We start from the raw sequence: 55,947 nt of genomic DNA, 5'->3' as shown, positions 1-55,947 counted from the left end.
CGGCAGGCCGGCCGAGAGGTTCTCGTTGCCGTCGGCGGTGACCAGGATGTCGTCCTCGATCCGGACGCCGATGCCGCGGTACTCCTCCGGCACCGTGAGGTCGTCCTGCTGGAAGTACAGGCCGGGCTCGACGGTCAGGACCATGCCGGGCACCAGCAGCGCGTCGACGTGCTCCTCGCGGCGCGAGTGGGCGCAGTCGTGGACGTCCAGGCCGAGCATGTGGCCGGTGCCGTGCAGGGTCCAGCGGCGCTGCAGGCCGAGCTCCAGCACCTTGTCGACGTCGTACTGCGAGGCGTCCAGCAGGCCCCAGGCGAGCAGCCGCTCGGCGAGCACCCGCTGCGAGGCGTCGTGGAAGTCGCGGAACCGGGCGCCGGGCTTCACCGCGGCGATGCCGGCCTCCTGGGCGTCGTACACGGCCTGGTAGATCGCGCGCTGCAGGTCGTCGAAGCGGCCGCTGATCGGCAGGGTGCGGGTGACGTCGGCGGTGTACAGGGTGTGGGTCTCGACGCCGGCGTCGAGCAGCAGCAGCTCGCCGGGGCGGACGTCGCCGTCGTTGCGGACCCAGTGCAGGGTGGTGGCGTGCGGGCCGGCCGCGGCGATGGTGCCGTAGCCGACGTCGTTGCCCTCGACCCGGGCGCGGCGCCAGAAGGTGCCCTCGATCCAGCGCTCCGAGGTGGCGACGGCCTGGCCGAGCTCGCGGACCACGTCGGTGAAGCCCTTGACGGTGGCGTCGCAGGCGGCGCGCAGCTCGCCGATCTCCCACGCGTCCTTGACCAGCCGCAGGCCGCTCAGGAACTCCTTGAACCCGGCGTCCCGGTCGGCGTCCAGCGCCCCGGCCAGGGCGTCCTCCAGGCCGGCGTCGTAGCCGCGGACGATCCGGGTGGGCACGGCGGAGTCGCCGGCCAGCGCGGCGAGCTCCTCGGCGGCCTTGCGGACGTCGCGCACCGGCAGGCCGAGCAGCTGCTCCTGCTCGCTCAGGCTGTGCCGGCGGCCGACCCACAGCTCGCCGTAGCCGTCCAGCCAGAACTCGCCGTTCTCGCGGTCCGAGCGGGGCAGCAGGTAGAGGGAGAAGGCGTGGCCGGCGTCGCCGGTCGGTTCGGCGACGAGGACGGCGTCCTCGGTCTGGTCGCCGGTGAGGTGCACGTACTCGCTGGCGGCTCGGAAGCTGTAGTCGGTGTCGTTGGACCGCACCCGCAGGTTGCCGGCCGGCACCACCAGGCGCTCGCCGGGGAACGCGGCGGACAGCCGGGCACGGCGCTCGGCGGCGTACGGGGCCTGGGCGACCGGGACGAGGCCGTGCAGCTCGGTGTCGGCCCAGCCGGACTTCATCGAGGCGGCCAGCTCGTCGGAGACCTCGGCGTACAGGCCGTTCTTGCGGCCCTTGAACTGCTGCGGCTCCTCGCCGCCGGTGGCCTCGGGGTTCTCGGCCACCGCGGGGGTGAGGTCCTCGGTCACGTGTAACGCCTCCTTGGGGGTGGTACCGCCGCCCCTCGGGGGAGTGTCGGGTCGCGACACGCGCGGGCGGCCGTGCGTCCATGGTACGGACGCACGGTCGCCCGCCCGTTCGGGGCCGGACCGTCCGTTCGGGGGCGGGTCACTCGAAGCGGGCCGCGAGCAGCAGGAGGTCGTCGGTGGCCGGCCCGGTGTCCTGGTCGGGGCAGTGGGCCAGCAGGTGGGCGCAGAGCCGGTCGGGGTCGATCCGCACGTCCCGCGGGGCGTCGGCGGCGGCCCGGCGCAGGTTGGCCTGCCCGGCGTGCAGGGTGGGGCCGCAGCGGCGGGCCAGGCCCTCGGTGTACAGCAGCAGGGTGTCGCCGCGCTCGGCGGTGAACTCGACGCCGGGCGCCTCCCAGCAGGCCAGCATGCCGAGCGGGGCGGACAGCGAGGTCTCCACGAACTCGGCGCCGTGCCGGCCGACCAGCACGGGCGGGCAGTGCCCGGCGCCGGCCAGGGTGATCCGGCGTTCGTCGGGTTCCACCCAGGCGTAGACGGCGGTGGCGGTGCGGGTCGGCTCGGTGGTCTTGAGCAGCAGCTCCAGGTCCCCCAGGACGGAGACCGGGTCCTCGCCCTCCAGCACCGCGTAGGCGCGCAGGGCGGCCCGGATCCGGCCCATCGCGGCGGCCGCGCCGGGGGCGGAGCCGGGGCCCGCTCCGGGGCCGTCACCGGAGACGGAGCCGACGGTGAGGCCGACCGTGCCGTCCGGCAGGGGGATGGCGTCGTACCAGTCGCTGCCGCAGGAGCGGTCCAGTCCGGCCGGGACGAGCCGGGCGGCCAGCCGCAGGCCGGTGGCCCGGGGCAGCCGGTCGGGCAGCAGGCCGCGGCGCAGGGCCTCGGTGGTGCGCCGGACCCGGTCGGCCTCCAGCTGCTTGGCGAGCAGCGGTGCGGCGATCCCGGCGTAGCGGTGGGCGAGTTCGCGTTGGCGCTCGGTGGCCTCGGTGGGCTCGTCGTAGAACCAGACGGCGGCGGCGAGCGGGCCGTCCTCCTCGGTGGCGAGCGGCAGGCCGTAGCAGCCGCGGAGGCCGAGCTGGGCGGCGAGTTCGCGCAGCCGGTCGCCGGCGGCCGGGTCCTCGGCGAGGTCGGGGGAGTGCAGCCGCTCGGGCCGGTCGGTCTCCCGCAGCAGCCGGGTGAGCAGGCTCTGGTCGGTCGGCACGGTCTCCAGCGCGCCGAGGCTGGCCCGGTCGAGGCCCAGGCCGACGGGCTGGCCGAGGCCGCCGCCCGGGGTCCGGCCGACCAGGACGCCGCGCCGGGCTCCGAGCAGGGCGGCTCCGGAGGCGAGGACGGTCTCCAGGGTCTCGCCGAGGCCGCGGGCGCGGGCGAGCTGCTCGGTGTGCCGGTGCAGGCGGGTGAAATCGGACAGCCGTCCGGCCAAACGGTCCTGCACCCCGGTGGGCGGTGCCGTGCGGGTGTCCGCCGCGCCGGCCGGGGCGTCGACGGGGAGGGTGTCCGCCGCGCCGGCCGGGGCGTCGACGGGGCCGGGGAAGCCCGGCAGCGGGTCGAGGACGGTGAGCCCGCGGGCGCTGCCGGGCTCACCCGGCTCGGAGGGTGTCGACGACGGGTGGGACTCGGTCATGCCGCCACTCCTGACGCGGTGCTTCGTGCCATGCGGGACCCCCAGGTACGGCTGAGGTGGAGCGAGTACGGCCAAAGGGCGCGTTTCGCCTCGATTCGCTACTACTCGTCATTGATCGACAGCAATGCCACCACTTCTACACAGGCCATTTGGGGCATGTCCAGATCCGGGACGACGCGGTGGCCGGTTCCGTCGGACGCGCGACCCGGTCGGGGGCGCGTGCGGTCGGTGTGCGCGCCGGTTCGGCCGGCAGGCATGGAGCGGGCCGTGGGCGGGCAGAACGGAGGGGACGGACCCGGCGGCCGTCCGGATCGTATGTCCGCGCCGCCCGGGAGCCGGGCTGGCCGGAAGTCTCTCACTCGTACGGTGGAACCAAGCGCGCCCGGGCGGCGTCCATCCGGTCGCATACGGGATTCTCGTTCCAGGGGCTGTTCCAGTGCGCGGCCCTTCTCATGTCGTGCTCCACACCGTGCTCCACGTCGTCGCCGCGCCGCCCGCCCGCCCGCCCCGCTTCGCGCCGCCCGGGGGCCGTGCCTTCCGCGGGCCCGCAGGGCGGGGCCCGACGGTGCCGGCGGAGCGGAACGAACCGAGCGGTCAGGGAAAGGAACGAGCGCCATGCGTGAGAACCCGAAGGATTCGTGTTCCGCCCGGCTGGCCGCGGCCCTGACGGCTGCCGTCGACCACCGCTGGCCCGTGGTGCCGGGCGCCGTGCTGCGCGGCGACCGCTGCTCCTGCGGTGACCAGGACTGCTCCGTCCCCGGCGCGCACCCGCACGACCCCTCGCTGCTGGCCGCCACCACGGACGCCCGGATGGTGCGCTGGTGGTGGGAGCGGCAGAGCCCGGACGCGCCGGTGCTGGCCGCCACCGGCTCGACGCTCTCCGCGGTCAGCCTGCCGGCGGCGGCCGGTGCCCGGGCGCTGGCCTACCTGGGCGCGCTGCGGCTGCCGCTCGGGCCGGTGCTGTCCCTGCCGGGCCGCTACGCGCTGCTGGTGGCGCCGTACTCGCTGGACGCGCTCGGCGAGATGCTTGCCCAACTCCCTTGGGTGCCCGGGTCGTTGCGCTACCACGGGCCGGGCGGCTTCCTGCCGCTGCCGCCCGGTGGCGGATTCGGGCGGGTGCGCTGGGTGCGGGCTCCCCGGCCGGCCGCCGACGGCGGGGTGTGGTTGCCCCAGGTCGGGCCGCTGCTGGGCGAGTTGGTGGAGGCGACGGTCCGGCTGGACAGCGGCCGCTCGGCGTACTGACCGGGTGTCCGCTCTCTCGGTCCGGCGGGATCCGCGGCGGCCGGGCCGGCTCGCGGTGTCAGGTGGCCGCGCTCGGGGCCGTGACCGGCGCCGCTGCGGGGGCCGACCGGAAAAACAAAAGATCCGGCCGCTGGCGACGGGGGATGCACCAGCGGCCGGACTCTTTAGACAGTAACAAGGATCCGCGCCCGCGCCAATTTCCAAGACGCCCTCCACGCCCGGAAATTGCGGCTTCGCGGCGACAATGTGACGCGTATCACCCGGATCCTGCGTCCTTTAGTTCAAAGTGACCTGACGGTTCACCAGGTTCGCGCGGGCGCGCCGCTCCTCGGCGGTCAGCGGGGTCTCGTCGGCGAGCACGGCGGCCAGCCGCTCGGCGAACTCGGCGGCGGGCTTCTCGCAGTCCTCCGCGGTCATCGCCAGCGGGAGGTCCCAGACCGGGACGGTCAGGCCGTGCGCGCGGAACGAGCCGACCAGGCGGGTGTCAGCGCCGAGCGAGGAGCGGTCGGCGGCGCTCAGCCGGGCCAGGGCGTCCAGCAGCCGCTCCTCGGGCACGGTCATCACCCAGCGCAGGTGGTTCTTGTCCGGGGTGCCGCACCAGTAGGCGGCGTCGACGCCGTCCAGCTTCACGGTCGGGATGGCCGAGGCGTTGGCGCGCTCCAGGGAGGCGGCGACCTCACCGGTGGCGGTCTCGGCGTCCTCCAGCCAGAACTCGAAGCCGGTGTGCACGGCCGGCGTGAACTCGGCCGTGGTGTCCAGCAGATCCTGCAGGCGGCGCCCGCCCGGCTCGGTCCGGCGGGCCGGCACCGGGTTGCCCGGCTCGGTGGCCAGGGCCAGCTCCAGGGCGTCGGCGAGGTCGCGGCTCAGGTCGCCGGAGGCGGACTGGGTCTGCAGGCCGAGCAGGATCGAGCCGTCCTGGCGGCGCAGGGCCGGCCAGGCCAGCGGCAGCACGGTGGCCAGGGTCACCGACGGGACCTCGCCGGTGGCGCCCTCGGCCACCCCGGCGGCCAGCGTCAGCGGCACGGTGGCGGCGGGCACCAGCTCGCGCAGCGCCACCCAGTCGGCCTCGCCGGCCAGCCCCTCGAACGGGCGGTGCACCAGCTCCTGCACCGCGTGCGAGGCCTCCCGGCCGTGGCACGCCTTGTACCGGCGGCCCGAACCGCAGGGGCAGTTCTCGCGGGCCCCGACCACGGGGATCTCGCCCGTGACGGCGGTGGTGGACTGACGCTGCGGCGCCTTCTTGGCGGCCTTCTTGCCCATGGTGCGGCTCTCCCGGGGACGGTGTCCTTTGCTCCGGGCAGCCTACTGACCTTCCTCCCGACGTGCGGTCACGCACCGGGCCGCCCGGCGGGGCCCGGCGGGTGCCGGGCCCGGGGCCGGTCGGGCGGGGTGCGCGGTGTCAGGCGCTGCGGGCGTCACCGCCGGTGCGCCGGGCGTGCCGGGCACGGGCGGGCAGCGCCGCCCAGACCGTCACCTCGCCGGGCGCGTCGCGCACGCCCCAGTCGCTGGCCAACTGGTCGACGATGCCCAGGCCGCGGCCGCCGCGCGAGGTCAGCGAGGGGCTGGCGGGCAGCGGCCGGGTGGTCGCGCCGCCGTCGGTGACCTCCAGGGTGAGCACGCCGTCGGCGTGCATCTGCCAGCGGACCAGGACGCCGCCGTCGGCACCGCCGCCGGTGTCCTCGCCGCCCCGGCCGCCGGGTGCCGGGTGCGCCCCGCCGGGGACGCCGACCAGCACCTGGTCCACCACCTCGGCCCGGGCGCTGCGGCCCAGTGCCCGCAGCGGGCCGAGCGGACGGGCGTACCGGCACGCGTTGCTCAACAGTTCGGAAAGGATCAGAACAGCATCATCGATGACCGGCTCGGGTATCTCCCGGTCACCGAGATCTCGACGCAGTCGGCGCCGTGCGACCCCGACACTCGCTGGGCCGTGCGGCACTGCCATGGTCGATGAAGTCGGCACTTCACGCGCCACCATCAACGCCACCCCCGGACCTCCTTCAGCGTATGCCGAGGGAGAGATGCCCCTTGGTAATGCGTCGGAAACGACCGCCGGAGGATCCCGCGAGGACATTTCGAGCGTCGCGACCGAGGGTCGACCGGAGGTCATTCACCGCTCACCCTCCGTCGTGCGACGGCATGAATTCCGGCAATACCGTGCCCGGAAGGTTTGAGTGCCGACCAGACCGATCAGGTTCGATCAGTCCGTTCGGCCCCGTCCCGCCCTCGTCCGGCCCCGTCCCGCCCTCGTCCGGCCCTGTCCCGTCCCGTCGTCCGGCCCCGTCCCGTCGTCCGGTGCCGCTCCGTCGTCCCGTCCCGCTCAGTGCCGCCCGGTGCCGCTCCGGAGGAGGATCACCGCCCGAGCTGCGCCAGCACCTCGGCGGGCCGGTTGGTGATGATCGCGGACACCCCGAGCTCCAGGCAGAGCTCCACGTCGGCCGGCTCGTCGACCGTCCAGACGTGGACCTGGTGCCCCAGCTCGCGCAGCCGCGTCACCAGCTGCGGGCGGGCCCGGACCAGGTCGATGCCCGGGCCGGCGATCCGCGCCCCGCCCGGCAGCGGGGAGCCCGGGCGCAGCCGGCCGAGCAGCGGCAGGGTCCGCTCGAAGAGGAAGACCCGGCGGTAGTCCGGTGCCCCGGCGGCCACCCGGTCGAGGGCCACCGAGGAGAAGCTCATGATCCGGGCGACCGGGCGGTCCCCCTCGCGCTCCGCGCCGATCTTGAAGCGCTCCAGCATCCGCAGCAGTTCGGCCTCCACCCGGCCGCGGTAGCGCACCGGGTGCTTGGTCTCGATCGCCAGGTCCACCGGGCGGCCGCAGTCCACCGCCAGCTCCAGCAGCCGCTCCAGCCGCAGCACGCCGCGCAGTTCGGGGTCGGTGCTGGGGCGGCCGGTCTTCCAGGCGCCGAAGTCGTACGCCTCCAGCTCGGCCAGGGTCATCGCCGAGACGGTGCCCCGGCCGTCGGAGACCCGGCCGATCCGGCGGTCGTGCACGCAGACCAGCTCGCCGTCGGCGGTCAGCCGGACGTCGCACTCGAGGGCGTCGGCGCCCTCGTCGAGCGCGCGCCGGTACGCCGCGAGGGTGTGTTCGGGCAGGGCGTGGGAGGAACCGCGGTGGGCGATCACCTGGACGGGCGGCGCGGTGTGCGCCGCCGTCGAGGACAGGTCTGGGCTGGTCACAGGGCCAACGATAGGCGGCCGAAGTGACGCGGAGACGAAGACGGCCCCAACCCGTGGGGCCGTCTTCGGTGGGCGGGGCCGTCGGCGGGGGCGGTTCCGGGCCCCGGCGGCCCGGCCCGTCAGGCTCCGGACGCCCCCGGCAGCGCGGCCTGCCCGGCCCGCCGCGCTCAGGCTCAGCCCGCCGTGTTCCGGCGGGTCAGCGGGGTGAGCGCCCAGGTGAGCAGGGCGGGCACCAGGAAGGCGAACAGCGAGGCGGAGGTCCACTCCTGCGGGGTGAAGTGCAGCGACTCCTGGGCGGAGGTCCAGAAGTCCGTCCACCAGCCGGCCACCGGGGTCGGCGCGATGAACTGGTAGACCGCGAAGCCCAGCACCCACGGCAGCAGCATCAGCCAGCGGGAGGGGGCGTCGGCGGAGAGGTTCCAGCCGTGCCGGCCGGCGCCGAGGAAGTAGTCCACCGCGAGCACCGCCAGCAGCGGCACGAAGACGGATCCGATCAGGCCGAGGAAGTTGGTGTAGGTGTCGGTGAACCGGTCGATCTGCAGCGCCAGGACGGTGATCAGCAGGCCGATCCCGCCGGTCAGCACCCGGCGGTCCACCTTCGGCAGCAGGTTCTGCACGGACATCGCCGTCGAGTACACGTTGGCGAAGGACTGGTCCGTCTCGCGCAGCACCAGCACCAGCAGGAACAGCCAGCCGGCCCAGACGCCGAGGAAGGAGTCGAAGATCCGGTTCGGGTCGCCGTCGGACTGCAGCAGCGCCATCAGGCCGAGCACGTAGCACCAGACCTGGGCGACGGTGTAGCCGGAGAAGCTGCCCCAGAACGCCGAGCGCGGGGTGCGCGAGTGCCGGGTGTAGTCGGCGGCCAGCGGCACGAAGGAGATCGACACCGCGATCATCATGTCGGTGGCGCCCAGGAAGCCGTGCCAGTTGCCGGCGCCCGGGTCGGGCACCCCCTGACGGCCCAGCTGGACGGTGAAGTACACCATCGCGACGGCGACGGCACCCGCGACGAAGCGGCGCAGCACCGCGATCGAGCCGAGCGGCCAGATGGTCAGCGCGGTGGTCAGCGCGCCGGCCAGCAGCACGAACAGCCAGCGGTAGCCGTCGGTGTGGGCGACGGTCTGGGCGCCCGCCGCGATCGTCAGCAGCTCGAAGACGCCCCAGCCGACGCACTGGACGATGTTCAGCACCGTCGGGACGTACGACAGCCGGGTGCCGAACAGCCCGCGCAGGTTCGCCATCGCCGGGGCGCCGGTCCGGGCCCCGATCAGGGCGGCCACGCCGAGCATCGCGGTGCCGACCACGGTGCCGGCCACGATCGCCGTCACCGCCGCGGCCAGCGAGAGCTCGCCGCCCTTGGCGCCGAGCACGGTGGCGGCGGTGGAGAAGCCGATCAGGCTGACGCCCAGGTTCATCCAGAGCGCGAAGTGGTCGCGGAAGCGCAGCGTGCGCGGCGGCTCGGTGTCCAGCACCAGTGGCGCCTCGACGCGCTCCGGGCGGTCCAGGACGGCGGTCGCCGTGCCGGAACCGGCCGGGCCGCCGGCGGCGTCGCCGTGAACGGTCGTGGACGATCCGGGGAGGTCCCCGGTCGCCCCGGGGAAACCCTTGGACTCGGGCGCGCCCGAAGAAGAGGATGGCGAAGCAGGCGGCATGGCCGATACTCCCTACGCCGGCATTACCCGGACAGGTTCCGGCGGTCTGCGCCCCCTCGACGGTCCGTCCACGATGCCGTGGCGGTACGGTCGACCAGCGCACTCTCAGCCTGGAAGGTCCAAGCTCCCGCGTGTCAGTTTGGAGCGACAGGCTAACCGGCACCGGGGTGGACGCCAAGGCCAGGGGCCCTGCCGTCCGCATCGCGGGACGCCCGGCGGAGGTGGGGGAGCCTCCGTCGCCGGGTCGGCCGTCTGCGCCGGCTAAGGATTCTTATGAGTTCTTCAGAGGGGTCCTTACGGCAATCGAATCGACTGTGCGAAAAACTATGGTCCTTGGTTCTGTCAGCTATGGAGGTCGTCCGTGAGCACCGAGCGAGAGGTTGGGCCCACCGGGCCGCAGGGGGAGCAGCCCTCGGGCGCCCAGGGGGCGGGCGGTCCCGCTTCCGACCCCGCCGCCTCGGGCGGGCACAAGCCGACCATGGCGTTCAGCCGGGTCCCCGAGCCCGACGCCGCCCCCGCCTCCGAGCCGGCCCCGGCCGACTCCCCGGCCGCCCCGGCCGAGGGCGGGCACCGGGCGACCATGGCGTTCGGCCGGGTCCCCGAGCCCGAGGCCGCCCCCGCCCCCGAGCCGGCCGCGGCCGACGCCGCCGCGGCCGCGGAGGGCGTCCCGGCCGAGGGCGGGCACCGTCCCACCGTCGCCTTCACCAAGGTCCCCGCGCCGGAGGCGGCCCCGGCCGCCCCCGTGGCCCCCGTCGAGGCGCCGTCCGCCGGCGTCGACCCCGCCACCGGCTACCTCGACGCCCCGCCGCCGGTGCTGCCGCCCGCGCCGCAGGCCCCGGCAGCCCCCGCGGCGCCGCTCGCGCCGGTGGCCGAGGGCCAGGCCCCGCCGCTGGGCAACCCGTACGCCACGCCGACCCACGGCGTCCCGGCCGCCGGCGCGCACGACCCGTACGGCCCGCCGCCCGCCCCCGGCGTGCCCGCCGCGCACCCCGCGCCCGGCCACCACCCGTTCGGCGCCGGCCAGCCGCTCGGCGGCTGGGGCGCCTCCCACGACGCCACCGGCGGTGCCGGCTACCCGGGCGGCCCGGGCGGTCCGCTCGGCTACCCGGCCGACTACCCCGGCGGCCCCGGCGGCCCGCACCGCCCGCGCAGGAAGCGCGGCGGACTGGTCGCCCTGATCGCCGCCGTCGCACTGGTCGCCGGCGTGGCGGGCGGTGCGCTGGGCGTGGCGGTCACCGACCACAACAACGGCAGCAGCTCCGCGGACGACCACCGCAGCACCACCGTCCAGGCCAGCAACACCCAGAAGAACGAGCCCTCCCCCGGCTCGATCGCCGGCATCGCGCAGAAGGCGCTGCCCAGCGTCGTCACCATCAAGGCGCAGGGCAACGGCGAGTCCGGCACCGGCACCGGCTTCGTCTTCGACACCGAGGGCCACATCCTCACCAACAACCACGTGGTCGCGCCGACCCTCAACGGCGGCAAGCTCACCGTCAAGTTCGCCGACGGCACGTCCTACAACGCCTCGGTGCTGGGCCACGCCGAGGGCTACGACGTCGCCGTGGTCAAGATCGACAACCCGCCGAAGAGCAAGCTGGCGCCGCTCCCGCTGGCCGACTCCGACAAGGTCAACGTCGGCGACTCCACCATCGCGATCGGTGCGCCGTACGGCCTGGAGTCCACCGTCACCAGCGGCATCATCAGCGCCAAGGACCGCCCGGTCGCCTCCGGCGACGAGACCGGCGGCCAGTCCTCCTACATGAACGCCCTGCAGACCGACGCCTCGATCAACCCCGGCAACTCCGGCGGCCCGCTGCTCGACTCCGGCGGCGCGGTGGTCGGCATCAACTCGGCGATCCAGTCCAACGCCTCCGCCAACGGCCGGGCCGGCAGCATCGGCCTCGGCTTCGCCATCCCGATCAACCAGGCCAAGTGGGTCGCCGACACCCTGATCAAGACCGGCAAGCCCGTCTACGCCAAGCTCGACGTGCTGCGCAACGACGACTACAAGGGCGACGGCGCGCAGATCCAGACCCGCGACGTCCAGGGCCAGCCCGCCGTGACCCCCGGCGGCGCCGCGGACAAGGCGGGCCTCAAGCCGGGCGACGTCATCACCAAGCTCGGCGGTGTCCCGATCGAGAACGGCCCCGCCCTGGTCAGCCGGATCTGGACGCACAAGCCCGGCGAGACCGTCGACGTCGAGTACACCCGCAACGGCCAGCAGTTCACCACCAAGGTCACCCTCGGGCAGCGCGACGGCGACAGCTGACCCCCGCCGACCCGCACCGAACCGTGTGCACCGAACCCCGCCGGACCCGTTAGGCTGACCTCCGCCTGGAGAGCTGCCCGAGCGGCCTAAGGGAACAGTCTTGAAAACTGTCGTGGCGTGACCCGTCACCGTGGGTTCGAATCCCACGCTCTCCGCTGGTAGGAGAACACCTGCTCAGGGCGGGTATCGGCGAGCTGCCGATACCCGCCCTTTTCGATCCTGTCCCGGGTTGTCCCACCTGTGTGCCGGGTCCGGTCAGCGTGTGTGGGCCAGTTGTGGGCCAGATTCGAGGCCTACTCGCCGCCGTATTCCTGGTCGAGGAACCGCTCGATCAGGGTGTTGGAGCGGTCCTTCCGGCCGTCGAGCACCTTGGCGTAGAACTTGAAGAGCACCGTGATGCTGTGCCCGGCCCGGTGAGCGACCTCCGCCGGGTCGACGCCGGCCGCCAGCCAGCCGGAAACGCAGGTGGCCCGGAGGCTGTACGGCACATCGGCGAACGGCGTGCCCTCCTGGACGGGGGTGAGTGCCAGTTGCCGGGCTTTCTTCCAGACCTCCGAGGTCTCCTTCGTGCTGATCAGCCCACCCTCGGCGGCCTGGAACAGCCGCCCGTCGAGGCCCAGCCCGAACTCGTCCACGTGCTCGCGCAGCATCTGGACGAACACTGGAGGGATCGGGATATCCCGCGTGGCCTTGCGAGGACGGTGCTTCAAGCCGCGTTCCTCATGGGACTGCCCGTCGTCGGTCCACCGCGAGCCAACCCGGGGTGAGCTACCGGGCGCCACGATGAGGCCCCAGCCTGTCTCGGGGAGCGTGCAGTCGGCCAAGCGGAGGTGAGCGACCTCGGCCGGGCGCATGGCGGCCCAGTTGGTGCAGCCGTAGTACGTGGCGAGGTGGCGCCCGCGTGGGCCGAACGTTCGGACTGCTTCGATCAGCTCGCGTGCCTGGCGCGGCGCTGGAACGTACCGGAAGTCGATCTCGTCGTCCGTCTCCGGCGGCTCCCACTTCACGGACTTCAACGGGTTTGCCGTGAGGAGCTTCCGTTCGATCGCGTACCCGATCGCGCCGCTGAGAGTGGAGTACTTGCGCTTGATCGTATTGTCCGCCGCGCGCTTGCCGTCCAGTTTCAGGGTGATGGCCGTAAGGGCTTCCCGGAGGGTGTCGGAGTCCTCCAACTGCGAGACGGGCACCGACTTCCGGGCGATCCAGTCGAGCGCGCCCGCGAACTCCTCGGGGATCTCGCCTTGGTGGTCAGAGAAGTTGAACGCCCAGCACGAGAGGGCCCTCCGCAGCACGGGAGCCGGCGGAGCACCACGGTGGTCCGCGACGAGAGCCGGAGTGATCGTGGCCAGCCCATCGGCCCGCGCAGCGCGCTCCTTTGCGGACGATCCAGGCCACGTGACCTTTGCGTACTTCTTCGCGTGGTCGAACCAGGAGACCTGATTCTGTCGTCGCATCAGCTCGCGCAGCTCGGACGCGGGCAAGCCGGTCTCGACGTCGAACTCCTCGCCGTTCTTCATCGCGGTGCGGAGTTCGGCGAGCCTGCCAGTGGCGAGGGTCTTGGTGACGTAGCTCTTCGAGTGGGGCTTCGGCCCGACCTTCCAGCGCAACTCAAAGGGCTTTTTCCGGTTGGCGCGTTGGCGGATGGTGTACAGCTTCACGTCGTACGTCAGCACGTGCTCTCCAGTGGAAGGGGCCTCGGCGCAGCCGAGGCCCCTGAATGTGGGTTGGGTGGTCAGGCGGCGGTCGACTGCTCCAGATCGGCCCACCAGGCATCAAGGTCGGAGCGGCGGACGCGGATCTGGCCGTTGGGCAGCTTCAGGAGCTTCGGCCCCTTGCCTCGGGCGACCATGCGGTAGAACGCACTGCGGGACATGCCGAGCTCGGCGAGGACGGCGGGGAGCTTCAGGTGTTCCGGCTTGGGCATCGACGTCTCCGATTGATCCGAATCGAGCGGAGTGGTGGTTTGGTTCCTTGTGCTCGCAGAGTCCGCTACCGCCGCTACTCCGCTACCGCGCAGGTCAGGTGGGGTGCGGCGGTAGCGGATGGGGTAGCGGTAGCGGATTGATGCAGTCAGCCGGTGGTGGTGAGTTCGGCGTTGGGAGCCGGTTCGGTATCCGCTACCGCTACCGGTTCCGCTACCGGGAAAAGAGCCCTGACCTGGGCGGTAGCGGGAGTAGCGCTGGTAGCGGACGTTTCGGGAATGGGAGCGCAGTAGCGCATCCAGGCGTCGGTGAGGTCGGCGGCGTAGTAGCCCTTGGCGACGGCGGTGCCGATCTTGATGTTGCGGGGGCGGATGGGCTTGTTGGCGGCGGTGACGTAGTCGCCGAGCAGGCGGGAGAGGGAGCGGGTGTTGAGGGGGCGGCCGTCGAGGTCGGCCCACGGGGCGTCATCCATACCGGTGAGGCGCTCGATGATGACGGCGCTGGTGAGCCGCTCGGCTCCGGCGAAGACATCGCGCAGGTCAGCAAGCAGACGGATGCCGATGGACCCCTTGTCGTTGTCCTTGGCGGCGTTGACGAGTTCGAGGCAGGCAGTGCGGGCGCGCTTGGGCCAGTGGCCGCCGGCGGCATCAGCGACGGCGAGCAGGGGCTCCCACACGTCGGCGGGGCGATCGGTGACACCTTCGGGCATCTCGGGCCACGCTCCGCTGAGCTGCTCGCGGACGGTGTCAGCCCAGTCGGCGAGGCGGTCGCGCAGCGCGTGGCCCTCGGCCTCGTTGATGCGCTGCCGGTAGTTCTCGACGAACTCGTTAGGCGCCCGGCGGCGCATCCGGATGACGATGGAGCGGCTCATGATGGTGTCGGGCAGGTCGCCGAGGCCGGCGAGGACGAGCGCGGCGTAGACGGGGAACTTCTGGACGACGTGGTTCTCGCCGTCGCGGACGCTGCGGATGACGCCGCCGGTGCGGCGGTATCCGGCGTTGATGAGGCCGCGCAGGTCTTCGTTGCCGCTCGCGGCGGCGCCGAAGACGGTGTCGACCTCGTCGAAGAGGACGGTGGGTCGGGCCTGCTCGTCGCAGACGGAGCGGAACAGCGCGGACGGGCTGATGTCGACGGTGGTGAGCGGCCTGGGGACCAGGGTCTCCACGATCTCCAGCGCGCGGGTCTTGCCGCTTCCGGGCTCGGGGCTCAGGAAGGCGAGGCGGGGGGTGGCCTCGAAGGCGTCCATGAGGTGGGCGTGGGCGTCCCAGAGGGTCACGGCGACATAGGCGGACTCCGAGGGGAAGACGTTGAAGCGGCGGTGGTGGGCCTCGACGGCGTCGAGCAGGGTGGCGCCGTCCTCGGTCGTGGTGGTGACGGCCGGGGTGGGATCGGTCATGCTGGGGGTCTCCGGTCTGTCGGACTGGGAGAAGCGGCCGCCGGCTTTGGCGAGAGGGCGGCCGCTTCCGTTTGGGGTTAGGGCAGGTGGGCGCCAGCGGCGGTGAAGCCGTTGGTGATGGCGCGGGTGGCGTAGTCGTGGGGGACGCCGACGGCGACGGCGGCGTCGAGGATGTGCCGGGCGATGCTGCCGAGGCCGCAGGGGCCGGGGCAGCAGGTGTGCTGGGCGGCGAGGAAGCGGGCGACACCGAACGCCTGGCTTCCGGCGCCGCTTTCCCGGTGCGCTGCGATCTTGGCGAGGCCGCGTCGCAGCCCGGCGTCGAGGTAGCGGTCGGTGTGGCGGCAGCCGCTGTTCACGCTCCGGTCCCAGGCGGTGGTGGAAGAGGCCACCCCCGCGCCGGTCCGCGCGGGGGTGGCCTCTTCCCTGCGGGCCAGGGCCCTGACGGAGTCGGGGAGCGGGGCGGTGACGCCGGTGCCGGTGCCGAGCCAGCGGACGTACCCCGCGTGGGACTTGATGTCGACGCCGGGGCGCACGGCGTTGGCCGAGGCCATGGCACCCCAGTAAATCCAGTGCTCGCCGCGGGTGGTGGGCACGGTGAGGGTGGCGGGCATGGCGTCCCGGGCCCAGGCGACGGCCTGGGCGTTGTCGAGGTCGAGGACGGTCAGGCCGGCGCCGCCCGGGTGGTAGGCGACCCCCTGGGCCTCGCGCCAGGCCGAGGCCCAGGCGGGCCCGGTCAGGACGGCGGGGTCGGTGGTGGCGGCGGCCCAGGCGTGGCACGGCGCCGCGCACCGGCACGGCCCGTGGGCCTTCATAGTCGGCCGGCCGCCACAGGCTCCGTCCCGACAGGCCAGGCAGTTCCCGACCGGGACCTTCCCGGCCCGCAGCGGCAGGACGGGCAGCCCCATCCTGGCCAGGGACAGGGCGAGTTCGAGAACCTGCGGACGGATCGCAGCTCCCTCCAGGCCGAAGAGCATCACTCGGTCCGGCCGAGGTCGAGGGGGATCTGTCCGTCGCAGACGGCCGCCGGGTCGGGCGGCAGCATCGCGTTGAGGGCGGCCCGGTGCTCGGCGTCGTCGAAGTCGAGGCAGATCACCTGGTGGTCGGCGGTGACCAACCACTCTCGGTCCCTGCGGACGTGGTCGACGGCGGACTTCGGGATGGCGAAGTGGAGGCCGCCGCGGTCGTCGAAGTCGGCGCCGTACTCGAAGCCGCAGATGTCGCATGCGGCGACCCAGCAGGTAACAGGCTTGATGGGCATGGGATCTCCCGACGGGTCAGAGGTCGAAGAGGGCGTCGGGTCCGGTGGCCGGGGTGTCTGCCTGGCGGGCCTTGGCGGCGGCGCGGCGGGTGGCGTCGTGGCACTCCGGGCACCACGCGATGAGCGCGGTTTTCGGCAGGGCCGCGGCCTTGTGCGCGGGCAGGAGCAGGTCGGCCGGTTCGGCGGGGGCGGCGAGCAGGCGGACGGGGCCGGTGCCGTGGCGGGGGCCGTAGCCGCCGTTGACGGTCTTGCATCGGCCGCCGTCCTTGTTGTGGTTCTTGCCGCAGGTGCCGCGGCACTGGCAGCGGCCCGCGGCGGCGGCGAGGACGACCAGCCACAGGCCCCGGTTGTCGCCGAGCGGTGGCGTGCGGCCGGTCATGCCGCGACCGCCCCGGCCGCGGCGCCGATCCAGGCGGCGGCCTGGCGCCCGATCAGGTGGGTGTAGGCCGGGGGGATGGCCTCGGCGATCTCGCGGCGGTCGGCGGTCCAGTGAATGCCCATGGCCTGCTGCCACTGGGCCACGGTGCCCTTGCCGCCGCCGTTGCCGTAGACCTGGAAGTACCGGCCTTCGTCGGGGCTGACGTAGCGGCCGTGTCGGTAACCGATGGTCAGGCCGCGGTGCGGGACGTGCGGGGGCTGGTCGAGCCGGAGTCCGCTGCTGGCCTCGAAGTTCCTGTGCCCGAGTACCCTGAGGCCGAACATCTCCCCGCACAGGGTGAGGTCGATGCGCATGCGGCGGGCGGCGCGGCCGGGGGGCTGCTCGATGACGTACGGGCGGCCGGTGGACTCCGCCGCGTCGCGGGTGGGGTCGAGCAGGTCTGCGTACCGGTGGCGGTGGGCCTGGTTGGTTCCGGCGGTGAGCGTGCAGTCGAACTGGCAGGGCGGTCCGGCGGAGATCAGGTCGAACCGGTGGCCGTGGGCGGTGATGGTTTCGACCGCGTCGCCGCGCAGGAACGGGAAGGGGTAGCGGGGCTGGTCGAGGATGTCGATGCCGACGACGTCGAACCCGGCCAGCCAGAACCCCATGCCGGCGCCGCCGATGTTGCAGAACGCGTCGAGCACGGTCAGACCGTTCCAGGGCCGGGCGGGCAGCCATTCGGCGGCCGGGCGGGCCCCGAGCGTGAGGGTGAGGGCGGTCACCGGGTGCCCCCGTTCAGGTCGGTGATCAGGTGGGCGTGGGAGTTGGCCCAGATGGCGAGCATGCGGACGGTGTCCTTGGCCTCGCGGGTGAGCACGTCGCCGGGGTGGGTGGTGGTGGGCCAGATCAGTTCGTGGGCGGGGACGGGGATGATCAGGCTGGTGGTGGTCACGAGGGCGGCCCGGTTGGTGTCGGGCCAGTACAGGCGCCGGTAGGGGCCGTGGTCGGTGCTCCGCAGGTCCGGCGTCCAGTCGGCGAGGCGCCGGTCGGGGCGGTGGGTGAGGGCCGCGTGTCGAAGCGGCACGTCGATGCGAAGGAACATGCCGTCGTCGTCGCCGAGGTGGGCGGTGACGGCGAGGAGGTCGGGGCGCACGGCGGCGTAGGCGGGGCTCATGACGGGGCCGGTCGCGGTCGTCCAGGCCTCGACGGCGAACTCGGCGGCGGTGAGCGGCACGCCGTCGGAGTGGAAGCGGTGGGCACGGTGGGCGAGGTAGGCGCCGTAGCGGGAGCGGCCGTCGCTCGCGTTCTCCTGGTCGGCGATGTCGTCGACGATGACGAGCGTGCCGTCGGTGAACTGGGGCATGCTGGTGTCCTCTGGTCTCTGTGAGGGGATCGGATGGGCCCCGCAGCAGCCGTCTCTCTGCCAAGATTCGGCGGCGGCTGCGGGGCGTTTGTGCTGCTCGGGGTTCGTTTCGGCTAGAACGGCGGCTTGTCGGGGCCGCTGGCCGGGGTGCCGCCCCACTCGCCGCCGGGCGCGGTCGGGGCGGCGGTGGACCACTGGTCGGCCGCCTGCGCTGCCGGGGCGCCGGTGCGCTGGGCCTTGGTGACCTTGGCGGTGGCGAAGCGCAGGCTGGGGCCGACCTCGTCGACGTCGAGGCCGAGCATCGAGCGGTTCTCGCCCTGCTCCGTCTGCCAGTTGTGCTGTACCAGGCGGCCGGTGACGACCACGCGCATGCCCTTGGTCAAGGACTCGGCGGTGTGCTCGGCCACCTCGCGCCAGGCGGTGGCGCGCAGGAACAGCGCGGTGCCGTCCTTCCACTGCCCGGTGGCCTTGTCGTAGGTGCGCGGGGTGGAAGCGACGGTGAAGCGGGCCATGGCCACGCCCTGCGGGGTGAAGCGCAGTTCGGGGTCGTCGGTCAGGTTGCCGACGATAGTGATCGGGGTCTCTCCCGCGGACACGGTGCCTCCCAAGGCATCGGTGGTGTCGGGAGCGGGTCTGCCCGTCCCCCGCACCACCCGGGCCCGCGCCGCCGGTTGTGGCGGTGGTCCGGGTGGCACGGCGGTCGGCGCAGGCCGGTCAGTCGCCGTCGGGGTTCTGGGCGAATTCGCAGGTGGCGTCGCAGTCGTAGTAGCCGCAGCCCCCGCACTCGGGGCAGTGCTCGTAGTCGATGGGGACGTAGTCCTGGGCCTCGTGGTCCCAGGCCTCGTCCTCGTAGCCGCCGCCGGTGCCGTGGCAGCCCTCGCACGGCTCGGTGTGGCCCGGGAGCGGGTTGGCCTGCTCCTCCTCGGTGCGGCGCTGTTCGTCGGCGACGTCGAGGGCGATCTCGGCGGCCTTTTCCTCCTCGCGGGTCGGGTAGTCGGTGCAGTCGTACGGGTCGGAGTCGTCGTCCATGTGGGGCCTTCCGGGCTTTCGGGGCAGGGGTGGGCTGTGGCGGCGCGCCGGCGCCGCCACAGCTGTTCGTCGTCGGCTACGCGGCGTCGGCGAGGGGGAGCCCGTACTCGCCGGAGGCGTCGGGGTTGCGCACGACGCTGCCGTCCTTGGCCATACGGCTGAGGGTGTTCTCGACGGTCTTGCGAGTGACACCGGTCATGCTCGCGATCTGGTCGAGGTGCAGGTACATGACCTCGACGCCCATGGGGTCGCGGCACTCGTCCAGGGCGGTGAGGATCTTGTCCTGCGCGGTGGGTTCCTTGGTGAGGGGGATCGCGTTCGGGGAGATGGTCCACTTCTCTGCGAACCCGCCGCCCTTGCCCGCGTCCCCGGCCTCTTCGGCGGCGGGGCCGATGGGGGTGGCGGCGATGGTGTCGCGCTCGGCCCAGTCGAGGAAGTCGGCCGGAGTGGCGACGTTGGCGGGGTTCCAGTGGCCGGCGGCGGATTCGAGGATCCAGGCGCGCATCATCTCGGCGCGCTCGTCGGGGCCGACGACGAAACCGAGACCGAACGTCCTGCGCGGGTCGTCCTCGGGGACGCTCGGGTCGTAGATGAGGTGCTCGTCGTCGCCCTTCCAGTAGGCGGGGATCTGGGACGGGTCGATCCCGTCGAACGCCCGGGGCAAGTCGACGCGGCCGGCCTGCGCGCTGTCGGAGCGCAGGAGGATCAGGGCGCCGCCGTAGAAGACGTTGTCCCTGATGGCGGCGCTGGCGCCCATCTGGTCGAGGTTCATGATCTGGCCGCACAGGACCAGCGGCATGCCCATGGAGCGGCCCAGCGAGGCGAGGGCCAGGACGATGAACGCGGCCTCGGCCTTGTGCGGGCTCTTGTCGCCGAGGAGCTGGGACATCTCGTCCAGGATCGTGACGACGTAGGGCCGCTCCGGGGTGGGCTGGAAGTTCTTCGCCCGCAGGTCCCGGGACTCCTCGATCCGGTGGAGGAGCAGGGCGTAGGCCACCCGCAGGGCGCCGATCGCCCCGTCCAGGCCGCAGCCGGCGTAGGCGGCCATGTCCTCGACGTCCGGGTTCGAGCTGCCCTTGGGGTCGGCGTAGATGATCGCGGCCCCGTTGATGTGGTAGCTCAGGGCGAGGAGCTGGAGCACGCCGCCCTTGCCGGAGCCGGTGACGCCGGCGACCAGGACGTGACGGGCGCCGCCTTCGGGGTCGTAGAGCTGGACGCGGGAGGGCTTGCCGCTCACCCCGGTGCCGAGCTGCACGAACCCGTTCCTGTTGGAGAGCAGGGTCTCAGCGCCGGGCAGCGGGCGGCCGTCCTCCAGCGGGGAGCGGTCCATCATGCGGAGAATCGCCTTGCGGGGGTTGCCGGTGCGCTCGACGGAGACCAGCAGCGGGGTCGTGCGCAGGGCTCCGGCGATCGTGTAAAGGTCCGGGATGGTGAGCGCGTCGGTGTCCTCGTCCGCCATGATCCACGCCGCCACGCCGCCGGTGGCGGGGTCGGGGACGATTCCTTCGAGGTGGGTGCCGGGCATGCACCCGCCGCGGCGGGCCACACGCTGGAGCCACAGGGCTTCCAGCGCGGAGTACTGGGGACCGTCCTGCTCGGCGGGGGCGACCAGCCGCACGTGGATGCGGCGGGCACTGTCGTGCGGACCGTCCGTGATGGTCACCCAGGCGGCGGGGACGCGGTAGACGCCGGAGACGGTCCCGGGCGTGACGGTGACCGGCCGGCCGGGGTCGGCCTCGATGATGCCCTCCCACTCCTCGGGCCCGTGGCCGGTCAGGATGAGCTGCTGGCCGGGGCAGGCGCCGTACTCGCCGGAGATGTGCGCAAGCCAGAGGTGGAGCACCTTGGCGACCTCGGGCGGCAGCGCGGGTTCGGCCGGGGCCGCCGCGGCCGAGGGAGTCTGGGTCTTGGGCTTGCTGGAGCCCAGTACGCGGCGCAGGGAGAACGCGACCAGGCCGGTGGTGGCCCACCAGGCGGTGGAGACCACACCGGCCAGGGAGGGCATGGTCATCCATCCGGCGAGCAGGGCGTCGATTCCGGGAAGGCCCTGCACGGTGGCGGTCGCCGCGGCCGTGGCGGTGGCGACGGCGGAGAGGAAGAACGGGCGGCGGTGGGCGCGCAGGACGTCCCCGCCGGGGACGTCGTCCAACAGCCGGTCGGACAGGAGACCGGCGGCGTTCGCCCCGGCCACCAGGACCGGGGCGGCGAGGAAGGTGGCGACGGTGCCGGCGGCCTGGCCGTCGAGGAACGGCGTCACCCCGGCGGCCAGCAGCGGGGCGGCGACCTGCGCGACGGCGAACCGCTTCTCGGTGGCGGGGTTGGGGATCTCGGCGGTGTGGGTGGTGTGAGGGGTGGTCATCTCGGCTACTCCTGGGTGTACCACGTGCGGTCGGCCATGGGGACGCGGGAGGAGTCGACGGCCTGCTGGATGCCGTCGTGGTCGGTGTGGGCCTGCTGCTCGGCGGCGGCGGCCGTGCGGCCGGCCTCCTCGGCCGAGGTGGCGTAGGCGATCGCGGCGTTAGACAGGCCCTGCATGATCCGGGCGACCTCGTGGGTCTCGGCGACGGTGGCGGCGTCGACCTTGAGGGCGGCGATCTGTTCGGCGATTCGGCCGGTCTCCTTGGCGGCGTTGTCCTGGGCCGCGGCCAGGGCCTGGAAGGCGGCGGTGTCGCGGCGCAGGTCGCGGGACAGCTCCCGGACCTGGCGGACCAGGCCGCGGTAGGTCAGATCGGTGGCCATGTCAGCTCCCCTGCTGGTCTCGGTAGAACTGCCGCTCGGCCGGGGTCGTGAGCGGGCTGTCGACCACGGCCCGGAAGATCGGGCCGTGGCGGGTCTCGGCGTTGGCGGCCAGCACCGTGACGGCCTCCGCGCCGCGCGCGGCGTGCCACTCGGCGTGCGTGGCCCGGTTGTCCAGCTCCTTGGCGGCTTCGGCGAGCCGACGCAGCTTGTTGACCAGCGCGACACCGCCCTTGACGTTCTTGGCGTCCTCGGAGAGCTGCTGGGCGCGGGCGGCGTGCTTCTCGGCGTGCTCCCGGGCGGTCTTGCTGTCCTCGGCGATCCGGGTCAGCACGTCCCGCTTCTCGTCGAGGCGGGTCTCGAACTGCCGCAGCGTGCGGACCTCACCGCGGCTCATGGTGCGCGGGTTCCCGCCGTCCGGGCCGACGGGCGTGAAGGTCACGGTGTCCGTGCTCACCGCGATGTCCCGCGGCGGGGTGCCCGACGGCTTCTCGCGTGGGGGGTCCCCCGGGGGGACGTTCGGCTCGTACGGCGCCGGCGGGGTCTTCGGGCGGCGCGGCGCGGGCACTGGCGGCGCCTCGCCGGCGGCGGGTGGCTTCTTCTCCAGGTCGGCGGTCGAGCCGTGGACCGGCTCCATCCCGGGGGACTGCGGGACGCAGGGACCGGGGGTCTTCTGGTCGGGCATGGGCTTCTTCCTCTCGGTCCCGGTGTCGGCCGGGGCCGTGGCGGGCGGCACCGGCGGCACGGCGGGCTTCTGCTCGTCGGCCACCGCCGCGGCGGGCTCCGGCGGCGGGGTCTTCTCGGGTTCGGCGGGCTTCGCGTCGTTGCCCGCCGTGGCGGGTGTGGCCGGTGCGGGCGGTCCCGGCTTCTCCCCGGGCTTCGGCTTCTCGCCGCGGGCGCGGTCCTCGATGGCCTTCGCGCCGTCGAACTTGGTGTCCAGCCCCTTGTCCTTCGTGCCCTTGGCCGGACCCTCGGGCTTGGGGGCGCCGGACGGCTTCGGGTCGGGCGTGCCGGGCTTGCCGGTCGGGGCGTCCGGCTTGGCGCCCGGGCGTTCCGGCTTCCCGGTGCCGTCGGGTTTCGGGTCGTTGGGGCCCTTCGGGGGCTTCCCGCCCGGGCCCTTGCCGCCAGCCGTGGGCTCGGGTTTGGCGCCGCCGGTGTCGGCGGCCTTGGCGGGGGTGGTGTCCTTCGAGGTGCTGGTCTTCGAGGACCGGGTGTCGCGGTGGTTCTTGTCGTCGCCGCTGGTCTTGGCCGCGGTGTCGGTCTTGGCGGCCTTGGTGTCGGCCGTCTTGGTGTCGGCGGCGGCCTTGGTGTCGCGGTTGGTCTTCGACGCGGTCGAGTTGTCGGCCTTCGCGGCCTTCGTATCGGCGGTCTTGGCGTCGGTGTCGGCCTTGGTGCGGTGGTCGCGGTTGGCGTGGTTCCTGGCGTCGTTGGTGTCGTTCTTCTTGACGTCGCGCTGGTCACGGCCCTGGTGCTGGTGCTGGCTGGTCTTGTTGTTCAGGTCAGCCGTCTTCGCGTCCCGCTGGGAACGGTGCTGCGCGGCGTGCTCGTTCTTGGCGACCCGGTCGCTCTTGTTGGTGTTCGTGGTGGTCGCCGAGTTCCCGGAGACGCGAGTCTCCTTGACGTCGTGCTGGCGCTTGATGCTGGTCGTGGTGCCGGTGCGGCGCCACCGCTCGGCCAGTGCCCGCACCAACGCGGACAGGGCGCCCTCGCGGGTGCCGTCGGCCCCGGCCGCGCCGTTCCCGTCCTTGCCATCGGCCGGGTTCTTACCGGCGGGGTCCGCGGGGGTGACGGGGGTCTGGGCCAGGGCCGTGGTGGTGCCGAGCGGCTCGGTGGGCCGGGCCGGTGCGACCGGCGTGAGGATCTGCCGGAGCGTGCTCGGCGGGGAGGGGGCGGTGGTATCCGGCTCTGCAGCAGCCCTTTCCGGAGAGGCCTCGGCGGGTGCCGCGGCGGGCGGTTCGGACGGGCGCGGCGGGGGGAGCGGGGCGCTGGCGGCGGTGGGCGTGGTCATCGCGATTCCTCACTCTCTGCGACCTCCCACCCACCCCCCACCCAGCGAGAAAGCGCCCTCCCACGCCTCTGAGCGGGCGGGGGGAGCGCTTTCCGGGGTGGGGGGTGGGTGGGGGGAGGTCACGATCGGTTACCGGCGGGTGGTGAAGTGCTTCTTCATCCAGCCGACGGCCACGGCCGTCCCGGCGACCCCGAGGACGACCAGACCGACGCCCGGCATCGAGTCGCCGCCGTCCCCGTCGGCGACGGTGCGGGAGGTGTTGACCATCCCGGGCGCGTCCACGGCGGGGTAGGCCTTGCCGCACTCGGAGACGGCGTTGAAGGCGTTGCCGGCCTTGGCGACGCACGCCTGCACCGCCTCCCGGCGGGCCCGCTGGGCCGGGGTCTCCTCCTGGCCGGCCTTCGCGAGGTCGGCGGCCTGCTTCTGCTTCTCCAGCTCCAGCCGGGAGTTGTCCAGGGCGATCTGGGCCTTGCGGACCTCCGCGTCGGCCTCGGCCGAGGCGTAGTTCGAATAGGCCACCATCCCCGCAGCGGCCAGCACGACCACGCCGGCGCCGATACCGGCCTTGGCACGGGCGGACAGCCGGGCGTTCGGGGCGTAGGCGCCGTGCAGCGGCGGCGTCTTCCAGCTCGGGACGGAGGTGATGTCGTAGGCGGGGTCGTTGTAGACCGAGTCGCGGTCGGCCACGGTCGTGCTCCTTTTCGTGAACCAGGCGGGGAAGGTGGGGAGTTGCTGGGTCAGAGCCGGTAGGGCTCCAGCGAGAAGAACAGGACGTCCGCACCGCCGAGCTGCGGCTCCCGGCGCGCCAGCCACTCCCGGATGCCGAGGTAGGCGTGCTCCCGCAGGCACCCGGGCGGGAAGGCGGAGGTGCCGGTGCGCGTGGCGACGGCGAAGCCGGCAGCGGTCGGGTACTGGAGGGTGATCAGCCAGGAGTGGGTGGGCTCGGCGGGCGTCTCGGTCAGGGGCATGACACTGCTCTCCTTGTGTGGGGTGGGCGGGTCGGGCGGGGAGGGGCGGGGTCAGATGTCGTCGCAGCGGATCTGGTAGCAGTCGGAGCAGATCGGGATGGTCCACTCTTCGTCGTTGATCTCCCACACGAACGGGTCCGCGCAGATCTCGACGTCCGGCTTGTCCTCGCCGCAGAAGTAGCACTTCATCGGGAAACCTCCAGGTCAGTGGGCGTTCTGGGTCAGGGTGCCGATCAGCTCGGGGCGGTTGGTGGAGCCGAGCAGGTGCCCGGTGGAGGTGAAGAGGTGCCACCAGCGGACGCTGCCGTCCTCGTTGCTGGTCTGGGCGCAGGTGAAGCCGTGGAGCGGGAAGACGTCCAGGACGCGGGTCTGCTCGAACTGCGGCTCGGGGGCGGGGATGTGGTCGTTGTCCATGGCTGGTTCTCCCGGTTCTACGCGGTGAGGGCGCGGGGGTAGCCGGAGGCGATCAGTTCGGCGGCCTCGGCGCGGCGCCCGGAGGCGGTGGCGAGGGAGACGTCGAGGGCCTCGGCGATGGACTGGAGGGTGACGGCCTCGGGGTTGCCGCCGGCCGCGAGGATCATCCGGGCGACGCGGCGGGTGGCACGGGCGGCGGGGGTCAGCTTCGCCGCGTCCTCCGCTTCAACCGCGCGCAGCTCCGTTTCAGCGGCACGCGCGCGGGCTTCAGCGGCGCGCTGCCGGGCCGCGTTCTCGGCCTCCTCGTTCTCGGCCTGAGCGCGCTTGGCGGCGGCCGCGTCGCGCTCGGCTTCAGCCTTGCGCTTGGCCGTTTCAGCGGCAGCCTCCTCGGCTTCAGCTGCGCGCTTGGCCGTTTCAACCGCGCGCAGACGGGCGGCCTGGGCGGCCTCCTGGTCGCTCGCCGTGGCGCTCTCCCTGGCGGCGGCCAGGCTCTCCGTTTCAGCGGTACGCAGCCGCGTTTCAGCGGCGGCGCTCTCCTTTTCAGCGGCAGCCTGGTCGGTTTCAGTGGCGCGCAGACGGGCGTCGGCGGCTTCCTGCTCGGCCGCCGCGGCAGCCAGTTCCTCCGTCGCCTGGTCGATCCGTTCGGCGGCCTCGGCCTCCCGGCCGGCGGCGACGGTCCGGGCGTGGGCGTGGGCCTTGGCGGTGGCCGTCTCGGCACCGACCTCGTACTCGGCGGCCTCCACCCGTCCGGCCGTGCGGAGCTTGGAGATCTCGACCTCGGCGGCGCGGGCCTCGGCCCGGACCGCGGCCTCGGCCTCGAACGCGGCCTTGCGCTCGTCGCGCAGCCGGGCACGCTCCTCGGCCTCCATGGGCAGGGCCAAGGCCTCGTCCACGCTCAGCCCGAAGCGCTCCATAGTGAGGGGAAGGCGCTGGTCAGCGGGGGCCTTGCGCCAGTCGCCGCCGTGCTCGCGCTCCAGCATCACCCGGTAGACGAGCCGTTCACGCTCCAGCTCGACCGCCCGGTCGTAGGAGGCGATGCCGTTCAGGCGCATGCGCCGGTACATCCGAAAGGACGGCCACGGGGCGAGGATCCAGCGGTGCAGCGGCACGCCGTCCCTCTGGTGGCCGGCCTCGATCCGGGTGATCCGGATGACCAGGCGCCGCCCAGCCTCCACCACGGCCACGAACATCACCGGGATCGCCGCGTGCATCGCGGTGCCGGTCGGATCGGCCAGCAGGGGCCCGGCCGAGGCGGCGTTGAAATAGATCGTGGCGGCGGTGAAACCGTGGGCCAGCAACCGTAGCCACGGAGCCGGGGCGCCCTTGCGGATCAGGTGCAGGTCCATGGCCAGCAAGGCCACGATCCCAGCGTCCACACCGACGGGAAACGCGTAGCTGAAGTCCCCGAAGTGGTGCCTGAAACCGAGGTCCCGCAGCGCGTTGTAGGAGCCGCTGAAGCCGATCCCGGCCAGGGCCGCACCGCCGACCGCAGCGAGGATCGCGATGCCCAGCATGAGCTTGGCCGAGGCCGCCGCCCGTGTGGTTGAAGCGGCCGCTCGCACGGTTGAAGCGGCAGCGGTCGGGGTCGAAACGCCTGCCGGGGAGGCCATGGTGGTCACGCGGCACCCCCAAGGGCGCGACGCGCACGGGCGGCGGCCCGCAGGCGGCGCTGGTGCAGCGCGTCCCGCTCGGAGGCGGTCAGCCCGCCGAAGATGCCGTGCTTCTCGTGACGCTCCAGCGCCAGGTCCAGGCACATAGCGCGCACCGGGCAGCCGGCGCAGATCATCTTGGCGCGTCGCTCAGCCCACCAGGCCTTGGCGGCGACGTCGTCCGTGACCTCGGTGTCCTCGTCCGGCTCGGGGTAGAACAGGTCGGAGTCGGCGCCAGTGCAGGCGGCGCCGGGCAGGGCGCCGTCCGGGGCGGGGCGGTACTCGGCGAGCCGGGCGGCCAGCGGGCGCCCAGGTCGGTGCGGGGCGCGGGTGCCGGTGAGGAGCAGGATGCGGCGAACGCTCATCAGGCGGCCACCTTCCAGGTGAGCACCCGGCGGCGCTCGGCGGTGCGCATCAGCGAGGACGCGAAGCGCGCCGCGGGCCCGTCCAGGTCCCGCAGGATCTCCCGCGCAACGTCGAGCCGAGCCTGCCGGTCCTCGGCGCTCTCGTCCTCGGTGCCGGTGAACAGCTCGGCGTCGATGCCGTAGCCGAAGGCGAGTTCCGCGAACTCGGCCGGTGTCATGGCCTCCTGGCCTGCGACAATCAGTTTCATGGGTTCACCTCGTCTAGTCAGGGGGTGAGCCCGCAGGGCCGCCGCGCGAACCTTGGCCGGGAGCGCGGCGGCCCGCCTTATGCGGGCTCAGCCACTCGTCGGATCACGAGCAGCCGCGGGGCCCGACGCGAACCTGCCGCCGTGAGGGCGGTCGGTGCGCGCCGGGGACCGTGATCGCTGGTGAGCGACCGGAAGCGGTGAGCCCCGCCCGCTGTCAGCGGCGGGGCCGGGTATGGGCCTTGCTCATGGCAGGCTCCTGAGGTCAAACCCCTGGCGGGGCGATTGATTGGGGTTGCCCGTCCTGCGGGCGTCAGGTCTCTCGGGCCTGGTCCGGTGCTTCATCTCTGCTCAGCACCAGCAGGGCGGCGCGCACCCCGGAAAGGGTGCTGCGTGGCTCGCTGCCGCCGGCGACATCACCCGGTCGCCACGGGGGCGGTCTGTCTCATCCCGCCACGTGCGTTGGGACTCCGCTGTACTCCCGGTGTTGCCATCCAGCCGTACGAATCGGCCTGGTCAGCGTCCCGTTCGGCCCCACACCCCCGAAGGGGTGGCATGCCACTGCGTAGGGGGAGGGCATCGCTGCCCTCGCGTCGGTCCCGCACGATCACTGTTCAGTTCTCAAGGAACTGCGCTTCCCTGGCCGACCCTGACGAGCCAGCTTCCGGGCGCATTTGTCCAGCTCAGAGCAGCCCAAAGAAGGGCCGCTCCGCATCATCCGGATTGTCCGGACAATGCTGCCGGTGAAGAGATTGGCACGCTCGGCTACGTGCGGTCAAGCACATCGTCCGCATTGACTGGACAATGCGCTGTGAGCTGCGGTTTCATGGATCGCATGTCAGCGATGCGATCTGGGCGAGCGCCCATGTACCAGCAGATCCGCGACGCACTGAGGCGGCAGATCGCGGATGGAACGCTCTCGGCCGGCGCGCAGCTGCCGACCGAAGCGGCCCTCACGGCCCAGTACGGCGTTGGCCGAGCCACGGTGCGCCAGGCGCTGGGCGAGTTGGTCAACGAAGGCCTGGTCGTGCCGATGAGGCCCCGGGGCTACTTCGTCAAAGAGCGCAGGCCAATGGTCTTCCGCCCGCAGGCCGAGTTCCGCAAGCGCCCGTACTCGGCGGAGATGGACGCGTTCGTCACTGAGCACTCGGCAGATGGACGGGAGCCGCGTCAGCTCATTGAGGTGGCCATCGTGGAACCAGCCCCGGACATTGCGAAGCGCCTGCACCTAGAGCCGGGGGAGCTTGCCGCGGTGCGTCGCCGAATCCGCTGGCTCGACGGCGAGCCGTTCAACGTGAACGACAGTTACTTCCCGCTGGACATCGTCCGAGACTCCGAGATCATGCGGCCCGAGGACATCACGAGGGGCGCCAACGAAGTGCTGGCCGAGCTGGGCTACCGGCAGGTGCGGGCCCTCGATGAGCTGTACGTGCGGATGCCGACCCCGGATGAGGCACGCCGTCTTGAGCTGGGCCCCGGGACCCCCGTCGCGTACCACGTCTGCACCGGGTACACGGCCGACGCGCGGCCGGTGCGCGTCGCGGTGAGCGTGCTGCCGGGCGACCGGCACGTCATCTCGTATGAGCGGCAGTGGGAGCAGCCGCAGGACCGTGCCGAATGACAGCGCTGGAGATGCGCGCGGCCACGCCGGACGAACTTCACCTGGTCGAAGGCTTGTTGATCGGCGCGGGGGAATGGCTCGCGTCGCTGGGAAGCGACCAGTGGCAGTTCCCGCCGCGCCGGGCTCGACTGCTTGAATCGATGGGACGTGGGGAGTGCTTCCTCGCCTTCCAGGACGGCCGGGCGATAGGCACGCTGACCGTGGACGAGCAGGCCGACCCCGAGTTCTGGCACGCTGGCGACGAACCGGGGACGGCGCTGTACGTGCACCGGATGGCCATTGCCCGGGAGGTGGCCGGCCAGGCCGTTGGCGCCCGAATGCTGGACTGGGCCGCCGCTCGGGCCGTGGCTGCGGGCAAGTCCAGGGTCAGGCTCGACGCCTGGAAGACGAATCCGGCGCTCCACCGGTACTACCTGGGGCAGGGCTTCACGCTGGTGCGGACCGTGGACCTGCCTCACAGGCAGTCAGGTGCGCTCTTCGAGCGGGAGGTCAGCTCGGCGGCTTGTGGGCCATCTGTGGGCCAGGTGTGCTGAGGGCCCACCAGAGATAGGGTTGCCTCCCTGATCAGACATGGTGCGGGCGACGCGACGAAGTTGTTCTTGAAAACTGTCGTGGCGTGACCCGTCACCGTGGGTTCGAATCCCACGCTCTCCGCCGGTAGGAGAACCACCTGCTCAGGGGCGGGTGCCGAGATCGTTCGGCACCCGCCCTTCGCGCGTTCCGGGGCCGGGACTTGACCCTGACACCGTGAGAGGCAGTGGAGTGGGAGCACCATGTTGAACATCGGAGACTTCGCCAGCCACGGCCGGGTGTCGGTGCGGATGCTGCGCCACTACGACGAGATCGGACTGCTGCGGCCCGCCCGGGTGGACCCGGTCACCGGGTACCGCTCCTACGAGGCGTCCCAACTCGCCCGGCTCAACCGGCTGATCGCGCTCAAGGAGCTCGGCTTCACGCTGCAGCAGGTGCGGGCCGTCCTCGACGAGCAGGTCGACCCGGTCGAACTGCGCGGGATGCTGCGGCTGCGGCGGGCCCAACTCGCCGAGGCGATCGCCGCGGACGGGCAGCGGCTGGCCCGGGTGGAGGCGAGGCTCCGGACGATCGAGAGCGAGGGGACCATGTCCACGCACGATGTCGTGGTGAAGCGGGTGCCGCCCGTCCGGGTGGCCGAACTGACCGGTGTGGCCGCCGGCTACGAGCCCGAGCAGATCGGCCCGGTGATCGGCCCGCTGTTCGCGGAGCTGTGCCGGCGCCTGGCCGCGGCCGGGATCACGGGGACCGGCCCGTCCGTCGCCCGGTACGAGGACGTGCCGGACGGCGACGGCGCGGTGCTGATCCGGGTCGCCGTCCCGGTCGGGCCGTCTGTGGAGCCGGGCCGGTCCGACGTCGCGGTGCTCGACCTGCCGCCGATCGAGGAGGCGGCGACGCTGGTGCACCGCGGCCCGATGGACGACGCCGTGGGCGCCTTCCAGGAGCTGGCCCGCTTCATCGAGGCGAACGGCTACCGCTCCGCCGGCTACGCCCGCGAGCTCTACCTGGAGTGCCCGGACGACCCGGCGCAGTGGGTCACCGAGTTCCAGGAGCCGGTGGTCCGCCGCTGACCGCTGCCGGTGGGCCCCGCACGGGGGTCGGGGCCCACCGGCCCGGCGGCGCCCGTCGGCGCGGCGGTGCCGACGGGGGCCGCTCGCCCGGCGGGCACCACGTGCCCGACGGGACCGCTCGCCCGGCGGGGACCACTTGCCCGGCCGATCCGGGGCGGGCAGAGTGCCGGAGGAGGCCGGTGGGCGGCGAGTGGAGGCGGCGATGAGCGATCTGACGGACCGACTGACGGAGGGCCTCCCGGCCGGCGCGGTGGTGGTGGACCCGGACGTGACCGCCGCCTACAGCCGGGACATGGCGGGGTTCTGCGCCGCCGGCGTGCCCGCGGTGGTGGTGTTCCCGGAGACGGTCGAGCAGGTGCAGCACGTGATGCGCACCGCCACCGCGCTGCGGGTGCCGGTGGTGCCGCAGGGCGCGCGGACCGGGCTGTCGGGTGCGGCGAACGCCGTGGACGGCTGCATCGTGCTGTCGATGGTGAAGCTGGACCGGATCCTGGAGATCGACCCGGTGAACCGGATCGCGGTGGTCGAGCCGGGCGTGGTGAACGCCGAACTCTCCCGCGCCGCGGGCGAGGTGGGGCTGGCCTATCCGCCGGACCCGTCCAGCTGGGAGTCCTGCACGATCGGCGGCAACATCGGCACCGGCGCGGGCGGGCTCTGCTGCGTGAAGTACGGCGTCACCGGCGAGTACGTGCTCGGCCTGGACGTGGTGCTGGCGGACGGGCGGCTGCTCTCCACCGGGCGCCGGACGGCCAAGGGCGTGGCCGGGTACGACCTGACCAGGCTGCTGGTCGGGTCGGAGGGCACGCTGGGCGTGGTCGTCCGGGCGGTGCTCGCGCTGCGGCCCGCCCCGGCGCCGCAGTTGGCGCTGGCGGCGGAGTTCCCGAGTGCGGACGCGGCCGGTGCGGCGGTCTGCGAGGTGATGGCGCGCGGTCTGACCCCGTCGCTGATGGAGCTGATGGACGCCGTCAGCGTGCGGGCGGTCAACGAGCTGGGCCGGATGGGGCTGCCCGAGTCGACCCGGGCGCTGCTGCTGGTGGCCTTCGACGGGCCGGAGCGGACGGCCGAGCTCGCCCGGGTGGCGGAGCTGTGCCGGGCCGCGGGGGCGACCGAGGTGGTGCCGGCCGAGGACCAGGCGGAGTCGGACCTGCTGCTGGAGGCCCGGCGGCTGGCGCTGCCGGCGCTGGACCGGCTCGGCACCACGATGATCGACGACGTGGCGGTGCCGCGGTCCCGGCTGGCCGAGATGCTGAACGGCGTCGCGGCGATCGCCGAGCGGCACGCGCTGACCATCGGGGTGGTCAGCCACGCGGGGGACGGCAACACCCACCCCATCGTGATCTTCGACGCGGCGGACGAGGAGCAGACGGCGCGGGCGCAGCGCTCCTTCGACGAGATCATGGCGCTGGGGCTGGAGCTGGGCGGCACGATCACCGGGGAGCACGGGGTGGGGCTGCTGAAGCGGGACTGGCTGGCCCGTGAGCTGGGGCCGGTGGCCCTGGATCTGCAACGGCAGTTGAAGGCGGTCTTCGACCCGCTGGGAATCCTGAACCCGGGCAAGATGGTCTGATCGTCATCCGGCACGGCGCCCGGAATTCCTCCGCCGTTCCCCTCCACCGCTCCTCCCCGCCGTTCCTCCCGTTTCAGTACGACTTTCCGATCGGCTGACGATGGCTGGAAATGTCGACATGGAAGGGTGGTCGAACCTTCTGGGGGGCGCTTTCCAGGTTCGTCGGCGCCGGGGTGGTGCGCGCGGTGGTTCGCACCGTATCGACGCGCCGTTTCCGGCGGGCGGGTCGATGGCCGCCGTTCGGGCTAAAACCCCAGTTCGGAGGCAGTGTGTCGGCGTGCTGTCCGCTTCGGCTGCCGTTATTCGCGGGCTGGGTGGATATCACGCTAACGGGCGAAAACTGCTCCGTCGGCTAGTGCTTTGTCGATTTGTTGCGGAAGTCTGTCTCCCGGCGTCGCAGCCCGCAGGTGTTCGTCTGGCCGGCGAACTCCCGCACCCCCTGCTCGACAGTTGCACGATTTACAGCTTTCTTGGAGGCTCTCATGGCTCGCATCCACACCCGCCGGGTGGCCGGACTCCTGCTCGCCGCCCCGCTCGCGGCGGGGCTGCTGCTGGCCGGCGCCGGTGCCGCGGCCGCCGACAACGGCGCGGGTGCCGCCGCCGGCTCCAACGCCGGGGTGGTGTCCAACGTCGGCACGGGCAACGTCTTCGGCTCGGTCGACGGCAACTACGTCTCCACCCAGCAGACGGCCACCGGCTCCGGTGCCTCGAACCAGAACAACACCCTCGCGGTGAAGGACAACGCGGGCACCATCCTGGCCGGGCAGTCCAACAAGAACGTCAACGTCGTCTTCGCCCCGATCTTCAACTGATCCGGGTCCTCGGCTGATCCGGATCTCCGACCGATCCGGTCGGACACCACCGACGGCGGGGGCGCCGGAGGTGGGTGACCGCGGGTGAGCTGAGCACCCGCGGAGGGGCTCGAACCAGTCTCCGGGCGGAGATCCCGCCCGGGCGCGATCAGACGCGCGCAAGACCGGCCAGCGGAAAGGGTCGCCGCGAAACCGGCCCCGTGGGCGGTGCCGCCATCGGCACCGCCCACGGGTGCGTCCTGGCCCCGGCGCGTCCAGTGAGGGCCCGCGCCCGGAGCCGTCGGGCCTCGGCGGTACGGTTGCGCTCCGAGAGTGCAGCACGTGCCCGGGCCAGGGAAGGACGGCCCGGCCGGGGCGGCGACCGCGGCAACCGGAAGGAAGGGCGCGCGATGGCGGCGGACGAGGAGGGGCTGACCGGCCCGGGCGAGGTCTGGCCTGCACCGGAGCCGGATCCGCGACCGGGGCCGGACGTCAGGGCCGAGCACCCGGCGGAGCACCGGCCCGAGCCGAGGTCCGTGCCCGAGCTGCTGCTCGGTCGCCCGCCGATGGCCCGACCGCTGCCGTCCTTCGACGCCGAGAGCGCCCCCGCCGAGCCCGGCCCGCTGTTCGTGGACTGGCTCGCCACCGCACTGGCCGCCGGCGTGCCGGACCCGCAGGTGGTCACCCTCTCCACGGTCGACGCGGACGGCCTGCCGGACGCCCGGGTGCTGGTGCTGCGCGACGTCGACGCCTCCGGTACCGGCTGGGTGTTCTCCGCCGCCGCCGACAGCCCCAAGGGCCGCCAGCTGGCCGACCACCCCGCCGCCGCACTGACCGTCTACTGGCCGCAGCTGGGCCGCCAGGTGCGGGTCCGCGGGACCGTCGAGCGGGCCGCGGACCTGGTCGCCGCGGCGGAGTTCGCCACCCGTTCGCCGGCCGCCCGGGTCGGCGCGCTGGTCGGGCGGCAGAGCGAGCCGCTGGGCTCGCTCACCGAGTACGACGAGGCCGTCGCGGTCGCCCGCCGCCGGCTGGAGGCCACCCCGGACGCGGTCGCGGCCGGGCACGCCGTCTACACCCTGTGGGCGCACGAGGTCGAGTACTGGCAGGGCGACGCCGAGCGCCGGCACGTCCGGCTCCGGTACACCCGCACCGGGCCGGTCCGCACCCCGGAGTGGTCGCGCACCCTGCTCTGGCCGTAGCCCGGTCGCGTTCCGGCCGTAGCCCGGTCCCGCTCCGGTCGGGGTCGGCCGACGCCCCGGCGGCGGGCTACCGCCGCCCGGTCAGCGTGGCGCCCACACTGGCCGCCACCACGCAGCCGATCCCGGCCAGCTGCGGCACGCCCAGCAGCTGGCCGAGCACCACCAGCCCGACCAGCGCGCTGACCGCCGGCTCCAGGCTGACCAGCACGCTGAACACCCGTTGCGGCATCCGTCGCAGCGCGGTCATCTCCAGCGCGTACGGGATCACCGGCAGCAGCAGCGACACCCCGGCCACCGCGGCCAGCAGCACCAGCGGCGAGGCACCGGGAGCGGTCAGCCCGTCCCACGCCTGGCCCAGGCCGAACGGCGCCAGCGTCAGCGCGCCGACGGTCATCGACACCGCCAGCCCCTGGAAGCCCTGGAAGGCGGCGCCGACCTTGTCGGTGAACAGGATGTACGCGGCGTAGCAGGCGGCCGCGCCGAAGGCGTAGACCAGGCCGACCGGATCGAGTCCGCCCCCGCCGTCGCCCTCGCCGAGCAGGGTCAGCAGGACGACGCCGGCCGCCGCGAGCAGCGCCCAGAGCAGGTGGCTGGCCTTCCTGGCGAAGACCAGGGCGACCGCGAGCGGGCCGAGGAACTCGATCGTCGCCGCGGTGCCCATCGGCAGCCGGTCGATCGCACCGGCGAACAGGAAGGTCATCCCGGCGGAGGCCATGCCGAGCAGCGCGGCCGCCGCGAGGTCGCGCGGGCGCTTGTCGCGCAGCCGGGGCCGGGTCACGGCGAGCAGGATGACCGCCGCGAAGCCCAGCCGCAGGAAGGTGGTGCCGCTGACCCCGAGCGGGCCGAACAGCGGCTTGGAGAGTGCGATGCCGGTCTGCACCAGGAACATCGCCGTCAGACAGAGAAGCGGCGCCGGGATCCGCTCCGGGCGCCGCAGGACCTTCGGGAACCGGCCGGTGGGCCGGCCGGGGTGCGCGCCGGGTGGCGCCGCGGCGCCGGACGCCCCACCTCGTCGCCAGCCGCCCCGCTCGCCGGCGGGCTCGCCCTTGGGGGCGGGCGGCATGGCAAGGGCCTCGGCGACGGCGGCGGCCGACGTCGGGGCTGCGGTTTCGCTGGGGTTGGAGGTGGGCATAAGGGTGAGTTTGCCGTAAGGAGCGACAAACCGGCAAGCTCGTTACAAATGGCGGGACGGCTGCGGACGGGTGCGCCCGAAGGGGTGGGCTCGCCCGGCGTCCGCGGCGTGGTTGCCGCGATCGTCCGATGGTCCGTCAGTATCAAGGGTCGGTGCGCTACCTACGCCCCGCGGCCCTCGTCGCCGCCTCCCTCGTGCTCCTGCTGGCCACCGACGGGACGGGCGTGAACACCGAGGCCACCGCCCCGGCCGCCGCCGCCGTCCCCCGCATCCGGGCCCTCACCCTGCCCGACCGGATCGGGCCGCCCCGGCTCCGCGACGCCTACGCCGGACCCGCCTTCGACGCCTGCACCGCGCCGCCCGTCGACACCCTGCGGGCCTGGCGCGCCGCCTCCCCGTACGGCGCGCTCGGCATCTACGTCAGCGGCTCCCAACGCGGCTGCCCCCAGCCCCGGCTCACCGCCGACTGGGTGCGCCAGGCCCGTGCCCTGGGCTGGCGCTTCCTGCCCGTGCACGTCGGGCTGCAGGCCCCGTGCAGCCGGCTCAGCCGCAAACCCCGGCGGATCGACCCGGCCACCGCCGTCCGGCAGGGGCGGGACGAGGCCGACGAGGCCGTCCGCGCCCTGCGCTCGCTCGGCTTCGGCCCGGGCGCCCCCGTCTACCTCGACGTCGAGGCCTACCCGATGAACGACCCGGCCTGCGGCCAGGCCGTCGTCGACTACACCCTCGGCTGGACCGAGGCCCTGCACTCCGCCGGCTACCGCTCCGGCTTCTACTCCAGCCTCGAATCCGGCGTCTCCGACCTGGCCGCCGCCGCCCGGGCCGGCAGCTCCCCGCTGCCCGACGCGCTCTGGTACGCCCGCTGGGACGACCACGCCGACACCTCCGGCTCCGGCCCGCTCACCGCCGACCTCTGGAGCTCCCACCAGCGGGTCCACCAGTACCGCGGCAACGCCGAGGAGACCTACGGCGGCGCCACCCTCACCGTCGACCGCAACCAGGTCGACGGCCCGACCGCCGGCTGACGCCCCACCGGGCGGCCCGCCGGCCCCCCGATAAGGTGGCCCCGGTCCAGCGGAGGGGGGCGGCGGCATGTCGAACGGACAGGGACACGACGACGCGGGCGGCTACGGCGCCGCACCGCGGCAGAACCCGTACGCGCAGGGGCCGTACCCTCCGGACCCGTACCCGCAGAGCCCGTACGGCCGGGGCCCGGCCCCGCAGAACCCGTACGCCCGGCCCGTCCCGCCGCAGGCGCACCCGTACCCGGCACCGCCCGGCGCCGCGCAGCCCCACCACTCCGCGCAGCCCGACCCGGTCGCCCCGCAGGCTCCGACCCCGCAGGCTCCGACCCCGCCGCCCGTGCCAGCCGGGGCGGAGGCCTTCCCCGGCCCCGGGCCGCGCCGCGGGCGGATCGCCGTCCTGCTCCAGTTCACCCTGCAGTGGATCTACGCCCCGCTCTGGATCGCCGCCCTGGTGGCCCTGTTCGCGCTCCTCCTCTGGTCCGGCAGCAGCGGCCCCTCCGGCCCCGACTCCGACGGCTGGCTGAAGGTCAACCGCACCTTCATCCCGCCGCGCCGCCTCAAGGCCGAGCTCACCGGCCGCCCGGAGGACTGGGAGCGGTACGTCGCCCCGATCCTGGCGCGCCGGATCGCCGCCGCCGAGGCCGAGCACGCGGCTGGCGGCGGCACACCGCTGCCCGACCTCGGCCGCGCGGTGCACACCGAGTTCGCCGTCCGCCTCTACCGCGGCCTCGGCGCGGCCGGCCTGGTCCGCCTCGCCGAGCGCCACGGCTGGCACGGCGTACCGGTCCACTCCGACCCGGGCCACGTCCGGCTGACCCGCCGCTTCCCCGCCCCGACCGGCGTCCGCGCCCCGGCCCCGCACGACCCGCCCGCCGCCCCGGGCACCCCGTGGGGCCCGCAGCCGACCCGCTTCGCCCCGCTGCTGCCGGTGATGTTCCTCCTCCAGTTCGTCTACGTCCCCGTGCTGGGCGTGCTCAGCCTGCTCGCCTTCTGGGTGAAGCACCCCGAGCCCGACCACTGGGACCGCTGGGGCGCCCGCTGGGCGGTCGGTCCGCGCGCCTTCTGGCCCGAGTTCACCAACGGCCGGGCCGCCTGGGACCGCCACATCCGCCGCGTCCTGGACCGCGCCGTCCAGCGCGAACTCGCCCAGCCCGCCGAGTCCTACCGGGGCGTCACCGCCCCCGACGGCACCTTCCTGCGCCGCATCCGCGTCAACCGCGCCACCTACCGCGGCGCCGGCGCCCACCACGTCCTGCGCCTCGCCGCCGAGCAGGGCTGGACCCTCGACCCCACCTACCTCCCCGACCCCACCAACTCCGTCCGCCTCTCCCGCCCCGACCACCCCCGCCCCACCCCCTGACCGGCGCCGTGGCCGACGGTGACGCCCCGTTGGAAAACCCCTGGAGCCCCGGATAGGTTCGCGAGAACGACCACGACAGCATCCCGGGGGGGGATCACCGTGTCCAACAAGATCTGGGAGGCCTTCGGTGGCGGGCCGGTGGCCCGGGCCGGGGCTCCGGTGCCGTCACCGTCGCCCGGACCGGCGCCGACGGCACCCGACGTCGAGGTGCACCCGGAGAGGCTCCGTCCGGTGGCCGAGCACGCGGACGCCCTGTTCGCCAGGCTCCAGACGGGCTCCGGCGAGGTGTCCGAGAGGACCAGGGCGGCGCAGAAACAGCTCGAGGCGTGGCCAGGTGCCGCGGTCGTCGGCTCGGCCCTCGAGGCGTGGGAGCGGAACCTCTCGGCCTTGAGGAACGACCTCGGCCAGAGTGCGGAGAACATCCGTCAGACCGTCAACGCCTACGTGGCCCACGAGCAGGCGGTGGCGGGCGGCCTCGGTGGGGGGAACTGACCGTGGTGTCCGTCCACCAGCTCAGCGGCGTCTCCCTCGCCGCCCTGCTCAGTGCCGCCGAATCCTGGGACGCCGCAGCGACCAGGCTGGACGGCGTCGCCGACGATGCGGACCGGGACCTCAAGGGCGCACTCGGCGACTCCGGCTGGAAGGGGGATCCCGCCGACACCGCGAAGAAGCGGGTCGGCGCGATCTGCGAAGCGCTGCACGCCGGAGCGCGGGTGACGCGGGCCAACGGACAGGCGCTGCGACGTGCGCACAGGGCACTCTCCGTTGCGCAGAAGGGTCTGAACGACGCGCTGGACGGCGCTCGTAAGGGCGGCTTCACCGTTCGCGACGACGCTTCCGTCGAATGGCCGAAGGCCGACTACGCGGACCAGCACGACCCGGAGTACGAGGCGACCGTGCGCCGCGACGCGACGGCCGTGCGCGACCGGGTCGTCGCCGCACTCGCGCTCGCCGACCGGGCCGACCAGGAGCTCGCGGCGTCCCTCTCGTTCAACCTCTCCACTCCCGATGCCACGTCGAACACCAACGGCTGGCTCCGCGGGAGCGACGGGCGCGGCGGCCGCCGGCAGGAGAGCGACCGCGTCGCCGGCCGCGATCCCGGCGGTGACGGCAGCAACGACAACCTCGACAACGACTGGGCGGGCCGGGCCATCCTGGAGCGCTACCTGGCCGGCAGCGGAGACTGGACGATCGTCGACGACCGTTCCTGGAACGACTACATGAGTGCCAACACGCTCCTCAACTCGAAGCTCGACGAGCACTTCGAGGACATCGCCAGGGAGGCGGTCAAGCAGTACCCCGACGGGGGAACGGGGGGCTTCGACCGCACGACCGACATGGAGATCCAGAACGGTGAGGGCATCGTCGGCTACCAGTACCTCCACGGCACGGACAGCACGGTCGGCGGCTTCGGGATCAAGGGTGACCGCCAGGTGGTGAGGCTGCCCGACGGTACGTACGAGGTCCACGTGAAGTCGTCCTGCACCTGGAACGACATCATGGACCCCAATCCCAAGTACCAGACGGACAAGGACAAGTCGAACATCGGCGACGTCATCTCGCTGGGGCAGGCGGAGTCGTACCGGTTCCACCTGACCTGGCCGCGGGAGGCCGTGGTGCGGCTCGACGCGGACGGCAACGTGCTGACGACCGTCAGCGGTCAGCCGAAGAAGTGAGGGGGCGGCCGGTGCGGATTCGGCGAGGTGTCCGGGGTGCGGTGCTGGTGGCGGTGGCGGCGGCGGTGCTGGCCGGGTGCGGGGACCCGGCGGCGGACCCGTCCGTCCGGCACACCAACCGGTTGCACACGGAGAGCGAGGCCCGGCCCGGCGACTGGGTGCGGGCCCCCTACGACCGGTTCGCCCTGCTGGTCGAGGAGAGCGGCCGGACCGCGGACCCCGGTGGGACCGGGTGGCGCGGGGTGGTCCGGGCGTACACGCCGGCGGCACGGGGCGAAGGCACCCTGGGGGAGGTGCTGTGGACCGACGACACCGTCTACGCGAACAAGCGGGACCGTCCGCACTACCGCTGGCAGGAGGCCGGCCGGCAGGTGTGGATCCTCACCGACCGGATGAGCACCGACGCCGCGGACGAGGTGCGGGTGGTCGAGGCGGGCGCCGACGGGGTGTGGCGGAGCCGGACGCTCGCCGCGGACCAGTACCCGACCGTTCCGGGGGACGTCCTCACCGGACTCCCCGCGGGGTTGCGGGAGCGGATCGGGGGTGGGGGCGGGGCGGGGTCGTGATCCGTGCAACGGGGTCGGGATGCTGACAGGGGGCGGGCGGGGCGGCACAATCGGGCACGTCCGCGCGCATTACCGCCCGGTAGGTGCCCGCGGGCACAGCCGCCAGTGCCGCCAGGTCGAGGAGGACCCGTGTTCAGCACGATGCAGGACGTTCCGCTTACCGTCGCCCGGATTCTGGAGCACGGGTCCACCATCCACGGCCGGTCCACCGTCACGACCTGGGACGGCTCCGGGCCGGTCGTGCGCACCTACGCGGAGGTCGGGGCGCGGGCCGCGCAGCTCGCCTGTGCGCTGCGGGACGAGCTGGGCGTGACCGGGGACGACCGGGTGGCGACCCTGATGTGGAACAACGCCGAACACCTGGAGGCGTACCTCGCCGTCCCGGCGATGGGCTCGGTGCTGCACACGCTCAACCTGCGGCTGCCCGCCAACCAGCTCTCGTTCATCGTCAACCACGCCGCCGACCGCGTGATCATCGTCAACGGCAGCGTGCTGCCGCTGCTCGCCGCGGTGCTGGGGGACCTCGCCCCGACGCTGCGGCACATCGTGGTGAGCGGCCCCGGCGACCGCTCGCTGCTGGCCGGCTTCGCGGGCACCGTGCACGACTACGAGGAGCTGATCGCGGACCGGCCCACCGCGTACCCGTGGCGCTCCGACGTCGACGAGCGGCAGGCCGCGGTGCTCTGCTACACCTCCGGCACCACCGGGGACCCGAAGGGCGTGCTCTACAGCCACCGCTCGGTCTACCTGCACTGCCTGCAGGTCAACACCGGCGACAACTTCGCGTTCACCCCGCGGGACACCGCGCTGCCGGTGGTCCCGATGTTCCACGTGAACGCCTGGGGCATCCCGCACGCCGCCTTCATGTCCGGCGCCAGCCTGCTGATGCCGGACCGCTTCCTCCAGCCGAAGCCGATGGCGGAGATGATCGCCGCCGTCCGGCCCACCGTCAGCGCCGCCGTCCCGACCATCTGGAGCGGCCTGCTGGACGAGCTCGACGCGGGGGACTACGACACCTCCAGCCTGCGCATGGTGGTCATCGGCGGCAGCGCCTGTCCGCCCTCGCTGATGGAGGGCTTCGAGGAGCGCCACGGCATCCGGGTGGTGCACGCCTGGGGCATGACCGAGACCTCGCCGCTCGGTTCGTTCGCCCAGCCGCCCGGCGGCCTGACCCCGGAGGAGGAGTGGCCGTACCGGGTCACCCAGGGTATCTTCCCGGCCTCCGTGGAGGCCCGGCTGATCGGCCCGGGCGGCGAGCGGATGCCGCACGACGGCGTGGCGGCGGGCGAGCTGGAGGTGCGCGGCCCGTGGATCGCGGGCGCCTACTACGGCGGCGCCGGGCAGGACCCGCTCCGCCCGGAGGACAAGTTCTCCGAGGACGGCTGGCTGCGCACCGGCGACGTGGGCACCATCACCGCGGACGGCTACCTGACGCTCACCGACCGGGCCAAGGACGTCATCAAGTCCGGCGGCGAGTGGATCTCGTCGGTGGAGCTGGAGAACGAGCTGATGGCCCACCCCGAGGTGGCCGAGGCCGCCGTGGTCGCCGTCCCGGACGAGAAGTGGGGCGAGCGCCCGCTGGCCACCGTGGTGCTGCGCCCGGGGGCCTCGGTGGGGCTGCCGGAGCTGCGGGCCTTCCTGGCCGGGCGGATCGCCTCCTGGCAGCTGCCGGAGCGCTGGTCGATCGTCGAGTCGGTGCCGAAGACCTCGGTGGGCAAGTTCGACAAGAAGGTGATCCGGGCCAGCTACGCGGCGGACGAGCTGGACGTCACGGTGCTCGGCAAGGAGTAGTCCGCGGGTCGCCCGCAGGCTGACGGAAGGGCCCGTCGCACCGGACTTCCGGTGCGGCGGGCCCTTCGAGCGTGCTCAGCCGGCCGCGGGGACGCCGGCCTCGCCCATCGCGCCGATCCGACCGAGCAGGTCGACGATCCGGGACTGGACGTCCGCGCTGGTCGAGCGCTCGGCGAGGAACAGCACCGTCTCGCCGGTGCGCAGCCGGGGCAGTTCGCGCGGGTCGAGGTCGACCGAGGTGTAGACGACCAGCGGGGTGCGGTGCAGCCGGTCGTTGGCGCGCAGCCAGTCGAGCAGGCCGACCCGGCGGCGGCGGATCTGGAACAGGTCCATCACCACCAGGTTGGGCTGCACACTGGCGGCCCGGGCGACGGCGTCGTTCTCGTCGGTGGCGTGCTCGACGTGCATGCCGCGCCGTTCCAGGCTGCTGATCATGGCGGCGGCGATGTCCGGATCGCCCTCGACCAGCAGGACGCGCGGGGCGTGGTGCTCGCCGTCGCGGGGTGCGAGGGCGCGCAGCAGGACGGCCGGGTCGGCGCCGTACGCGGAGTCCCGGGTGGCCTGGCCGAGGCCGGCGGTGACGAGCACCGGGACGCGGCTGTTGAGCGCGGCGGTGCGCAGCGACTGCAGCGCGGTGCGGGTGATCGGGCCGGTCAGCGGGTCGACGAAGAGCGCCGCGGGGAATCCGGTGGCCTGCGCGTCCACCTCCTCGCGGGAGCGGACGATCACCGGCTGGTAGCCGCGTTCCTGCAGGGCCTGCCGGGTGGCCGGGTCGGGCTCGGGCCAGACCAGCAGCCGGCGGCCGCCGCCGTCCTCCGGAGCGCCGGGCGCACCGAGAGCGCCGGGCGCACCGAGCGGAGCGGGAGCACCGGGCAGGGCGGGCGGACCGGCGGGCAGCGACGGCTGCTCCGGGACGGCCCGGTCGCCGCCGGCGGGCAGTGCGGCGGGCAGCGCGGCCATCGGACGGGGCGCCGTCCTGGCCTCGACGGGGACGGGCGGCTGCGGCACGAGGGTGGGCACCGGCGGGCCGGCGAGCGGACGCGGCGGGGCGAGCTCGGCGAGACCGCTGCCGACCGGCTGCGGGCCCGACTGCTCCTCGGCGGCGGGCAGCGCGGGGCGGGCGGGCTCCAAGGCGGCGGGGGCGCCCTGGACGGGCCGGTCCTCCTGGGGCCCGTGGGCGGGCGGTCCGGCCGGGGTCTCCGGGGCGGGCCCCGGCGGGACGGCGAGTCGGCGGCGGCGCCCGGTCGGCGCGGCGGCGGGTTCGGCCGCCACGGGCGCAGGCCCGGACGGCAGCGCGTTCTCCAGGCCGGGGTAGACCGGGGTGTCGGCGAGCCCGGGCAGGGCCGGTCCGCCGGGGGCGTCCTCGGCGGCGGGCAGGGCGCGGCGCCGGCGGGGCTTGGCCGTGCCGTCGGACGCCGGGGCGCCGTCCGGGGCGGGGGTGCCGGCGGCGGGGGTGCCGTCGTCCGGGGCGGTGCCGGGGCCGAGGGCGAGCGGTTCGCGCCCGGCGGGGCGGTTCTGCCGGGGGCGTTCGCCCTCGACGGGTACGGCGTAGGCGGGGCCTGAGCGGCCGTCGTCCTTGCCCCAGGGGTCGCGCTGTGCGCCGTCCGGGCCGGCCAGGCCCTGGCGACCGTACGCGGGGTCGTTGCCGGTGCCGTTCCACTGCTCGGGGACGGCCCGTTCGATCCGGGCGGGGGCGTTCGGCCACTGGTCGGCGGGCGTGCCGGGGTCGGTCGGCGTGCCGGCGGCGGGGGCCTCGGGGGTCTCGGCGGCGGGCCGGCCACGGCGGCCGCGCCGCTCGGTGGCGGGTTCCTCGGTGGTCCGCTCGACGGCGGGGGTCTCGCGGCCGGGCTGCTCGCCGCCCTCGCCGGAGCCCTCGGCGGCCTCGGCCGGACCGTCGCTGCTGGGCAGCTGCGGGATGCCGGGCAGCTCGGGCAGGACGGCGCTGTCGCTCTCCTTGGGCCGGTCGGAGCGGCCCTCGGCGCCCGCGCGCTCGGCGGCGGCCTTCGCGGCGGCCGGGTCCAGCGGCAGCTCGACGACGTAGGTGGTGCCGGCCTTGCCGGGCAGCTCGTGCGGCTGGAGCACGCCACCGTGGCGCTCGACCACCGCGCGGGCTATCGGCAGGTGCACGGGGCTGCCGCCGAGGCCGGGGCCGCGGATCTCGACCCGGGCGACCTCGCCGCGCTGGGCGGCGGCCAGGACGACGGTCGGCGGCTCGGGCGGCACCGGCACGGCCCCGCCGTTGGGGCCGGGCGCGGCCAGGCCGGGGGAGGGGGTGACGGGGGCGTCCAGGGCGAGGCCGATGCCGCTGACGTCGGCGACCAGGTGGGCGAGCGCCTGGGCGAGCCGGTGCTCGTCGGCGATCACCTCGACGGCGGCGGCGTGCACCGAGAAGCGCACCCGGCCGGGGCCGACCAGCCCGCCGGCCTCCTCGACGGCCCGCCGGACCACCTTGTCCAGGGCGACGGGCACCCGCCGCTCGGAGGGCCGGCGGCCGCCCTTGGCGTCCTTGGTGTCCTTGCCGTCGCGGCCGTCCGCGAGGCCGCTCTCGCCGGCCTCGGCCCGCTGGTGGGCGAGCACGCCGTCGATCAGCCGACCGAACCGGCGGCACTCGTCGGCGAGCCGGCGCAGCGTCCAGTTGGCCTCCGGCCAGAGCTGCCCGGCCGGGTCGGCGGCGAGGGTGTCCAGCCGCTCGTTCAGCGCGGTCAGCGCGCCGCCGAGTTCGCTCTCCAGGACGGCGGTGAGGTGGTCGTTGCGGGCGACCAGGGCGAGCTCGCGGCTGCGGTCGGTGAAGGTCATCACCGCGCCGACCAGCTGGTCGCCGTCCCGGACCGGGGCGGTGGTGAGGTCGACGGTGACCGGGCGGCCGTCCTTGCGCCAGAGCACGGTGCCGCGCACCCGGTGCTTGCGGCCGGAGGTCAGGGTGTCCAGCAGCGCGGACTCCTCCAGCGCGAGCGGGGTCCCGTCGGCCCGGGAGTGCTGGATCAGGGGGTGCAGCTCGCGGCCGCCCAGCTCGCTCGCCCGGTACTCCAGGATGTGCGCGGCGGCCGGGTTGACCAGCACGCAGCGGCCCTCGAGGTCGACCCCGAGGACGCCCTCGGCGGCGGCGCGCAGGATCATCTCGGTCTGCTTGTGCTGGCGGCGCAGCTCGGCCTCGACGCCGAGCCGGCCGGAGAGGTCGCGCACCAGCAGCAGGAGCAGGTCGGTCGCGGAGGAGGCGCGGGAGCGCTCGTCGCGGTACGGGTCGTAGGGGGCGAGCGCGTAGCCGCGGCCCTCGCTGACGCCGTCGTCGGGGAAGTCGTTGCCGGAGACCTCGACGGGGAAGGAGGTGCCGTCGGTGCGGCGCGCGGTCATCCGGACCGGGCGGTCGGGCTCGTCGCCCTCGCGGGCGGCCGGACGCATCGAGCCGGGGATCCGGCTCGGGTCGAACTCGGGCAGGAGGTCCAGCACGCCCATGCCGACCAGCGAGGTGCCGGGCGCCTGGAGCGCCTGGACGGCTGCGCTGTTGGCGTCCACCACCGTCCCGTTGCTGTTCACCAGCAGCAACGCGTCGGGCAGGGCGTCGAGTATGGCGGCGAGGCGAGCAGCGCCTCGGATCGGCCTGCTGCTCACGTCGACAGGTCTCCTCGGCTCAGGGCAGCTCCTCCGGAGACGGCAGTATCTCATTCTTCTTTGCGGTGGGGACGACCCGCCTAGTAACGTTGGCGGTGGTTGGTGCCGAACCCCGCGGTTGTGGCATCATCACAGGCACACGGAACGGGTCCGCTCAGGCGGGCTTGATCCTTGTGGAGGAGGCTTCGCCTAGTCCGGTCTATGGCGCCGCACTGCTAATGCGGTTTCGGGGTTATTCCTGATCGAGGGTTCAAATCCCTCAGCCTCCGCCGACCGGGAGCCCCGCCGACGATCTCGTCGGCGGGGCTCTTTCGCATGTCCGGACCCTCGTACGTCCGGCCGGGTCCGGCCGGGTCTGGCCGGGTCCGGCAGGGTCCGGGCCGGTGCGGGCCGGGTGCGCGGGGCGGTCCGGGGCCGGTCCCGGCCGGGGCCGCCGGGGGGCCCGGATCAATCGATTTCGCCCCGCGTCGCAGGTCATGTAATGTTGTCCCCGCACCGCCCCGGTGGCACTGTTCACCAGGGCGAGCGCTCATAGCTCAACGGATAGAGCACTTGACTACGGATCAAGAGGTTGCAGGTTCGAATCCTGCTGAGCGCACCACAACTCCGCAAGATCGGGTTCGCCCGTTCCTTGCGCTCATAGCTCAACGGATAGAGCACTTGACTACGGATCAAGAGGTTGCAGGTTCGAATCCTGCTGAGCGCACCATCGAGAAGCCCCCGGCCACCGGCCGGGGGCTTCTCCGTTTCCGGGGCGCTGCGGCCCCCGGTGGGCCGGGCGGGTGTGCGGTGCGGCCCCGTTCCGGCGGGTTCCCCGGCTGCTTCCGGCGGGACCGCCCGGGTCGTTCCGTGCCGCCGTCCAGTGGATGAAATGGGGCTGTTTCGGGTACATCCCGTCCTGCCGCTCGGATGACCTCCAATCGGGTGGGATGGGGCCAAAAGCGCAGGTGTCGCAGTATGACCGGTCTGGGATCGTGATTCCGTTTTGTCGGATCTTGTGCCCAGACTGCCCGGCACCCCGGCAGCCGATCGCGAAGGAGAGCCGGATGAGCCGACAGTTCCCCCGCACGGCCACCTCCCTGGCCCTCCTCGCGGCCGGACTGCTGACCGGCTGGAACGCCCCGTACTCGGTGGCCCAGCAGTCTCCTGACGCCTGGTCCGGGGAGCACCGGGCGCTGCTCCCCTCGGGGCTCTCCGTCCAGCTCGACTTCACCGCCTCGCCGGGCGTCTCGGTGACCGCCGAACCGGGCGAGCTCGACGAGCGCGCCGGAGGGGGGCGGGCGGCCGGACTGTACGCGGACGGAACGCGCCCGGGCGACCCCGCCCAGACCTTCGCCGTCGCGGAGGACCGCCCGCAGACGGACGGTTCCTGGCGCACCGTCGGGACGCTGCAGCTGACGTTCTCCCGACCGGTCCGAAACCCCCGGCTGCACCTCAGCGGGCTGGCCGCCGTCGCCACCGGGAAGAACGGCACCACCAGCACCGCGGCCCGGCTGACCCTCACCGGCGGCTCGCCCGCCGCCCCCGCCCTGGTCAACCGCACCGACTGGCCCGGCTGGACGGTCGACGCCAACGCGCTCGCCCCCGCCGCCGACGGCGGGTCCGACGGCAGCGGCGGCTCCGCGGCCGAAGGCAGCCTCGAACTGGCCGGCACCTTCCGCACCGCCCTCCTCCGGGTCGAACAGCGCTCCACCGCCCGGGGCGGCAGCACCACCGCCCCGCCCGTCCTGCGCCAGGCGTACACCGTCACCGTCGACGAGGACCTCGGCACCGCCCCGCAGGGCTACGGCAACGCCTCCCACGTGGTCTCCGACCTGTTCCTCGGGGCCGACGCCGCCAACCCCACCCGGCGGGCCCGCCCCGTCGCCCCCGCCCCGGCCGGGGCGGGCGACGAGCCGCTGGTGGAGCTCGACCACGGGGCGGCCCGGCGCAGCGTCTTCGCCAGCCCGCTGCCGCCCAAGCTCCAGCCCGGCCGCGGCGAGTACCAGGGCGCCGACCCGTCGATCAGCTTCCCGACCGACGCCGCGATCGGCCACTACTACCGGGTCACCGTCCCGGTGGCGGTGGACGACCAGCCCGCGACCCTGGCCGGCTGGATCGACTTCGACCGCAACGGCCGCTTCGACCCCGCCGAGCGGGTGCAGACCGAGGTCCCGGCCGGCGCCGACACCGCGACCCTGGAGTGGACGGTGCCCTCCGGCGCCGCCTCCGGCGACACCTGGGCCCGGCTGCGGATCGCCCGCGAGGCCAGCCAGCTCGTGCCCTCCGGGGGCTTCGCCGACTCCGGGCAGGTCTCCGACCAGCGGATCAGGCTCACCGTCGGCGCCGCCCGCCCGGAGATCGCCGAGCCCGTCGACGGCACCGCCCTCGCCGACGCCCGCCCACAGATCCGCGGCGAGGGCGCGGTCGCCGGCGCCACCGTCGAGATCCGGGACGGCGACGCGGCCCTCTGCCGGGCCAGGGTCGAACGCGGCGGCGACTGGTCCTGCCGCCCCGGCACCGCGCTCGCCGCCGGGCCGCACACCCTCACCCCGGTCGAGACCACCAGCGGCGGCGTGGTGCTGCGCGGCGAGGCCGTCCGGGTCACCGTGAAGACGGCGCCGCCCGCCGCGCCCTCGCTCACCCTCCCGGAGTACACCAACGACCCCGGGCTCCAGCTCACCGGCACCGGCGAGGCGGGCAGCACCGTCTCGGTCGCCGACCAGCGCGCCGAGCTGTGCAGCAGCGCGGTGCGGGCGGACGGCCAGTGGTCCTGCCTGCCGGTCGAGAACCTGGCGGACGGGCGCCACCTGCTCACCCCCGTGGCGGTCGACGCCGCCGGGAACCGGACGGCCGGGCGGGCGGTCGCCCTGGTCGTCGACACCGTCCCGCCGGACCGGCCGGTGCTCACCTCGCCGGCCGCCGGAGAGACCGTGCGGGTCAGCCGGCCGAAGCTCGCCGGGCGGGCCGAACCCCGGGTGAACGTGCTGGTCACCGCACGGGCCGGGGGCGCGGCGTCCGACGAGCGGACGGTGCTGTGCGGCGCGACGGCGGCCCTCGACGGCAGCTGGACCTGCACGGCCAACCGGGATCTGACGGACGGGGAGCAGTGGCTGGTCGTCACGGCGACCGACCTCGCGGGGAACGGTGCGGCGGCGGAGCCGGTGCGGGTCCGCGTCGCGGCCGCGCCGGTGGCGCCGAGTCCGGTGTCACCGGCGCCGGTGACACCCGGTTCGCCGGCGTCCGGGTCGTCGGCGTCGAGCCCGGTGGCGTCTGCGGCGGCGTCGAGCCCGGTGGCGTCTGCGTCGGCGGTGCCCAGCCCGCTGGCACCGAGCCCGGCGGTGCCCAGCCCGGCGCCGTCGAGCCCGACCGTGGCGACTCCGGCGGTGCCGAGCCCCGTCGCGTCCGTCCCGGCCCCGGCGAGTGCGCTGGCGGTGCCGAGCCCTGCCGGGGTGGTGCCGACGGCTCCCTCGGGGAGTCCGACGGCGCCGAACCCCTCCGCGGCCCCGGCCGCTCCGGAGGTGTCCTCCGCTCCCTCCGGGCCCGGACCGGTGGTGACGGTGCCGGAGGTGATCGCGCCGCTGCCGGCCGGGCTGCTGCCGATCCTCGTCCCGCCGGCCGCGGTGGTGCCGCCGCAGCCGGCGGTGGCCGTGCCGGCCGTGCCGGTGCCCACGGGCCCGGTGGCCTCCGCGAGCCCCACGGCCTCCGCCGCGGCGGCTGCGCCGACCGCTGCCGCCGCCCTGCCGTCCGCCTCCGGCCCGCCGAGGCCGGGCGCCGCCCCCACCCCGAGCGCCGTCCCGACTCCTGCTGCTGTCCCGGCCAAGAGCGCCGTTGCCACCCCGAACACCGTTGCCACCCCGAGCGTCGTTCAGCCCCCGGGCCCGACCCCGGCCCAGCCCCCGTCCTCGCCTCCGGCACCGCTCTCGACGGCTACCGCGGCTGCGACCCGGAGCACGACCCCGAGCACGACCCCTGCGGTGCTCCCGACCCCGATGGCCGAACGGGACGCCTCCGTCCGCGCCGGGGGCCGCCCGCTGCCGGCGCCGCCGAGCACGGAGCCCGTCGGGTCCGCCGCCGAGGCCTCGCAGGCGGCGGCCGAGCGGTCGGCGTCGAGCGGCTGGCGGGGTGGGCTCGCCGGGGGCCTGCTGGTGCTCACCGGCATCGGGCTGATCACCCGCCGGGTGTTCGCCCGGGGCCCCGGTGCCCGCAGACGCTGATCCGTCCACCGTCCCACTGACCGGCGCTGACCTGCGTCGATGCCCCTGACCATCCCGACCATCCGTTCATGTGCCTGCGCGTCAGGTCGGCTTCGGACGATACGTCAGTAAATGTCGACACACCTCACCTTAAATGTCGCATTTGATGACGTATGAACTTAGCCTGGCCCTGGCACTGCCCGTCAGATCCGGGCCGCCCGTTGCGCGACACACCGACCCCGAGGATCCGTGCATGGACGTCACCCGCGATTCTTCGCAGCGACCCGACACCCCGCCCGAGGCGCTCCCCCCGGCCCAGCCGGAACGTTCCGCCTCCGGCTCCAGCGCGCTCGTCAGAACCACGGCCGCCAGGCCCTCCGGCGCCACCCGGGCGGCCGGGACGGCGGGCCCGGCCGACGGCGGTCCGGCGACCACCCCGCTGGCCGTCGTCCCCGGCCCGGCCGTCGGCCACCCCGCCGACCTGCGCGACCCGCTGGAATCGGCCGGCCCGGAGACCGTCGAGCTCCCGGAGGTCACCCCGGCCGGCGCCCCCGCGGCCGCCACCTCCCGGCGCCCCCCGCGGGCCGACCAGGCGCTGCGCGAGACCCCCGCCACCGCCCTGCCGGGCTGGTTCGCCCTGCTGGTGGTGCTGGTCGGCACGATCGGCGTGGTGCTGGTGCTGCTGCGCGCAGGCGTCATCCCGCACTGGGACGTGCTGCCCGACCTGCGCAGCACCGCCGTACGGGCGAGCGGCCGGGCCGAGGCCGACCCCGCGTCGGTCGCCGCGGTCGGCGCCGCCGGTCTGCTGACGGTGCTCACGCTCGCCGGACTGCTGGCCAACGCCGGCGGTGAGACCCGGGTGCTGACCCGCTGGGGCCGTTACCGGGGCACCGTCCGCCGCACCGGCCTGGTCTGGGTCAACCCGCTGCTGCGCCGGCGCCGGGTGGACGTGCGGCTGCGGCACTGGCGCAGCGAACCGGCCAAGGTGGTCGACCGCACCGGTACCCCGATCGTCGTCCGGCTGCTGGTCGTCTGGCGGGTCAAGGACACCGCGCGGGCGCTGCTGGCGATCGACGACCACGAGGGCTACCTGCGCGAGCAGGTCCAGGCGGTGCTCACCCGCACCGCGTCCCTCCTGCCCTGCGACAGCAACGCGGCGCCCGGGCCGGCGCTGCGGGACGGGCAGTGGTTCGCCGACGAGCTCACCAGGGCGCTGGCCGCCGAGGTCGCCCCGGCGGGCCTGGAGGTCTACTCGGCGCAGCCGCTGGCGCTCGACTACGCGCCCGAGGTCGCCGAGTCGATGCGCCGGCGCCGGCTGGCCGACCTGGACGCGGGCCTGCGGACGGTGCTGGTGGACGACGCGGTGGAGGCCGCGGCGCTCGCCGTCCGCCGCCTGGAGCGCGCCACCGCGCACGAACTGGACGAGGCCGCCCGCAGCGCCCTGATGGAGCAACTGCTGGTCGCCTTCGTCGCCCCGGCCGGAGTGGCCGCCTCGGTACCGCCCCCGGCCGCCCGGGCCGGGCGGAAGGAAGGACGACCCGCATGAGGATAGCCACCGGCGCCTACGCCGATCCCGATCCCGGCCTCGACTTCGACGCCGACTTCGACGCCGACTTCGACGCCGACTTCGACGCCGACTTCGAGTCCGGCCTCGACGCCGGGCCCGCGGCCGACCTCGACGCCGAGCCGGACCGCGGCCTGATCGGCTTCGAGGAGAGCACCGGAAGCATCCCCGCGATCGCCGGTTGCGGCTGCCCGAACTGCGCGGCGCGGCCGCGTACCGCCCGGACCGCGACGGCGGGCGGCGGCAGCCGAATACACCGGGCCGTCCGGACCACCTGCCTGGCCACCACCGTGCTGGCGGCCGCAGGAGTCGTCGGCCTGACGGCCGGTGCCGGCGCCGCGCACGCGGCCCCCGGCAAGCAGGGCTGGGACGGGTCGAAGTACTGGTTCAGGAACAGCAGCGGCGAGTGGCGGTGGACCGGCCACTACGACGTCTACCTCAGCCGCACCGGCCGGTCCGGGGGGTCCGCCGGTACCGCCGGGACCGGTGGCTCCGCCGGCAAGACGGCCACGGCGTCCAAGGTCCCGGCCGCGTCCTCCGGGATCCGCCAGGGCTGGGACGGCTCGAAGTACTGGTTCAGGAACGGTGCCGGCGAGTGGCGGTGGACCAGCCACTACGACGTCTACCTCAGCCGCACCGGCCGGTCCGACGACGGTGAGGCGCCCTCCCGGCCCGCGGCCGCGTCCTCGACGGACGACGAGCAGGGCTCCGGCAGTGTGGCGGCGGCCGTCGACTACGCGCTCGCCCAGCTGGGCAAGCCGTACGTGTGGGGCGGTGACGGGCCGTCCGGCTTCGACTGCTCCGGCCTGGTCCAGCAGGCCTTCCGCCGCAGCGGGATCAGCCTCCCGCGGGTGGCCGACGACCAGTACGCGGCCACCACGCCGATCAGTGCGGGCCAGCTGCGCCGCGGTGACCTGGTGTTCTGGTCGGACACCGGCCGGGCCTCGGGGATCCACCACGTGGGGATCTACCTGGGCGGCGGCACCTTCGTGGAGGCGCCCAGGCCGGGCCGCACCGTCCGGATCGCCGCCCTCGACCCGGGCTACTACCCGACCCACTTCGGGCGGCCGTAGCCGGCGGGCGGCAGTCGTGGGCCCCGGCGGGAGCGATCCCGCCGGGGCCCGCTGCGTGCTCCGGGGTTCCGTCGAACCCCGACCCGCCCCGAACCAGCGGCCGCCCCGCAGCAGCGGCCGACGGCCGCTCGTGCCGCGGGCCGCGGGCGCGACCGCAGGGCCCGGCGCCCGCGGCCCGCGGGAGCGGGCTCAGGCGGAGGCGGCGTCCAGCCTGGCCGTCTGCTCCGGGGTCAGTCGGAGCGAGGCGGCGGCCAGCAGCGGCGGGAGCTGCTCGACGGTGCGGGCGCTGGCGATCGGGGCGGCGACGGTCGGACGGGCGGCGAGCCAGGCCAGGGCGACGGTCGCGAGCTCGACGCCGTGCTCCCCGGCGACGGCGTCGAGGGCCTCCAGGACCTTCGGGCCGCGCGGGTCGTCCAGGTAGCGGGCGGCTCCCTCGGCCCGGGCGCTGTCCACGCCGGTGCCGCCGAGGCGGTACTTGCCGGTGAGGAAGCCGGAGGCGAGCGCGTAGTAGGGGACGGTGGCCAGGCCGTGCCGGGCGACCACCTCGGCCAGCGGGCCCTCGAAGGTGCCGCGCGAGACCAGGTTGTAGTGCGGCTGGACGGCGACGTACCCGGCCAGCCCCTCCCGCTCGGCGAAGGCCAGCGACTCGGCCAGCCGCTCGGCGCCGATGTTGGAGGCGGCGACCGCGCGGACCTTCCCCTCGCGGACCAGCTCGTCCAGCGCGGTGACGAATTCCTCGACCGGGGTGTCGTCATCCTGGTGGGTGTAGTAGAGGTCGATCCGCTCCACGCCCAAGCGGCGCAGCGAACCCTCCGCGGAGGCCTTGATGTTGGCCGCGCCCAGGCCGCGCGCACCGGGGTGCAGGCCCACCTTGGTGGCGATCACCACCTCGTCGCGGTTGCCGCGGCTGCGCAGCCAGTCGCCGATGATCGTCTCGGACTCGCCGCCGGTGTTGCCGGGGACCCAGGCCGAGTAGACGTCGGCGGTGTCGACGAAGTTGCCGCCGGCCGCCGCGTAGGCGTCCAGCACCGCGAAGGACTGCTGCTGGTCGGCCGTCCAGCCGAAGACGTTGCCGCCGAGGGAGAGCGGGAAGACGGACAGGTCGGAGGCGCCGAGCCGGACCCGGGCCGTGGCGTCGCTGTGGTTTCCGGTCATGGTCGCAGTCAACCGGATCGCGCCGTGCGGCATTCCGTGCGCCGGGCGGCCGTCGCGGGCCCGCCGCGGCGGCGTCGCGCGGCCGGCGCGGACCCGTACACCGGGGCGGTGCGGTGCGCGCGGGAGGGGTCCGGACTGTCCCCCGGGCGGGCGGATTCGTTAGAGTCCGTGCCATGGCTGACAACGACTACGACCCCGCCGGCAGCACCCAGATGTTCCGGGCGTTCGTCGACGAGACCCCGGCCCCGCAGGCCCCGGGCACCGTCTCCACCTACGGCCGCAGCAGCGGTGGTGGTGGCCGCACCGGCACGATCGCGCTGATCGCCGTCGTCGCCCTGGTGGTTCTGGGCGCCGTCGTCTGGCTGGCGGTCAAGTGATCCTCGCGCGGGTGACCCTGACGGGGGTCACCCGCGCGACGGAAGCCGCCGTGCGCCGGCGGTTCAGCAGGGCTTGCGCCAGACGCTCAGGTCGAGCTTCTTCTGCATCGAACTGAAGCCGAGCGACTTGGTCTTGGCGCAGAACTGGCCCGTGTCGAGCTTGTACTCGACGTGGAACACCGCCTTGCCCGCCTTGACGAACGGCGAGATGCGGTCGCACTCGTCGAACTGCGAGCACTCCTCGTTGACCGCGAAGTCGAAGTCCGGCAGCAGGGCCGGGATCTGGTCGAGGTCGTTCTTCAGACCGATGGCCAGGCCGCGCTCGTGCGCGAGCTGGGCCAGCATGCGGTTGTAGCGGATCTGGTCGTCAGCGGTCAGCGGGAAGCCGCTGTTCTGGTTGTAGGCCTCGATGGTGTCCGGCTCGATGGCGTCGAACCCCTTGCTCCGGCACATGTCGAAGCGGGCCGCCATCAGCGGCTTGAGCTGGTCGAGCTTGCGGATGTCGAACCACTTCTCGCCCTTCCAGCCGGTGTCCGAGCCCTGCAGGGCCTTGGTGAAGGCCGAGGCGTCGGGGCGGAAGTCCTCCCAGGAGCCGGCGTTGATGTAGCAGATCACCTTGCGGCCCTTGGCGTGCAGCGCGGCCACGACCGAGGCGTCGTTCTCGAAGCCGTCGATGTCGTAGACCGGGACGTCCACCGACTGGTCGACGGTGCCGCCGCCGAGCTGCCACTGCCAGGCGAGGCCGGGGGTGGGCTGCCAGCGGGCGCCGGACGGCGCCGGGGCGGTGCTGCCGCCGGGGGTGCCCGGGGCGGTGGTGGCGCCCGGCGGGGTGGTCGCGCCGTGCGTGGGGGGTGCACCGGTCGGGCCCGGGGTGCCGGGGGTGCTCGGCGTGCCGGGGGTGGCGGACGGCGTTCCGGTGTCCGGCGGGGTGCTCGGGGCGGTGCTGTCGCCGGGGGTGGCCGGCGCGGTGGCCGCGGGCGGAGTGCTGGGGGAGTCGTCGGCCGAGGAGCTGTTGTCGTCGTCCGAGCCTGAGCTGCTGCACGAGGTCGCCAGCAGGGCGGTGGCGATGATGGCGGCCGGCAGGAGCCGGGTACGGCGGTTCACGGTAGTCGAACTCCGGATCGGGTCAGGTCAGTTCCGCTGCGGTAAGACCGTAGGGCAGGGTGCACCAGGGGTTCTCCCCGGCGCCGGGGACGGCGCAGCCGACGCCCGCCCGGCGGGCGGCGATCAGCGCGGCGGCGTCCTCGGCGTGCTCGGCCGGGACGTCGTACACCAGGTGGCAGAAACGGGACGCCGCGTGGCGGCCCGTCCAGAGCGGGAGGGTCATCTCGCGGTAGGCGTCCCAGTTGCCCTCGAAGGTGACCAGCAGGTCGGCCAGCCCGACCTCGGCGTAGCCCGGGTCCGGGTGTTCGCCGTGGCCGAAGATCACCGTCCCGCAGCCGGCCGCCCGGGCGGCGGTGGCCAGCCGGCGGTAGTGCGTCAGCGCGCCGGGCTGGGTGGACACCTGGTCGAAGTAGACGCCGGTGATGCCGTGGCGCTGGCGGTACGTCAGGATGTCGGCCACCACCGCGGCGTGCGGCCGCCGGCCGTAGTCGGTGTCGGTGTAGCCGACCAGCGGCAGGCCGGCCGAGCGGAGCTCCTCGGCGGCCTCGGCGAAGACGCCGTCCGGGGTCTCGCCCGGCCCGTCGGCCAGGTTGAGCACCACGGCGCTGATCCGGCCGGGGTCGGCGGCGGCGACCGCCCGCCAGGCCGCCGGGTCCACCGCGGGGTGGACGTACAGCGGCACCAGCAGGCGGCCGTCGGGGGTGGGCCCGGTGGTCATGGGACCACCGGGGCGGTCGCGGACCCGACGGTGTCGAGCCACAGGTCGCGCAGGGTGTCGGCGAGGTCCGTCTCCGGCTGCCAGCCGAGCTCCCGGGCGGCGGCCGAGACGTCGGCCTGCTGCCAGGAGACCGCGGCCGAACGCTCCGAACCCGCCCCGGTCTCGTCGATCCGGCCGGTGAAGCCGGCTGCGGCGACCAGCCCGTCCGCGATCGCCCGCACCTGTCGGGCCCGTCCGGAGGCCAGGTTGAGCACCCGGGGGAGCGGCCCCTCCGCGGCGGCGGCCAGGCCGACCGCGCGGGCGATGTCCCGGGCGTCGACGAAGTCGCGGTAGGCGGAGAGGTCTCCGACGGTGATCACGCCGTCGGCGCCCTCGGGCGCCACCCGGTGCAGCTCGGCGGCCAGCCGGCCGGGCAGCGAGCCCGCCGGGGCACCCGGGCCGACCGGGTTGAACACCCGCAGGACCACCGCGTCCAGTGCCGAACCGGCCACCGCGAGGGAGCCGGCCAGCTTGGTCGCGCCGTACACGCCGACCGGGCGGGCGTCGGCGTCCTCGGACAGCGAGCTGCCCTCGGCGCAGACGCCGTACTCCCCGGCCGAGCCGATGTGCACCAGCCGGGCCTTCGGGGTGCCGAGCTGCATCGCCTCGCAGAGCACGGCCGGGCCGCGCGCGTTCACCTCGGCGAGCTTGACCGCGCTGCCGGCCACGGCACCGGCGAAGTTGACCAC

The 55,947-nt window shown here is 74.2% G+C and carries 50 protein-coding genes, 4 tRNA genes and 1 riboswitch (2 of these 55 running past the window's edge); of the genes, 22 read left to right on the top strand and 32 right to left on the bottom strand.

The genetic code is table 11. The features are described 5' to 3' along the window. Both AB0N04_RS08300 and AB0N04_RS08295 read right to left on the bottom strand, forming a co-directional pair. Positions 1-1,455 carry the 5' portion of an aminopeptidase P family protein gene (locus AB0N04_RS08300; protein ID WP_360205757.1) on the bottom strand. It extends 45 nt beyond the left edge of the window, so only the first 1,455 of its 1,500 coding nucleotides appear in the window; its start codon is at positions 1,453-1,455; its stop codon lies off the left edge, out of view. A gap of 139 nt (positions 1,456-1,594) precedes the next feature. Continuing rightward, positions 1,595-3,067 (bottom strand): PP2C family protein-serine/threonine phosphatase, encoded by a 1,473-nt coding sequence (locus AB0N04_RS08295; protein ID WP_360205754.1) that lies wholly within the window; start codon positions 3,065-3,067, stop codon positions 1,595-1,597. Between the two features lie 615 nt (positions 3,068-3,682). Here AB0N04_RS08295 and AB0N04_RS08290 point away from each other — a divergent pair. Continuing rightward, positions 3,683-4,309: a bifunctional DNA primase/polymerase gene (locus AB0N04_RS08290; RefSeq protein ID WP_360205752.1), complete on the top strand. Its 627-nt coding sequence runs from the start codon at positions 3,683-3,685 to the stop codon at positions 4,307-4,309. Positions 4,310-4,585: 276 nt separating this feature from the next. Here AB0N04_RS08290 and AB0N04_RS08285 read toward each other — a convergent pair whose 3' ends face one another. The 4 genes from AB0N04_RS08285 to AB0N04_RS08270 form a co-directional block, all read right to left on the bottom strand. Then, on the bottom strand, positions 4,586-5,569 hold the full coding sequence (locus AB0N04_RS08285) for a DUF5926 family protein (RefSeq protein ID WP_360205749.1): 984 nt from the start codon (positions 5,567-5,569) through the stop codon (positions 4,586-4,588). A 139-nt stretch (positions 5,570-5,708) separates the two neighbouring features. Further along, entirely contained in the window at positions 5,709-6,251 is a 543-nt protein-coding gene (locus AB0N04_RS08280) for an ATP-binding protein (protein ID WP_360205746.1), read from the bottom strand. Positions 6,252-6,658: 407 nt separating this feature from the next. Continuing rightward, positions 6,659-7,483, bottom strand: a complete 825-nt coding sequence (locus AB0N04_RS08275; protein WP_360205744.1) for a glycerophosphodiester phosphodiesterase family protein — start codon at positions 7,481-7,483, stop codon at positions 6,659-6,661. Between the two features lie 173 nt (positions 7,484-7,656). Continuing rightward, positions 7,657-9,135, bottom strand: coding sequence for a cytosine permease (locus AB0N04_RS08270; protein WP_360205742.1), 1,479 nt, complete (start codon positions 9,133-9,135; stop codon positions 7,657-7,659). Beyond that, positions 9,128-9,276: riboswitch (TPP riboswitch) on the bottom strand. (Overlaps the previous gene by 8 nt.) A gap of 220 nt (positions 9,277-9,496) precedes the next feature. On the opposite strand from AB0N04_RS08270, the gene AB0N04_RS08265 reads away from it, so the two are divergent. Together AB0N04_RS08265 and AB0N04_RS08260 are read left to right on the top strand one after the other, a co-directional pair. Beyond that, the gene (locus AB0N04_RS08265) at positions 9,497-11,404 is read left to right on the top strand and encodes a trypsin-like peptidase domain-containing protein (RefSeq protein ID WP_360205740.1); all 1,908 of its coding nucleotides are present in this window, start codon (positions 9,497-9,499) and stop codon (positions 11,402-11,404) included. Between the two features lie 67 nt (positions 11,405-11,471). Then, a tRNA-Ser gene (locus tag AB0N04_RS08260) sits at positions 11,472-11,559 on the top strand. A gap of 138 nt (positions 11,560-11,697) precedes the next feature. Here the strand turns inward: AB0N04_RS08260 and AB0N04_RS08255 are convergent. From AB0N04_RS08255 to AB0N04_RS08160, 20 genes are all read right to left on the bottom strand, one after another. Beyond that, positions 11,698-13,077, bottom strand: coding sequence for a site-specific integrase (locus AB0N04_RS08255; protein ID WP_363363709.1), 1,380 nt, complete (start codon positions 13,075-13,077; stop codon positions 11,698-11,700). Between the two features lie 59 nt (positions 13,078-13,136). Continuing rightward, a complete protein-coding gene (locus AB0N04_RS08250; protein ID WP_363363708.1) occupies positions 13,137-13,328 on the bottom strand; it encodes a helix-turn-helix domain-containing protein in 192 nt (63 codons plus the stop codon). 146 nt (positions 13,329-13,474) lie between these two features. After that, positions 13,475-14,722 carry a DUF3631 domain-containing protein gene (locus tag AB0N04_RS08245; protein WP_363363705.1) on the bottom strand — a complete coding sequence of 416 codons (1,248 nt, stop codon included), beginning with the start codon at positions 14,720-14,722 and terminating at the stop codon, positions 13,475-13,477. Between the two features lie 77 nt (positions 14,723-14,799). Next, positions 14,800-15,696 carry a bifunctional DNA primase/polymerase gene (locus tag AB0N04_RS08240; protein WP_363363703.1) on the bottom strand — a complete coding sequence of 299 codons (897 nt, stop codon included), beginning with the start codon at positions 15,694-15,696 and terminating at the stop codon, positions 14,800-14,802. Next, a complete protein-coding gene (locus tag AB0N04_RS08235; RefSeq protein ID WP_363363700.1) occupies positions 15,696-15,980 on the bottom strand; it encodes a hypothetical protein in 285 nt (94 codons plus the stop codon). Before AB0N04_RS08235 ends, AB0N04_RS08240 begins: the two co-directional genes overlap by 1 nt. Positions 15,981-15,996: 16 nt before the next feature. Beyond that, entirely contained in the window at positions 15,997-16,359 is a 363-nt protein-coding gene (locus AB0N04_RS08230; protein ID WP_363363697.1) for a hypothetical protein, read from the bottom strand. Beyond that, positions 16,356-17,120: a DNA methylase gene (locus tag AB0N04_RS08225; protein ID WP_363363695.1), complete on the bottom strand. Its 765-nt coding sequence runs from the start codon at positions 17,118-17,120 to the stop codon at positions 16,356-16,358. Before AB0N04_RS08225 ends, AB0N04_RS08230 begins: the two co-directional genes overlap by 4 nt. Then, positions 17,117-17,701 (bottom strand): hypothetical protein, encoded by a 585-nt coding sequence (locus tag AB0N04_RS08220; protein ID WP_363363692.1) that lies wholly within the window; start codon positions 17,699-17,701, stop codon positions 17,117-17,119. Before AB0N04_RS08220 ends, AB0N04_RS08225 begins: the two co-directional genes overlap by 4 nt. Before the next feature lie 113 nt (positions 17,702-17,814). Continuing rightward, positions 17,815-18,297, bottom strand: coding sequence for a single-stranded DNA-binding protein (locus AB0N04_RS08215; RefSeq protein ID WP_363363690.1), 483 nt, complete (start codon positions 18,295-18,297; stop codon positions 17,815-17,817). Between the two features lie 118 nt (positions 18,298-18,415). Further along, entirely contained in the window at positions 18,416-18,730 is a 315-nt protein-coding gene (locus AB0N04_RS08210; RefSeq protein ID WP_363363687.1) for a hypothetical protein, read from the bottom strand. A gap of 76 nt (positions 18,731-18,806) precedes the next feature. Next, positions 18,807-21,089, bottom strand: coding sequence for a hypothetical protein (locus AB0N04_RS08205; protein WP_363363685.1), 2,283 nt, complete (start codon positions 21,087-21,089; stop codon positions 18,807-18,809). Between the two features lie 5 nt (positions 21,090-21,094). Then, positions 21,095-21,469 (bottom strand): hypothetical protein, encoded by a 375-nt coding sequence (locus tag AB0N04_RS08200; RefSeq protein WP_363363682.1) that lies wholly within the window; start codon positions 21,467-21,469, stop codon positions 21,095-21,097. Position 21,470: 1 nt separating this feature from the next. Then, positions 21,471-23,474, bottom strand: a complete 2,004-nt coding sequence (locus AB0N04_RS08195; protein WP_363363679.1) for a hypothetical protein — start codon at positions 23,472-23,474, stop codon at positions 21,471-21,473. 129 nt (positions 23,475-23,603) lie between these two features. Further along, a complete protein-coding gene (locus AB0N04_RS08190) occupies positions 23,604-24,161 on the bottom strand; it encodes a hypothetical protein (RefSeq protein ID WP_363363676.1) in 558 nt (185 codons plus the stop codon). Positions 24,162-24,211: 50 nt separating this feature from the next. Next, positions 24,212-24,442: a hypothetical protein gene (locus tag AB0N04_RS08185; RefSeq protein WP_363363674.1), complete on the bottom strand. Its 231-nt coding sequence runs from the start codon at positions 24,440-24,442 to the stop codon at positions 24,212-24,214. A gap of 51 nt (positions 24,443-24,493) precedes the next feature. Then, positions 24,494-24,631 (bottom strand): hypothetical protein, encoded by a 138-nt coding sequence (locus tag AB0N04_RS08180; RefSeq protein ID WP_363363671.1) that lies wholly within the window; start codon positions 24,629-24,631, stop codon positions 24,494-24,496. Positions 24,632-24,646: 15 nt separating this feature from the next. Next, positions 24,647-24,856, bottom strand: a complete 210-nt coding sequence (locus AB0N04_RS08175; RefSeq protein ID WP_363363669.1) for a hypothetical protein — start codon at positions 24,854-24,856, stop codon at positions 24,647-24,649. 17 nt (positions 24,857-24,873) lie between these two features. After that, a complete protein-coding gene (locus tag AB0N04_RS08170) occupies positions 24,874-26,370 on the bottom strand; it encodes a DUF2637 domain-containing protein (RefSeq protein ID WP_363363667.1) in 1,497 nt (498 codons plus the stop codon). A 101-nt stretch (positions 26,371-26,471) separates the two neighbouring features. Next, entirely contained in the window at positions 26,472-26,870 is a 399-nt protein-coding gene (locus AB0N04_RS08165) for a WhiB family transcriptional regulator (RefSeq protein ID WP_363363665.1), read from the bottom strand. After that, positions 26,870-27,118: a hypothetical protein gene (locus tag AB0N04_RS08160; RefSeq protein ID WP_363363662.1), complete on the bottom strand. Its 249-nt coding sequence runs from the start codon at positions 27,116-27,118 to the stop codon at positions 26,870-26,872. Before AB0N04_RS08160 ends, AB0N04_RS08165 begins: the two co-directional genes overlap by 1 nt. Before the next feature lie 862 nt (positions 27,119-27,980). On the opposite strand from AB0N04_RS08160, the gene AB0N04_RS08155 reads away from it, so the two are divergent. From AB0N04_RS08155 to AB0N04_RS08130, 6 genes are all read left to right on the top strand, one after another. Continuing rightward, positions 27,981-28,736, top strand: coding sequence for a GntR family transcriptional regulator (locus tag AB0N04_RS08155; RefSeq protein ID WP_363363659.1), 756 nt, complete (start codon positions 27,981-27,983; stop codon positions 28,734-28,736). Beyond that, positions 28,733-29,269 (top strand): GNAT family N-acetyltransferase, encoded by a 537-nt coding sequence (locus AB0N04_RS08150; protein WP_363363656.1) that lies wholly within the window; start codon positions 28,733-28,735, stop codon positions 29,267-29,269. The genes AB0N04_RS08155 and AB0N04_RS08150 overlap by 4 nt, the downstream gene beginning before the upstream one ends. Before the next feature lie 240 nt (positions 29,270-29,509). Next, positions 29,510-30,337, top strand: a complete 828-nt coding sequence (locus AB0N04_RS08145; RefSeq protein WP_360205737.1) for a MerR family transcriptional regulator — start codon at positions 29,510-29,512, stop codon at positions 30,335-30,337. A gap of 202 nt (positions 30,338-30,539) precedes the next feature. Further along, entirely contained in the window at positions 30,540-31,904 is a 1,365-nt protein-coding gene (locus tag AB0N04_RS08140) for an FAD-linked oxidase C-terminal domain-containing protein (RefSeq protein WP_360205735.1), read from the top strand. A 482-nt stretch (positions 31,905-32,386) separates the two neighbouring features. Then, complete coding sequence (locus tag AB0N04_RS08135) at positions 32,387-32,716, top strand: hypothetical protein (RefSeq protein WP_360205733.1); 330 nt, start codon at positions 32,387-32,389, stop codon at positions 32,714-32,716. Between the two features lie 389 nt (positions 32,717-33,105). Next, on the top strand, positions 33,106-33,894 hold the full coding sequence (locus AB0N04_RS08130) for a pyridoxal 5'-phosphate synthase (RefSeq protein WP_360205730.1): 789 nt from the start codon (positions 33,106-33,108) through the stop codon (positions 33,892-33,894). A 67-nt stretch (positions 33,895-33,961) separates the two neighbouring features. On the opposite strand, the gene AB0N04_RS08125 is transcribed toward AB0N04_RS08130, so the two are convergent. Continuing rightward, complete coding sequence (locus AB0N04_RS08125) at positions 33,962-35,026, bottom strand: EamA family transporter (protein ID WP_360205728.1); 1,065 nt, start codon at positions 35,024-35,026, stop codon at positions 33,962-33,964. A 152-nt stretch (positions 35,027-35,178) separates the two neighbouring features. Between AB0N04_RS08125 and AB0N04_RS08120 the strand changes: the two genes are divergently transcribed. From AB0N04_RS08120 to AB0N04_RS08095, 6 genes are all read left to right on the top strand, one after another. After that, positions 35,179-36,051 carry a DUF1906 domain-containing protein gene (locus tag AB0N04_RS08120; RefSeq protein WP_360205726.1) on the top strand — a complete coding sequence of 291 codons (873 nt, stop codon included), beginning with the start codon at positions 35,179-35,181 and terminating at the stop codon, positions 36,049-36,051. 67 nt (positions 36,052-36,118) lie between these two features. Then, a complete protein-coding gene (locus AB0N04_RS08115; protein WP_360205723.1) occupies positions 36,119-37,411 on the top strand; it encodes a hypothetical protein in 1,293 nt (430 codons plus the stop codon). A gap of 99 nt (positions 37,412-37,510) precedes the next feature. Beyond that, positions 37,511-37,903 carry a type VII secretion target gene (locus AB0N04_RS08110; protein ID WP_360205720.1) on the top strand — a complete coding sequence of 131 codons (393 nt, stop codon included), beginning with the start codon at positions 37,511-37,513 and terminating at the stop codon, positions 37,901-37,903. 2 nt (positions 37,904-37,905) lie between these two features. Then, a complete protein-coding gene (locus AB0N04_RS08105; protein ID WP_360205718.1) occupies positions 37,906-39,087 on the top strand; it encodes a hypothetical protein in 1,182 nt (393 codons plus the stop codon). 11 nt (positions 39,088-39,098) lie between these two features. After that, on the top strand, positions 39,099-39,653 hold the full coding sequence (locus AB0N04_RS08100; RefSeq protein ID WP_360205715.1) for a hypothetical protein: 555 nt from the start codon (positions 39,099-39,101) through the stop codon (positions 39,651-39,653). Between the two features lie 129 nt (positions 39,654-39,782). After that, positions 39,783-41,444, top strand: coding sequence for a long-chain fatty acid--CoA ligase (locus AB0N04_RS08095; RefSeq protein WP_360205712.1), 1,662 nt, complete (start codon positions 39,783-39,785; stop codon positions 41,442-41,444). A gap of 75 nt (positions 41,445-41,519) precedes the next feature. Here the strand turns inward: AB0N04_RS08095 and AB0N04_RS08090 are convergent, their stop codons facing one another. After that, on the bottom strand, positions 41,520-45,053 hold the full coding sequence (locus AB0N04_RS08090) for a PAS domain-containing protein (protein ID WP_360205709.1): 3,534 nt from the start codon (positions 45,051-45,053) through the stop codon (positions 41,520-41,522). Positions 45,054-45,231: 178 nt separating this feature from the next. Here AB0N04_RS08090 and AB0N04_RS08085 point away from each other — a divergent pair. The 6 genes from AB0N04_RS08085 to AB0N04_RS08060 all read left to right on the top strand — a co-directional run bounded on the left by AB0N04_RS08085 (position 45,232) and on the right by AB0N04_RS08060 (position 51,865). After that, positions 45,232-45,322, top strand: a tRNA-Ser gene (locus AB0N04_RS08085). Positions 45,323-45,578: 256 nt separating this feature from the next. Continuing rightward, positions 45,579-45,654 (top strand) — tRNA-Arg (locus tag AB0N04_RS08080). 32 nt (positions 45,655-45,686) lie between these two features. Then, positions 45,687-45,762, top strand: a tRNA-Arg gene (locus AB0N04_RS08075). 337 nt (positions 45,763-46,099) lie between these two features. Next, on the top strand, positions 46,100-49,249 hold the full coding sequence (locus tag AB0N04_RS08070) for an Ig-like domain-containing protein (RefSeq protein WP_360205707.1): 3,150 nt from the start codon (positions 46,100-46,102) through the stop codon (positions 49,247-49,249). A gap of 232 nt (positions 49,250-49,481) precedes the next feature. After that, complete coding sequence (locus AB0N04_RS08065; RefSeq protein WP_360205704.1) at positions 49,482-50,774, top strand: SPFH domain-containing protein; 1,293 nt, start codon at positions 49,482-49,484, stop codon at positions 50,772-50,774. Beyond that, positions 50,771-51,865: a C40 family peptidase gene (locus tag AB0N04_RS08060; RefSeq protein WP_360205701.1), complete on the top strand. Its 1,095-nt coding sequence runs from the start codon at positions 50,771-50,773 to the stop codon at positions 51,863-51,865. The genes AB0N04_RS08065 and AB0N04_RS08060 overlap by 4 nt, the downstream gene beginning before the upstream one ends. A gap of 189 nt (positions 51,866-52,054) precedes the next feature. On the opposite strand, the gene AB0N04_RS08055 is transcribed toward AB0N04_RS08060, so the two are convergent. Then, the gene (locus AB0N04_RS08055; protein ID WP_360205698.1) at positions 52,055-53,020 is read right to left on the bottom strand and encodes an aldo/keto reductase; all 966 of its coding nucleotides are present in this window, start codon (positions 53,018-53,020) and stop codon (positions 52,055-52,057) included. 173 nt (positions 53,021-53,193) lie between these two features. Between AB0N04_RS08055 and AB0N04_RS08050 the strand changes: the two genes are divergently transcribed. Beyond that, positions 53,194-53,397, top strand: coding sequence for a hypothetical protein (locus tag AB0N04_RS08050; protein ID WP_360205696.1), 204 nt, complete (start codon positions 53,194-53,196; stop codon positions 53,395-53,397). 63 nt (positions 53,398-53,460) lie between these two features. Here the strand turns inward: AB0N04_RS08050 and AB0N04_RS08045 are convergent, their stop codons facing one another. The 3 genes in view from AB0N04_RS08045 to AB0N04_RS08035 are tightly spaced (at most 22 nt apart) and all read right to left on the bottom strand, a layout consistent with a single transcriptional unit that may run on beyond the window. Continuing rightward, positions 53,461-54,501 (bottom strand): endo alpha-1,4 polygalactosaminidase, encoded by a 1,041-nt coding sequence (locus tag AB0N04_RS08045; RefSeq protein WP_360205694.1) that lies wholly within the window; start codon positions 54,499-54,501, stop codon positions 53,461-53,463. Between the two features lie 22 nt (positions 54,502-54,523). Beyond that, positions 54,524-55,219, bottom strand: coding sequence for a spherulation-specific family 4 protein (locus AB0N04_RS08040; protein ID WP_360205690.1), 696 nt, complete (start codon positions 55,217-55,219; stop codon positions 54,524-54,526). Then, a protein-coding gene (locus AB0N04_RS08035) for an NAD(P)-dependent oxidoreductase (RefSeq protein ID WP_360205688.1) crosses the window boundary here: on the bottom strand, positions 55,216-55,947 show its 3' portion. The gene runs 186 nt beyond the window's last position; 732 of the gene's 918 nt are visible here — the last part of the coding sequence; its start codon lies beyond the right edge, outside the window; the stop codon is at positions 55,216-55,218. Before AB0N04_RS08035 ends, AB0N04_RS08040 begins: the two co-directional genes overlap by 4 nt.

The organism is Kitasatospora sp. NPDC051702 (assembly GCF_040681575.1).
Lineage (GTDB): Bacteria > Actinomycetota > Actinomycetes > Streptomycetales > Streptomycetaceae > Kitasatospora.
The sequence above is the reverse complement of the archived record's forward strand: the minus strand, read 5'-3'. Positions and strand labels throughout refer to the sequence as shown.

Bases quoted from the DNA above. Each gene is read 5' to 3' on its own strand.
- AB0N04_RS08250 (WP_363363708.1), bottom strand. From the start codon at position 13,328: ATGCCCAAGCCGGAACACCTGAAGCTCCCCGCCGTCCTCGCCGAGCTC.
- AB0N04_RS08115 (WP_360205723.1), top strand. From the start codon at position 36,119: ATGTCGAACGGACAGGGACACGACGACGCGGGCGGCTACGGCGCCGCA.
- AB0N04_RS08145 (WP_360205737.1), top strand. From the start codon at position 29,510: ATGTTGAACATCGGAGACTTCGCCAGCCACGGCCGGGTGTCGGTGCGG.
- AB0N04_RS08195 (WP_363363679.1), bottom strand. From the start codon at position 23,474: ATGACCACGCCCACCGCCGCCAGCGCCCCGCTCCCCCCGCCGCGCCCG.
- AB0N04_RS08055 (WP_360205698.1), bottom strand. From the start codon at position 53,020: ATGACCGGAAACCACAGCGACGCCACGGCCCGGGTCCGGCTCGGCGCC.
- AB0N04_RS08280 (WP_360205746.1), bottom strand. From the start codon at position 6,251: ATGGCAGTGCCGCACGGCCCAGCGAGTGTCGGGGTCGCACGGCGCCGA.
- AB0N04_RS08200 (WP_363363682.1), bottom strand. From the start codon at position 21,469: ATGGCCACCGATCTGACCTACCGCGGCCTGGTCCGCCAGGTCCGGGAG.
- AB0N04_RS08220 (WP_363363692.1), bottom strand. From the start codon at position 17,701: ATGCCCCAGTTCACCGACGGCACGCTCGTCATCGTCGACGACATCGCC.
- AB0N04_RS08050 (WP_360205696.1), top strand. From the start codon at position 53,194: ATGGCTGACAACGACTACGACCCCGCCGGCAGCACCCAGATGTTCCGG.
- AB0N04_RS08155 (WP_363363659.1), top strand. From the start codon at position 27,981: ATGTACCAGCAGATCCGCGACGCACTGAGGCGGCAGATCGCGGATGGA.
- AB0N04_RS08060 (WP_360205701.1), top strand. From the start codon at position 50,771: ATGAGGATAGCCACCGGCGCCTACGCCGATCCCGATCCCGGCCTCGAC.
- AB0N04_RS08245 (WP_363363705.1), bottom strand. From the start codon at position 14,722: ATGACCGATCCCACCCCGGCCGTCACCACCACGACCGAGGACGGCGCC.
- AB0N04_RS08160 (WP_363363662.1), bottom strand. From the start codon at position 27,118: ATGAAACTGATTGTCGCAGGCCAGGAGGCCATGACACCGGCCGAGTTC.
- AB0N04_RS08130 (WP_360205730.1), top strand. From the start codon at position 33,106: ATGGCGGCGGACGAGGAGGGGCTGACCGGCCCGGGCGAGGTCTGGCCT.
- AB0N04_RS08040 (WP_360205690.1), bottom strand. From the start codon at position 55,219: ATGACCACCGGGCCCACCCCCGACGGCCGCCTGCTGGTGCCGCTGTAC.
- AB0N04_RS08295 (WP_360205754.1), bottom strand. From the start codon at position 3,067: ATGACCGAGTCCCACCCGTCGTCGACACCCTCCGAGCCGGGTGAGCCC.
- AB0N04_RS08175 (WP_363363669.1), bottom strand. From the start codon at position 24,856: ATGGACAACGACCACATCCCCGCCCCCGAGCCGCAGTTCGAGCAGACC.
- AB0N04_RS08270 (WP_360205742.1), bottom strand. From the start codon at position 9,135: ATGCCGCCTGCTTCGCCATCCTCTTCTTCGGGCGCGCCCGAGTCCAAG.
- AB0N04_RS08170 (WP_363363667.1), bottom strand. From the start codon at position 26,370: ATGCTGGGCATCGCGATCCTCGCTGCGGTCGGCGGTGCGGCCCTGGCC.
- AB0N04_RS08205 (WP_363363685.1), bottom strand. From the start codon at position 21,089: ATGACCACCCCTCACACCACCCACACCGCCGAGATCCCCAACCCCGCC.
- AB0N04_RS08235 (WP_363363700.1), bottom strand. From the start codon at position 15,980: ATGCCCATCAAGCCTGTTACCTGCTGGGTCGCCGCATGCGACATCTGC.
- AB0N04_RS08240 (WP_363363703.1), bottom strand. From the start codon at position 15,696: ATGCTCTTCGGCCTGGAGGGAGCTGCGATCCGTCCGCAGGTTCTCGAA.
- AB0N04_RS08285 (WP_360205749.1), bottom strand. From the start codon at position 5,569: ATGGGCAAGAAGGCCGCCAAGAAGGCGCCGCAGCGTCAGTCCACCACC.
- AB0N04_RS08230 (WP_363363697.1), bottom strand. From the start codon at position 16,359: ATGACCGGCCGCACGCCACCGCTCGGCGACAACCGGGGCCTGTGGCTG.
- AB0N04_RS08140 (WP_360205735.1), top strand. From the start codon at position 30,540: ATGAGCGATCTGACGGACCGACTGACGGAGGGCCTCCCGGCCGGCGCG.
- AB0N04_RS08185 (WP_363363674.1), bottom strand. From the start codon at position 24,442: ATGCCCCTGACCGAGACGCCCGCCGAGCCCACCCACTCCTGGCTGATC.
- AB0N04_RS08135 (WP_360205733.1), top strand. From the start codon at position 32,387: ATGGCTCGCATCCACACCCGCCGGGTGGCCGGACTCCTGCTCGCCGCC.
- AB0N04_RS08210 (WP_363363687.1), bottom strand. From the start codon at position 18,730: ATGGACGACGACTCCGACCCGTACGACTGCACCGACTACCCGACCCGC.
- AB0N04_RS08150 (WP_363363656.1), top strand. From the start codon at position 28,733: ATGACAGCGCTGGAGATGCGCGCGGCCACGCCGGACGAACTTCACCTG.
- AB0N04_RS08165 (WP_363363665.1), bottom strand. From the start codon at position 26,870: ATGAGCGTTCGCCGCATCCTGCTCCTCACCGGCACCCGCGCCCCGCAC.
- AB0N04_RS08290 (WP_360205752.1), top strand. From the start codon at position 3,683: ATGCGTGAGAACCCGAAGGATTCGTGTTCCGCCCGGCTGGCCGCGGCC.
- AB0N04_RS08125 (WP_360205728.1), bottom strand. From the start codon at position 35,026: ATGCCCACCTCCAACCCCAGCGAAACCGCAGCCCCGACGTCGGCCGCC.
- AB0N04_RS08180 (WP_363363671.1), bottom strand. From the start codon at position 24,631: ATGAAGTGCTACTTCTGCGGCGAGGACAAGCCGGACGTCGAGATCTGC.
- AB0N04_RS08065 (WP_360205704.1), top strand. From the start codon at position 49,482: ATGGACGTCACCCGCGATTCTTCGCAGCGACCCGACACCCCGCCCGAG.
- AB0N04_RS08070 (WP_360205707.1), top strand. From the start codon at position 46,100: ATGAGCCGACAGTTCCCCCGCACGGCCACCTCCCTGGCCCTCCTCGCG.